The organism is Sphingomonas canaveralia, assembly GCF_047238125.1.
Taxonomy (GTDB): domain Bacteria; phylum Pseudomonadota; class Alphaproteobacteria; order Sphingomonadales; family Sphingomonadaceae; genus JBDFMH01.
The window spans coordinates 229138-284607 of sequence record NZ_JBDFMH010000001.1; the positions used below are offsets into that span (position 1 = coordinate 229138).

57 protein-coding genes and 3 tRNA genes (2 of these 60 cut by a window edge) are annotated in these 55470 nt (G+C 67.7%); 33 read left to right on the forward strand and 27 right to left on the reverse strand.

What is annotated here, in order from left to right; all coding sequences use genetic code 11:
• The 7 genes from ABC347_RS01125 to ABC347_RS01155 form a co-directional block, all read left to right on the forward strand.
• On the forward strand, positions 1-1389 hold the 3' portion of the coding sequence (locus ABC347_RS01125) for an acetyl-CoA acetyltransferase (RefSeq protein ID WP_413243949.1). The gene continues 117 nt to the left of window position 1, outside the view; 1389 of the gene's 1506 nt are visible here — the last part of the coding sequence; the start codon falls outside the window, past its left edge; it ends in the stop codon at positions 1387-1389.
• Positions 1390-1445: 56 nt separating this feature from the next.
• The gene (locus ABC347_RS01130) at positions 1446-2348 is read left to right on the forward strand and encodes a LysR family transcriptional regulator (protein ID WP_413243950.1); all 903 of its coding nucleotides are present in this window, start codon (positions 1446-1448) and stop codon (positions 2346-2348) included.
• A 238-nt stretch (positions 2349-2586) separates the two neighbouring features.
• Entirely contained in the window at positions 2587-3369 is a 783-nt protein-coding gene (locus ABC347_RS01135) for an enoyl-CoA hydratase-related protein (RefSeq protein ID WP_413243951.1), read from the forward strand.
• Positions 3354-5441: an acetate--CoA ligase family protein gene (locus ABC347_RS01140; protein ID WP_413243952.1), complete on the forward strand. Its 2088-nt coding sequence runs from the start codon at positions 3354-3356 to the stop codon at positions 5439-5441. Before ABC347_RS01135 ends, ABC347_RS01140 begins: the two co-directional genes overlap by 16 nt.
• On the forward strand, positions 5438-6796 hold the full coding sequence (locus tag ABC347_RS01145) for an MFS transporter (protein ID WP_413243953.1): 1359 nt from the start codon (positions 5438-5440) through the stop codon (positions 6794-6796). The genes ABC347_RS01140 and ABC347_RS01145 overlap by 4 nt, the downstream gene beginning before the upstream one ends.
• Positions 6793-9825 (forward strand): TonB-dependent receptor domain-containing protein, encoded by a 3033-nt coding sequence (locus tag ABC347_RS01150; RefSeq protein WP_413243954.1) that lies wholly within the window; start codon positions 6793-6795, stop codon positions 9823-9825. Before ABC347_RS01145 ends, ABC347_RS01150 begins: the two co-directional genes overlap by 4 nt.
• Positions 9826-9850: 25 nt before the next feature.
• Complete coding sequence (locus ABC347_RS01155) at positions 9851-10816, forward strand: SDR family oxidoreductase (RefSeq protein WP_413243955.1); 966 nt, start codon at positions 9851-9853, stop codon at positions 10814-10816.
• Here ABC347_RS01155 and ABC347_RS01160 read toward each other — a convergent pair.
• The 7 genes from ABC347_RS01160 to glpX form a co-directional block, all read right to left on the reverse strand.
• A complete protein-coding gene (locus ABC347_RS01160) occupies positions 10747-12897 on the reverse strand; it encodes a TonB-dependent receptor (RefSeq protein WP_413243956.1) in 2151 nt (716 codons plus the stop codon). The two genes, ABC347_RS01155 and ABC347_RS01160, sit on opposite strands and share 70 nt — an antisense overlap.
• Positions 12898-12912: 15 nt before the next feature.
• Positions 12913-14160: a PepSY-associated TM helix domain-containing protein gene (locus ABC347_RS01165; protein WP_413243957.1), complete on the reverse strand. Its 1248-nt coding sequence runs from the start codon at positions 14158-14160 to the stop codon at positions 12913-12915.
• Between the two features lie 67 nt (positions 14161-14227).
• Positions 14228-14662, reverse strand: a complete 435-nt coding sequence (locus ABC347_RS01170; protein WP_413243958.1) for a hypothetical protein — start codon at positions 14660-14662, stop codon at positions 14228-14230.
• A 34-nt stretch (positions 14663-14696) separates the two neighbouring features.
• Positions 14697-14772: transfer RNA gene (locus tag ABC347_RS01175), tRNA-Glu, on the reverse strand.
• A 39-nt stretch (positions 14773-14811) separates the two neighbouring features.
• A complete protein-coding gene (recJ, locus tag ABC347_RS01180) occupies positions 14812-16575 on the reverse strand; it encodes a single-stranded-DNA-specific exonuclease RecJ (protein WP_413243959.1) in 1764 nt (587 codons plus the stop codon).
• Between the two features lie 45 nt (positions 16576-16620).
• Positions 16621-17424: a DUF1206 domain-containing protein gene (locus ABC347_RS01185; protein WP_413243960.1), complete on the reverse strand. Its 804-nt coding sequence runs from the start codon at positions 17422-17424 to the stop codon at positions 16621-16623.
• Between the two features lie 67 nt (positions 17425-17491).
• Positions 17492-18463: a class II fructose-bisphosphatase gene (glpX, locus tag ABC347_RS01190; RefSeq protein WP_413243961.1), complete on the reverse strand. Its 972-nt coding sequence runs from the start codon at positions 18461-18463 to the stop codon at positions 17492-17494.
• A gap of 49 nt (positions 18464-18512) precedes the next feature.
• Here glpX and ABC347_RS01195 point away from each other — a divergent pair, with 49 nt between their 5' ends.
• Complete coding sequence (locus ABC347_RS01195) at positions 18513-18848, forward strand: hypothetical protein (protein ID WP_413243962.1); 336 nt, start codon at positions 18513-18515, stop codon at positions 18846-18848.
• Here the strand turns inward: ABC347_RS01195 and ABC347_RS01200 are convergent, their stop codons facing one another.
• Positions 18849-20141, reverse strand: coding sequence for a homoserine dehydrogenase (locus ABC347_RS01200; RefSeq protein WP_413243963.1), 1293 nt, complete (start codon positions 20139-20141; stop codon positions 18849-18851).
• A 98-nt stretch (positions 20142-20239) separates the two neighbouring features.
• On the opposite strand from ABC347_RS01200, the gene ABC347_RS01205 reads away from it, so the two are divergent.
• Complete coding sequence (locus ABC347_RS01205) at positions 20240-21016, forward strand: NTP transferase domain-containing protein (protein WP_413243964.1); 777 nt, start codon at positions 20240-20242, stop codon at positions 21014-21016.
• Positions 21017-21141: 125 nt separating this feature from the next.
• Positions 21142-21387: a hypothetical protein gene (locus tag ABC347_RS01210; RefSeq protein WP_413243965.1), complete on the forward strand. Its 246-nt coding sequence runs from the start codon at positions 21142-21144 to the stop codon at positions 21385-21387.
• A gap of 573 nt (positions 21388-21960) precedes the next feature.
• Here ABC347_RS01210 and ABC347_RS01215 read toward each other — a convergent pair.
• From ABC347_RS01215 to ABC347_RS01235, 5 genes are all read right to left on the reverse strand, one after another.
• Positions 21961-23022 carry a sulfate/molybdate ABC transporter ATP-binding protein gene (locus tag ABC347_RS01215; RefSeq protein WP_413243966.1) on the reverse strand — a complete coding sequence of 354 codons (1062 nt, stop codon included), beginning with the start codon at positions 23020-23022 and terminating at the stop codon, positions 21961-21963.
• On the reverse strand, positions 23006-23857 hold the full coding sequence (gene cysW / locus ABC347_RS01220; RefSeq protein ID WP_413243967.1) for a sulfate ABC transporter permease subunit CysW: 852 nt from the start codon (positions 23855-23857) through the stop codon (positions 23006-23008). Before cysW ends, ABC347_RS01215 begins: the two co-directional genes overlap by 17 nt.
• Positions 23854-24756 (reverse strand): sulfate ABC transporter permease subunit CysT, encoded by a 903-nt coding sequence (gene cysT, locus ABC347_RS01225; protein WP_413243968.1) that lies wholly within the window; start codon positions 24754-24756, stop codon positions 23854-23856. Before cysT ends, cysW begins: the two co-directional genes overlap by 4 nt.
• A gap of 12 nt (positions 24757-24768) precedes the next feature.
• Complete coding sequence (locus tag ABC347_RS01230; RefSeq protein ID WP_413243969.1) at positions 24769-25755, reverse strand: sulfate ABC transporter substrate-binding protein; 987 nt, start codon at positions 25753-25755, stop codon at positions 24769-24771.
• Between the two features lie 107 nt (positions 25756-25862).
• Positions 25863-26276 carry an RrF2 family transcriptional regulator gene (locus ABC347_RS01235; protein ID WP_413246974.1) on the reverse strand — a complete coding sequence of 138 codons (414 nt, stop codon included), beginning with the start codon at positions 26274-26276 and terminating at the stop codon, positions 25863-25865.
• 114 nt (positions 26277-26390) lie between these two features.
• On the opposite strand from ABC347_RS01235, the gene ABC347_RS01240 reads away from it, so the two are divergent.
• Positions 26391-26467 (forward strand) — tRNA-His (locus ABC347_RS01240).
• A gap of 85 nt (positions 26468-26552) precedes the next feature.
• Complete coding sequence (locus ABC347_RS01245) at positions 26553-27602, forward strand: Glu/Leu/Phe/Val family dehydrogenase (protein WP_413243970.1); 1050 nt, start codon at positions 26553-26555, stop codon at positions 27600-27602.
• A 23-nt stretch (positions 27603-27625) separates the two neighbouring features.
• Here the strand turns inward: ABC347_RS01245 and ABC347_RS01250 are convergent, their stop codons facing one another.
• A complete protein-coding gene (locus tag ABC347_RS01250) occupies positions 27626-28561 on the reverse strand; it encodes a DMT family transporter (protein ID WP_413243971.1) in 936 nt (311 codons plus the stop codon).
• A gap of 82 nt (positions 28562-28643) precedes the next feature.
• On the opposite strand from ABC347_RS01250, the gene ccmC reads away from it, so the two are divergent.
• From ccmC to ABC347_RS01285, 7 genes are read left to right on the forward strand one after another with little or no spacing between them, the layout of a single operon-like run.
• Positions 28644-29363, forward strand: coding sequence for a heme ABC transporter permease CcmC (gene ccmC, locus ABC347_RS01255; RefSeq protein WP_413243972.1), 720 nt, complete (start codon positions 28644-28646; stop codon positions 29361-29363).
• A complete protein-coding gene (locus ABC347_RS01260; protein ID WP_413243973.1) occupies positions 29360-29488 on the forward strand; it encodes a hypothetical protein in 129 nt (42 codons plus the stop codon). The genes ccmC and ABC347_RS01260 overlap by 4 nt, the downstream gene beginning before the upstream one ends.
• Positions 29485-29949, forward strand: coding sequence for a cytochrome c maturation protein CcmE (ccmE, locus tag ABC347_RS01265; RefSeq protein WP_413243974.1), 465 nt, complete (start codon positions 29485-29487; stop codon positions 29947-29949). Before ABC347_RS01260 ends, ccmE begins: the two co-directional genes overlap by 4 nt.
• Positions 29946-31865: a heme lyase CcmF/NrfE family subunit gene (locus ABC347_RS01270; RefSeq protein WP_413243975.1), complete on the forward strand. Its 1920-nt coding sequence runs from the start codon at positions 29946-29948 to the stop codon at positions 31863-31865. Before ccmE ends, ABC347_RS01270 begins: the two co-directional genes overlap by 4 nt.
• The gene (locus ABC347_RS01275) at positions 31862-32386 is read left to right on the forward strand and encodes a DsbE family thiol:disulfide interchange protein (protein ID WP_413243976.1); all 525 of its coding nucleotides are present in this window, start codon (positions 31862-31864) and stop codon (positions 32384-32386) included. Before ABC347_RS01270 ends, ABC347_RS01275 begins: the two co-directional genes overlap by 4 nt.
• Entirely contained in the window at positions 32383-32790 is a 408-nt protein-coding gene (locus ABC347_RS01280; RefSeq protein ID WP_413243977.1) for a cytochrome c-type biogenesis protein, read from the forward strand. The genes ABC347_RS01275 and ABC347_RS01280 overlap by 4 nt, the downstream gene beginning before the upstream one ends.
• Positions 32790-33410 (forward strand): tetratricopeptide repeat protein, encoded by a 621-nt coding sequence (locus ABC347_RS01285; protein WP_413243978.1) that lies wholly within the window; start codon positions 32790-32792, stop codon positions 33408-33410. Before ABC347_RS01280 ends, ABC347_RS01285 begins: the two co-directional genes overlap by 1 nt.
• A gap of 113 nt (positions 33411-33523) precedes the next feature.
• Here the strand turns inward: ABC347_RS01285 and ABC347_RS01290 are convergent, their stop codons facing one another.
• Positions 33524-33742, reverse strand: coding sequence for a DUF3072 domain-containing protein (locus tag ABC347_RS01290; protein WP_413243979.1), 219 nt, complete (start codon positions 33740-33742; stop codon positions 33524-33526).
• Between the two features lie 46 nt (positions 33743-33788).
• On the reverse strand, positions 33789-34883 hold the full coding sequence (gene ald, locus ABC347_RS01295) for an alanine dehydrogenase (protein WP_413243980.1): 1095 nt from the start codon (positions 34881-34883) through the stop codon (positions 33789-33791).
• A 127-nt stretch (positions 34884-35010) separates the two neighbouring features.
• On the opposite strand from ald, the gene ABC347_RS01300 reads away from it, so the two are divergent.
• Both ABC347_RS01300 and ABC347_RS01305 read left to right on the forward strand, forming a co-directional pair.
• Positions 35011-35454 (forward strand): Lrp/AsnC family transcriptional regulator, encoded by a 444-nt coding sequence (locus ABC347_RS01300; protein WP_413243981.1) that lies wholly within the window; start codon positions 35011-35013, stop codon positions 35452-35454.
• A 123-nt stretch (positions 35455-35577) separates the two neighbouring features.
• Positions 35578-37509, forward strand: a complete 1932-nt coding sequence (locus tag ABC347_RS01305; protein WP_413243982.1) for a potassium transporter Kup — start codon at positions 35578-35580, stop codon at positions 37507-37509.
• Between the two features lie 26 nt (positions 37510-37535).
• Here the strand turns inward: ABC347_RS01305 and ABC347_RS01310 are convergent, their stop codons facing one another.
• On the reverse strand, positions 37536-38204 hold the full coding sequence (locus ABC347_RS01310; protein WP_413243983.1) for a glutathione binding-like protein: 669 nt from the start codon (positions 38202-38204) through the stop codon (positions 37536-37538).
• A gap of 30 nt (positions 38205-38234) precedes the next feature.
• Between ABC347_RS01310 and ABC347_RS01315 the strand changes: the two genes are divergently transcribed.
• The 3 genes from ABC347_RS01315 to ABC347_RS01325 are packed head-to-tail and all read left to right on the forward strand — an operon-like array spanning position 38235 to position 39894.
• The gene (locus ABC347_RS01315) at positions 38235-38840 is read left to right on the forward strand and encodes a nucleotidyltransferase family protein (protein WP_413246975.1); all 606 of its coding nucleotides are present in this window, start codon (positions 38235-38237) and stop codon (positions 38838-38840) included.
• On the forward strand, positions 38840-39388 hold the full coding sequence (locus ABC347_RS01320; protein ID WP_413243984.1) for a PRC-barrel domain containing protein: 549 nt from the start codon (positions 38840-38842) through the stop codon (positions 39386-39388). The genes ABC347_RS01315 and ABC347_RS01320 overlap by 1 nt, the downstream gene beginning before the upstream one ends.
• The gene (locus ABC347_RS01325) at positions 39385-39894 is read left to right on the forward strand and encodes a 2'-5' RNA ligase family protein (protein ID WP_413243985.1); all 510 of its coding nucleotides are present in this window, start codon (positions 39385-39387) and stop codon (positions 39892-39894) included. The genes ABC347_RS01320 and ABC347_RS01325 overlap by 4 nt, the downstream gene beginning before the upstream one ends.
• Positions 39895-39897: 3 nt before the next feature.
• Here ABC347_RS01325 and ABC347_RS01330 read toward each other — a convergent pair whose 3' ends face one another.
• Positions 39898-40305, reverse strand: a complete 408-nt coding sequence (locus ABC347_RS01330; protein ID WP_413243986.1) for a DUF3775 domain-containing protein — start codon at positions 40303-40305, stop codon at positions 39898-39900.
• Between the two features lie 48 nt (positions 40306-40353).
• Positions 40354-41586, reverse strand: coding sequence for an NAD(P)/FAD-dependent oxidoreductase (locus ABC347_RS01335; protein WP_413243987.1), 1233 nt, complete (start codon positions 41584-41586; stop codon positions 40354-40356).
• A gap of 141 nt (positions 41587-41727) precedes the next feature.
• Here ABC347_RS01335 and ABC347_RS01340 point away from each other — a divergent pair.
• A tRNA-Met gene (locus ABC347_RS01340) sits at positions 41728-41804 on the forward strand.
• A 163-nt stretch (positions 41805-41967) separates the two neighbouring features.
• Here ABC347_RS01340 and ABC347_RS01345 read toward each other — a convergent pair.
• Positions 41968-42663 carry a TetR/AcrR family transcriptional regulator gene (locus ABC347_RS01345; protein WP_413243988.1) on the reverse strand — a complete coding sequence of 232 codons (696 nt, stop codon included), beginning with the start codon at positions 42661-42663 and terminating at the stop codon, positions 41968-41970.
• Between the two features lie 118 nt (positions 42664-42781).
• Between ABC347_RS01345 and ABC347_RS01350 the strand changes: the two genes are divergently transcribed.
• Genes ABC347_RS01350 through ABC347_RS01370 form a run of 5 tightly spaced genes read left to right on the forward strand, consistent with a single transcriptional unit; the run spans position 42782 to position 47688 of the window.
• A complete protein-coding gene (locus ABC347_RS01350; protein WP_413243989.1) occupies positions 42782-43210 on the forward strand; it encodes a hypothetical protein in 429 nt (142 codons plus the stop codon).
• Complete coding sequence (locus ABC347_RS01355) at positions 43207-43587, forward strand: MaoC/PaaZ C-terminal domain-containing protein (RefSeq protein ID WP_413243990.1); 381 nt, start codon at positions 43207-43209, stop codon at positions 43585-43587. The genes ABC347_RS01350 and ABC347_RS01355 overlap by 4 nt, the downstream gene beginning before the upstream one ends.
• A complete protein-coding gene (locus tag ABC347_RS01360) occupies positions 43584-45056 on the forward strand; it encodes a class I adenylate-forming enzyme family protein (protein WP_413243991.1) in 1473 nt (490 codons plus the stop codon). The genes ABC347_RS01355 and ABC347_RS01360 overlap by 4 nt, the downstream gene beginning before the upstream one ends.
• Positions 45057-45098: 42 nt before the next feature.
• Positions 45099-46364, forward strand: coding sequence for an MFS transporter (locus ABC347_RS01365; RefSeq protein WP_413243992.1), 1266 nt, complete (start codon positions 45099-45101; stop codon positions 46362-46364).
• Positions 46365-46410: 46 nt separating this feature from the next.
• Complete coding sequence (locus ABC347_RS01370) at positions 46411-47688, forward strand: MFS transporter (protein ID WP_413243993.1); 1278 nt, start codon at positions 46411-46413, stop codon at positions 47686-47688.
• A gap of 27 nt (positions 47689-47715) precedes the next feature.
• Here ABC347_RS01370 and rsmD read toward each other — a convergent pair whose 3' ends face one another.
• Both rsmD and ABC347_RS01380 read right to left on the reverse strand, forming a co-directional pair.
• A complete protein-coding gene (rsmD, locus tag ABC347_RS01375; protein ID WP_413246976.1) occupies positions 47716-48255 on the reverse strand; it encodes a 16S rRNA (guanine(966)-N(2))-methyltransferase RsmD in 540 nt (179 codons plus the stop codon).
• Positions 48256-48265: 10 nt separating this feature from the next.
• A complete protein-coding gene (locus tag ABC347_RS01380; RefSeq protein WP_413243994.1) occupies positions 48266-49063 on the reverse strand; it encodes a pseudouridine synthase in 798 nt (265 codons plus the stop codon).
• A 101-nt stretch (positions 49064-49164) separates the two neighbouring features.
• Here ABC347_RS01380 and ABC347_RS01385 point away from each other — a divergent pair, with 101 nt between their 5' ends.
• The 3 genes from ABC347_RS01385 to ABC347_RS01395 are packed head-to-tail and all read left to right on the forward strand — an operon-like array spanning position 49165 to position 51729.
• Positions 49165-49590, forward strand: coding sequence for a response regulator (locus ABC347_RS01385; protein WP_413243995.1), 426 nt, complete (start codon positions 49165-49167; stop codon positions 49588-49590).
• A gap of 40 nt (positions 49591-49630) precedes the next feature.
• Entirely contained in the window at positions 49631-50980 is a 1350-nt protein-coding gene (locus ABC347_RS01390) for an AmpG family muropeptide MFS transporter (RefSeq protein WP_413243996.1), read from the forward strand.
• Positions 50980-51729, forward strand: a complete 750-nt coding sequence (locus tag ABC347_RS01395) for a tetratricopeptide repeat protein (protein ID WP_413243997.1) — start codon at positions 50980-50982, stop codon at positions 51727-51729. The genes ABC347_RS01390 and ABC347_RS01395 overlap by 1 nt, the downstream gene beginning before the upstream one ends.
• Positions 51730-51732: 3 nt before the next feature.
• Here the strand turns inward: ABC347_RS01395 and ABC347_RS01400 are convergent, their stop codons facing one another.
• The 5 genes in view from ABC347_RS01400 to trpB are tightly spaced (at most 59 nt apart) and all read right to left on the reverse strand, a layout consistent with a single transcriptional unit that may run on beyond the window.
• Positions 51733-52155 (reverse strand): DUF6628 family protein, encoded by a 423-nt coding sequence (locus ABC347_RS01400; protein ID WP_413243998.1) that lies wholly within the window; start codon positions 52153-52155, stop codon positions 51733-51735.
• 59 nt (positions 52156-52214) lie between these two features.
• Positions 52215-53543, reverse strand: a complete 1329-nt coding sequence (locus ABC347_RS01405; protein WP_413243999.1) for a bifunctional folylpolyglutamate synthase/dihydrofolate synthase — start codon at positions 53541-53543, stop codon at positions 52215-52217.
• Positions 53544-53551: 8 nt separating this feature from the next.
• On the reverse strand, positions 53552-54400 hold the full coding sequence (gene accD / locus ABC347_RS01410) for an acetyl-CoA carboxylase, carboxyltransferase subunit beta (protein WP_413244000.1): 849 nt from the start codon (positions 54398-54400) through the stop codon (positions 53552-53554).
• A complete protein-coding gene (gene trpA, locus ABC347_RS01415; protein WP_413244001.1) occupies positions 54397-55221 on the reverse strand; it encodes a tryptophan synthase subunit alpha in 825 nt (274 codons plus the stop codon). The genes accD and trpA overlap by 4 nt, the downstream gene beginning before the upstream one ends.
• On the reverse strand, positions 55218-55470 hold the 3' portion of the coding sequence (trpB, locus tag ABC347_RS01420; protein WP_413244002.1) for a tryptophan synthase subunit beta. Its footprint extends 1001 nt past the window's final position; only the last 253 of its 1254 coding nucleotides appear in the window; its start codon lies off the right edge, out of view; the stop codon is at positions 55218-55220. Before trpB ends, trpA begins: the two co-directional genes overlap by 4 nt.

The window sequence follows — 55470 nt, forward strand, 5'->3', positions numbered from 1 at the left end:
CTCGAAGCGGCGGAGCGCGATGCCGGCGTCGCGCTGCTCGACAAGCTCGACTGGCTGGGCGTGGAAGACGAGATCAGCTTTCCAATGCCCGCCCCGCAGGAGGCGCTGGCCGATCTGCTGGCGGTGCGCCCGCGCCTGCTGACCAAGACGTTCGAGGCGAGCGGCGATGGCCCCCTACAGCTGATCAATGACGCTGCCAACCTGATCGGCAAGGGTGAGATCCGGCTGGCCGCCGCGGTCGGCGCAGAGGCGCTGCGCACCGCCGCCAAGCGCGCTCAGGCCGATATCGCCGCGGGCCGCGAGCCGCCGAAAAGCTCGGTCGCCGAAGTCGCTGCTGCCAACGCCAAGCCAATCGCCCGCAAGCATGGCCTGCTGACACCGATCGATGTCTATCCGCTGTACGAAAATGCCACCCGCGCCGCGTGGGGCCAGTCGTTGGCCGAAGGGCAGGCGGAAAGTGCGGCGATCTGGGCCGGCTTCTCGCAGGTGGCCGCCGCCAATCCGAATGCGTGGATCCGCAAGCCGGTCGCGGCCGAGCAGATTGCCGATGCCAACCTCGACAACCGCATGGTCAGCTTCCCCTATACCAAGCTGATGGTGGCCAACTCGTCAGTCAACATGGGGGCGGCGGTGATCGTCGCCAGCCTGGCGATGGCGCGCGAACTGGGCGTGGCCGAGGATCGTATCGTCTATGTCGGCGCGGGTGCCGCCGCACATGAACCCGACGATTTCCTGCTGCGCGACAGCTATACGCGCTCTGCCAGCCTGGAGACGACGATCGAAGTCGCGCTCGAGCGCAACAAGCTGGTCGCTGACGAGATCGACCATGTCGAGCTCTATTCCTGCTTTCCCTGCGTGCCCAAGATGGCGCGCCGCGCGCTGGGCTGGCCGGTGGAAAAGCCGGCCAGCGTCTATGGCGGGCTCACCTTCGGCGGCGGCCCGATCGGCAACTGCATGATGCACGCCGCCGCGCAGATGGTGGAGAAGCTTCGCGCGGGCGGCACCAACGGCCTGATCGTTGCCAATGGCGGCTATGCCACCCATAGCCATTCGCTGGTGCTGACGCGCACGCCACAGCCCGCGGGCACCTTCCCGCAGGATTATGCTGCGCAGCATATCGCGGACGAACGGCGCGGGGCGGTGCCCGAACTCGTCGATGATCATGAAGGCGAAGGCACGGTCGAGACGTTCACGATCCCGTTCGGCCGCGATGGCCAGCCGCGATCCGGCACCGTGATCGCTCGGACGCCGGAAGGCGCGCGCTTCCTGGCGCATGTGCCGGGCAGTGATCGCGAGACGCTGGAATTCCTGATGGCGGACGATGCCGAGCCGATCGGATCGACGGGCCGTGCGGTGCGGCAGGGTGACAGGATCGTGTGGCAACGCTGAGCCGAAGCCACTAGCATGGGCCACTGAACCGCGGCGCGATCGCGGCGGGGGAGGATATGGTCGAGCTCGACGTGCGGCTGGTGCGCAGTTTCGTGGCGGTCGCCGACGAGCGATCGTTCACGCGCGCCGCCGAACGCCTGCATGTCGCGCAGCCATGGATCTCCGTACAGATCCGGAAGCTGGAAGAACAGCTCGGCTTCCGCCTGTTCGCGCGCAACCGCAACCAGGGGGTTATCGTCTCGCCCGAGGCGGAAGCCTTTCTGCCGGCCGCGCGGGACTATTTGGCTGCGGCCGACCGGGCGGGGGCGCTCGCCCGGCGGATTCGCGACAATGCCGGCGCCACGCTGCGGTTGGGCGCGCCGGATTTCTCCGCCGAGATGCCGATGCGCAGCGCGATCATCGACGGGTTCCTGGGCGAGCGGCCGGATATCGAACTGGAAGTCTCGAACGCGTGGACCGTCGAACTGCTGAAGCGGCTGCACGATGGCGAGCTCGACATCGCCTTCACCGTCGGCCCCCATCTCGATTCACTGAGCGAGGCGATGGTGGTGGCGCGCTACCGGCTCTGGCTGCTGGCGCCGACCGGCGAATTCGGCGAGGGCATCGCGCCGGTATCGCTTTCCGCTTTGGCAGGGCGCGAGATCGCCATCTTCCGCCGCAACGTGAACCCGCCGTTCCACGATTCGATTGCACCGGTGCTGGAAGCGGCGGGCGTGCGCGTCAGCCACCTTTCGGAATCCGGCATGCCTGCGATCATGCATAACACGCTGCGCAACGGGGTCTGTTCGATCATCGGTGACTATTCGGCGAACGCGATGCTGCCGGACGGGTTGAGCGTCGTCCCGCTCGCCGAGAATGCTTTGGCATTCAACCTAAATCTTGTTCGCCGGGTGGGCGACCGCAGCCCGCCGGTGGCTGCGCTGTGGACCTATGCGATGCGGATGGTCGCCGCTTCATAAGAAAAACGCATCAACAAATTCGTTATACCTATTAGACAAGCTCCCAAGGCTCTCGCATCTTCCCGTTCGAGGCTATCGTGACAAACACGAAGTCGGTGGGAGAGAATGACCTTGAACTGCGCAATCATGTTCGGCGACTGAGCTGAACGGCGGGGGCTCCGCACTTCACGACATCACGACGCGGAACGATCCACGCTGCAGTGCAGCTTGTGTCGTCGTGCGTCTGCTGGAGACGATCATGTCCGACACCGAAGTCGTGCTTTTCGAGCGCGTCGACGAGCATATCGCGCTCGTCACTCTGAACCGACCCGAGAAGCGCCATGCCGTCAATGGCGCGGTCGCGCGCCGGCTGGGTGAAATCGTGGCCGAAACTGAGGCAGATCCCTCGATTTGGGCGGTGGTGCTGACGTCAAGCGGCGGCCCGACTTTCTGCGCCGGTGCTGACCTGGCCGAAGTGGCGGCGGGGCGCGCGGCCGAGCTTTCGACGCCCGAAGGGGGCTTCGGCGGCTTCGTCGAATCCAAGCGCGACAAGCCATGGATCGTGGCGGTGCGCGGGTCTGCGCTCGGCGGAGGCCTCGAATTCTCGCTCGCTTGCGACCTGCGCGTGATCGCCGAGACGACGGTGCTGGGGCTGCCCGAAGTGAAGCGCGGTCTGATCGCCGGGGCGGGCGGCATCTATCGGCTGCCGCGCCAGATCCCGCGCGCGATCGCGCTGGAGATCATCGCGCTGGGCGAGCCGATCGATGCGCGCCGCGCCTATGCGCTGGGGCTGGTCAACGCCGTCGTGCCCGAGGATGCAGTGCTCGATACCGCGCTCGACATGGCCCGCAAGATCTGTGCGAACGCGCCGATCTCGGTGCGCGAAAGCCTGAAGATCGCGCGTGCGGCAGAGGAATCGCCGGAAGCGGACTCGATCGCGGCGATGCGCAGGACGATGGAATATCTCGTCACCACCGACGATTTCAAGGAAGGCCCGCGCGCCTTCGTCGAAAAGCGTGCGCCGCAGTGGAGCGGCCGCTGACCATGTCGCTGGACAGCTTCTTCCGGCCGCGTTCGGTGGTGCTCGTGGGTGCGAGCGACAAGTCCGCCTGGTCGCAGCTGATCCACGGCAATTTTGCCAAAATGGGCTATTCGGGTGAGGTCCATCTCGTCAACAAGCGCGGTGCGCCGGCGCATGGGCGTGATGCCGTCACCTCATGCGCGCAGCTGCCGGGGCCGGCGGACCTGGCCTATATCTTCGTGCCGACTGATGCGGTGGCCGAAGCGGTGGCAGACGTTGCGGCAGCGGGCATCCGCAACGCGCTGATCCTGTCATCGGGTTATGCCGAGACCGGGGATGCCGGCGGTGCCGCGCAGGACGCGCTGGTCGCAGCGGCCACTGCCGGGGGGCTGCGCTTCATCGGCCCGAACAGCTTGGGCTTCGTCAATTTTACCGATGCCGTGCCTGTCACTCCGATCCCCGTGGCCGATGGCTGGCAGCGCGGGCAGGTGGCGATCGTCTCGCAAAGCGGGGCGACGACGCAGGTGATCGCATCCTTCGCGCAGCAACAGGGCATTGGGCTCAGCTATGCGATCGCGACCGGCAACGAAGCCGACATCCACACCGCCGATGTCGTCGCCTTCCTGGCAAGCGATCCGGCCACGCGCGTGATCGCGCTGTTCGCCGAGACGATCAAGGATCCCGCCGCCTTCCGCGCTGCGGCGCAGGCGGTGCGCGCCGCCGGCAAGGCGCTGGTGGTGCTGAAGGTGGGGCGGACCGAACTCGCCACCAAGCTTGCACAGGCCCACACCGGATCGGTGACCGGCGACGACCGGATCTTCGATGCGGTCTGCGCGCAGGATGGCGTGATCCGCGTCGGATCGCTTGAGGAACTGGTGACGACGGCCGGCGTGCTGGTCCACACCGGTCCGGTCGACGGCGGGGTCGGCATCGTTTCCATTTCCGGCGGCGCGTGCGAGATCATTGCCGATGCGGCCGAGGATCATGGCCTGTCGCTGCCGGCATTTGCCCCCGATACGGTGGCGGCGCTGCAGGCGGTGATCGCGTCCTATGGCGCCACCTTCAACCCGCTCGACGTGACGGGCGCCGCGATCCGCGATCCATCGATGTTCGAGACGATGCTGCGGATCATCGCCGATGATCCGGCCATCGCCTTGACCGCCTGCGTGTATGATGTGCCCCGCCGGCTCGAGGATTATGTCGACCGCAATTCACTGGGCCGGATCGGGGCAGGCCTGAGTGCCGGCAAGACGCCGGGTCTGCTGATCAACCAGGCGCTGATGCCGATCACGCCGCCGGTGCAGGCGCTGATCGCCGAGCTCGGCATTCCGGCGGCAGCCGGCGGGCTCGATCTTGTCGTGCGCGCGCTGGCGGCGGCGCAGCGGCTGGCTCGCGGCGGCCGCACGAAGGCGGCGGCCGAGAGTATCGATACGGGCGCGCGGCCCGCATCCGAGCGCGAGGCGCTCGACTATCTTGAAGGAAAGGGCGTCAGCACACCTCCCCGTGTCTGCGCCCCTACTGCGGGCGAAGCGGTTGCGGCATGGCGGACGATGGGCTGTCCGGTCGTGCTCAAGATCGCTTCGCCCGCCATCTTGCACAAGAGCGATATCGGTGGCGTCCGGCTCGACCTGAACGACGAAGCCGCGATCACCGCGGCGTTCGACGAGATCATGGCGGCGGCGCGCAAGGCGCATCCGGATGCGCCGATCGAAGGGTGCCTCGTCATGGCGATGCGGCCGAAGGGAACCGAGCTGTTCGTGGGCACCGCACGATCGGCCTGGGGGCCGGTGATCGCGGTCGGGTTGGGCGGCGTCTGGATCGAGGCGCTGGCGGATACCAGCCTGCGGCTATTGCCGATCGACGAAACCGAAGCCGAAGCGATGCTGGGTGAGCTGCGCGGCAGCCGCCTGCTCGATGGCTATCGCGGCCAGCCGACGGCGGATCGGGCCGCGATCGCGCGCCAGATCAAGGCGATCGGCGATGCCGCGCTCGGCCTCGGCCCCGATCTGGTCGCGCTCGAAGTCAACCCGCTGCTGGTGCGCGGCCCCGAGGTCGAGGCGCTGGACGCGCTGGCGGTCTGGGAGGATCGGTGATCGCGGTCGCCCAGCCGATGCCGCAGGCCCGCGGGGTCGGGCGCTGGGGGCTGACGCTGCTGCTGACGCTGTGTTTCGCGTTGTCCTATGTCGATCGCCAGGTGATGAGCCTGCTGGTGACGCCGATCAAGGCCTCGCTCGGCCTGTCGGATAGCCAGATCGGGCTGCTGCAGGGGATCAGCTTTTCCCTGTTCTACGTGATCGCGGCGGTGCCGCTGGCGCGGCTGGCGGATCGGGGCGATCGCTCGCGGATCGTGGCCGCCTGCGTCGCGATCTGGAGCCTGATGACGGTCGCCTGCGGGCTGGCGCAGGGCTTCTGGCAGTTGATGCTGGCGCGGATCGGACTGGCCGTGTCGGAAGCCGGGCTGCCGCCGGCCGCGCTTACGCTGATGGCCGATACGCATGACCGCCCCGGCCTGGCGCGCGCGACATCGCTCTTCATGCTTTCCCCCTTCGTCGGCGGCGGCATCGCGCTGATCGGTGGCGGCGCGCTCTATGCCGTGTTGTCGACGAGCGCGCTGCCGTGGGGGCTGGAGGCGTGGCAGGCGCTGTTCATCCTCGCCGGCCTGCCGGGCCTGCTGCTCCTCGCCCCCGCGATGCTGGTGCTGACCCGCGAGCCGCGCGCGCCCGGTGCCGCGCGCCAGGCCGGCGGATCGGTGCGCGATCTGGCCGATTTCATGCTCGGCCAGTGGCGCTTCTGCATCGTCTACATGATCGCGATCGCGCTGGTGGTGACCGTGCTCAACGCGCACATCGCCTGGATGCCGACCGCGATCCTCCGCCGCTTTCCGGTGGGCGAGGCGGCGATGGGCGCGGGCTTCGGCAGCATTTACATCGCCGCTGGCGCGGCGGGCACATTGGTTGCCGGCTGGGTGATCTCGCGTGCGGCCGAAGCCCGGATGCTGGAACGCACGCTGCGCTTCATGCGCGGCGGCGCGATGCTGCTCGTGCCGTTCGCCGTCGCGGCTCCGTTCGGTCCAAGCTATCTCGCGGTCGTGCTGCTGGCCGGCATCGCCGTGTTCTTCACCAGCGCCGTCGTCAGCATGGGATCGATCCCGTTCCAGCTGGTGGCGCCGACCGCGCTGCGCGCCCAGGCGATCGCGCTCTCCAGCCTTGCCGCAGCCCTGTTCGGCACCGGGCTCGGCCCGCTGCTTGTCGGCCTGGCCAGCGATGCCGCCGCCGCCGCGGGCGCGCGTGAACCGCTGAGCGTGGCGCTCGCCATCGTCGGCGGCGGCGCTGCGCTGGCGGCGACGCTGATGTTGGGCAGCGTGATCCGACATAGACCAGATTTGAGACCAGAAACCGATCCGGCACCCTCGAGAGTGGCGGACATTAGAGAGGGACCAGCATCATGAAGGCCTATCTGCTCGCCGGTACCGCGTTCGCCTGTCTCGGCGCTGCCGCCCAGGCGCAAGACGCAGCCCCGCCCGCCAGCCCATCCGATCAGGCTGCCGCCGCTGCCGATCCGGCCGCCGCCCCGGCCGATGATGCCGCAGGGCCGGACATCATCGTCACCGGATCGCGCATCGTGCGCGACGGCTATACCGCGCCGACCCCGGTGACGGTGGCGACGACCGACGATCTGCTGAAGGCCACCCCGTCCAATATCCCGGACGGGCTGAACAAGCTGCCGCAGTTCACCAATTCGCAGAGTCCGTCGCGCAGCGCGCTCAACTTCGCCAACGCGCCGATCGCGGGCAATGTGCTCAATCTGCGCGGCATCGGGCCGACGCGCACGCTGATCCTGTTCGATGGCGTGCGCACCACGCCGACCACCTATCTCGGTACCTTCGACACCAACGTGATTCCCAACCTGCTGGTCCAGCGGGTCGATATCGTGACCGGCGGTGCCTCGGCCGCATACGGCTCCGATGCGGTATCGGGCGTCGTTAATTTCGTGCTCAACCGCAGCTTCACCGGCATCACCGGCGTGGCGCAGGCCGGCGTTTCGCAGCGCGGCGACAATGGTAACCAGCGCCTCGGCCTCGCCTATGGCACCGAATTCGGGGGCGGCCGCGGCCATCTGCTGCTGAGCGGCGAATATTTCAACAGCGCCGGCATGCAGCGCTCGGATCGCAAGATCGGGCGGGATGGCTATGCCTATGTCGGTGCCACGGTCGGCTGCACGCCTGCCGGCACCGCGGCGTGCCTGCCCGGTGGCGAGAATAATCCGTACGTCGCCGTGCCCAATGCCTTCATCACCGCGGGCACCCCGTTCGGACGGATCATCGGATCGAGCGTGGCGGGCAACCCGTTCGTCAACACCGTCTTCATCGGCCCCAACAGCTTCCGTCCGGCCAATCCCGGCACGGCCACCGGCACCGGCGGTGTCGTCACCAATGGTGATGGCTTCCAGATCCCGGCCGCTGCCAGCGCGATCGCGCCGCTGCGCACCTACCAGGCGTTCGGCCGGGCCAGCTATGAACTGACCGACGATATCAGCGTCTTCGCGCAGGGCATCTATGCGCGCAGTGATCTGCGCTATACCTCGCTCACCAACGCGTTCAGCCCCCCGAACACGGCCTTCATCTACAAGGGCAATCCGTTCCTGCCGGCCGCGATCGATGCCTCGCTGCCGGCCGGCGGCAGCGTCACGCTCAGCACCTATGATGCCGGCCAGCCGCTGCCCCGCACGCGCAGCGTGACCGATTACTGGCAGGTCACGGGCGGGATCGAAGGCAAGATCGGATCGGGCCTCAGCTGGGATATCGCCTACACGCATGGCGATTCCGAACTGAAGAGTGCGCAGTCCGGCCTCTACGACATCAAGAAGGCGTTCGCCGCGGTCGATGCGGTGGTGGCGCCCGCGGGCAACCCCGGCGGCATCGCGGCCGGCACGATCACCTGCAACGTGCTGCTGAACCCGGACGCTGCGATCCGCGCGCAATATGCCGGCTGCCAGCCGCTCAACATCATCGGCGTCAATCCGGCCGCGGCCACGCCCGGCGGCTATGCCTATGCCACCGGCACCTCGCGCTACAATGCCCGGCTGAAGCAGGATTCGGTGGTCGCCAACCTCAGCGGCAGCCTGTTCGATCTGCCGGCAGGCCCGGTCGATTTCGCGGTCGGTGCCGAATATCGCCGCCAGTCGCTGAACCTGACCAGCAATGCCGATCCGTCGCTGCTGGTTTCGCCGCCGCTCGCGACGCCGGCGCAGACTGCCGCGGCCACCGCCGCGATCCGCAGCGCGTATTTCGCGGGGCTACGCGGAGTGCCGGCATCCCAGTTCTTTTACTATCTGACCAACGTCGGCGTGGCCGATGGCAGCCTGAACGTGAAGGAAGGCTTCGTCGAACTAGCGGTGCCGATCCTGAAGGATACGCCCTTCTTCCAAGAATTGAGCGTCAACGGCGCGGCGCGCATCACCGACTATTCGACATCGGGTTCAGTCAAGACGTGGAAGCTGGGCGCGACCTGGCAGCCGATCGAGGACCTTCGCCTGCGCGGCACGCTGTCGCGCGACATCCGTGCGCCGAACCTGTTCGAACTGTTCGCCGGGCGCACCACCGCGCTGACGCAGGTGATCGATCCCGCGCAGGGCGGCGCGGCGGTGACCGCGTTGCTGTTCAACGGGGGCAACCCCGATCTGACGCCCGAGATCGCCCGTACGCTGACCGGGGGGGGCGTGCTTTCGCCCAGCTTCCTGCCCGGGTTCAGCCTGGCGGTCGACTATTTCCAGATCCGCGTGAACAAGCAGATCGGCACGCTGACCGCCCAGCAGATCGTCAACAATTGCGGCGCCAGCGCCAGCGCACCCGAATGCGGCCTGATCACGCGCGGGGCCGACAACTCGCTGACGAGCGTGCTCGTGGCGCCCGCCAACACCGCCTTCCTGCGGACGCGCGGCATCGATTTCGACGCCAGCTATCGCACCAATCTCGGCGACTCCGCGCTCGCGCTGCGGCTCTATGCCACGCACCTGCTGAAATATGAGACGCGGGCATTCGCCAACACCGCCACGCTGGATCTGACCGGGCTCAGCACGGTCAGCGGCAACCCGGCGGGTTACCCGCGCTGGCGCGGCAGCCTGAGCGTCGATTATTCGTACAAGAATTTCGGCATCAACATCAATCAGCAGTATATCGGCAAGCTGACAGTCGCGATCCCCAGTGTCCGCCCGGTCGCGGGTGGCGGGTTCGTGCAGTATAATAACACGTTCGTCGATCCGTCGGTCGGATCGGTCTGGTATACCGATCTCACGCTCCGGATGGACGTGCCGCAATCCAACGGCAATTTCCAGTTCTTCACCACCATCAACAATCTGTTTGACAAGCAGCCGCCGATCATCCCCAGCACCGTCGTCGCCAACAACCTGCCGACCAACCTGGCGATCTACGATACGGTCGGCCGTTCGTTCACCGCCGGCGTCCGCTTCAAATTCTGACGCGGCGATCGGCAGGGGGCGGGCGATGCGGATCTTCGTGCTGGGTGCGACCGGCGATCAGGGTCAGCCGCTGGTCGCGCGGCTGCTGGCGGATGGCCATCAGGTCACCGCCGGCGCGCGCGATGCCGGGCGGATCGTGCCGGCCAACGGCCTGACTGCGGTCACCGCGGATATCCAGCAGCCCGACACGCTGGCGGCAGCGATGCAGGGGCACGACGCGCTCTGCCTGCACCTGCCGTTCGTGCATGATCGCGATCGCGCAGCCGCGATGGGGCAGGCGGTGGGGGAAGCGGTGCGTGCCGCCGGCGTGCCGAGGGTCGTGTTCAATACGAGCTGCTTCGTCGCCGATCATGATCTCGGCTTGCCCGCGCATGACGGCCGCCGCGCGATCGAAGCGGCGCTGGAGGCGAGCGGCGCGAACTTCACCAGCATCCGCCCGATGGTGTTCATGGACAATCTGGCGCGTCCCTGGGCGAGACCTTCGATCGTGGGATCCGGCGTTTTCGCCTATCCCGCCGCGCCGCAGCTGCGCATCTCGTGGGTTTGCATCGCCGATATCGCTGCGGCGATGGCGGCGGCGGTCGTGCGCAACGATCTCGGCGGCGCGCGGATCGCGCTCGGCGGGCCGGAGGCGCTGGTCGGCGACGAGGTGGCGGAACGGCTGACCGTCGCCGCCGGGCGCCTGCTCCGCTTCGTCAGCCTCGATCCGCAGACCTTTGCCGAAGACATGGCCGAACTGGTGACGGGCGCGCGGATCGTGCCGCCGGGTAGCGTCTATCACGGCATGGCCCGCTTCTACGGTTGGTACAACGCACAGCCGCGATCGCCTCTGGTGGTGGATGCGAACCCGCTCGGTCTGCGGCTGACGTCCTTCGCCGAATGGGCGGCGGCGCAGGATTGGCACGCCGCCGCCCGTTCCGATCAGAACGAACGGGAAAAGCCGATTTCCACGCTGCGCGGCGCGCCGACGAACACCAGTCCGGAGGCGTAGCCCGACCAATCGGCGTAGAAGGCGTCGGTCAGGTTGCGGCCGCGCACCGTGATCGTGCCGAAATCGGTGCGCCAGGTGATCGAGGCATCGACCGTGGTAAAGGCGTTTACCTTCACGTTGTTCGCGTTCGAGGTGTAGAAATCGCCATTGTGGCGCACGCTTGCCGTCAGCGTCAGCGGCACCACCTGCGGCGCATAGGTCAGCGTCAGATCGCCCACGCGCTCGGCCACGTTGGGCGGGCGATTGCCGGCGCGATCGACGCCGCCGGCTTCGACCAGCGTGAGATATTTCGCATCGAGCAGCGTGCCACTGGCGCTGAGGTTCAGCTCCGGCGTGACGGGTATGTTCAGCGCCGCTTCGATCCCGCGCGACCTGAGGCTTCCGCCCTGGAAGACGATCGCCGGGTTGGCCGGATCGCGGGTCAGGATATCGTTCTGGCGGATGTCGAACACCGATGCCGTCAGTTCGACGCCGCTGCCGCCGAGCGATGTCTTGATGCCGCCTTCCACCGATCGGCCGTTGGTGAGATCGAAGGCGGCGTTGGTCGCGCTCAGGAAAAGCAGGCCGCTGATCGGCGTCACCGCGCGCGTATATTGCGCGAACAGCTGCGTCTTCGGGGTCAGGCTGTAGACCGACCCGACCCGCCACGACACCGGATCATAACGCTGGCCATAGCGCTGCAGCGCCCCGCTGGTGGCGTTCAGCACGCGCCGATCGAGCTTGATATGATCGTAGCGGATGCCCCCGACGAGCAGCCAGTCCGGTGTGAGGTTCAGTGCGTCCTCCGCGAAGATCGCATATTGATCGACCTTGGCCGTCACATCCTGGCGGGTGCTGAAATTGGCGGGCGTATCCGCCGGGAAGGTGCCGCGGACCGGATCGAAGGGATCGACGGGCGCGGTCGATCCGAACCGGCGCTTGGTGAAGAAATCGGTCTGGCCGATCTCGCCGCCGATCGTCAGCCGGTTGCGCATGCCCCCGATTTCGCTGTCGGCATTCAGGTGCAGCCGCTGGTTCCAGAACTGGTGATCGTGCGTGATCAGCGATAGCCCGCGCGCGATGCCGCCGCTGGCCGCGTCGAACCCATATTCGTCAGCGTCGAGATAGTGGCGGTCGCTGTCGTAGTAGCTGGTGTCGCTGACCAGCTTTACCGCATTGCTCAACCGATATTCGGCACGGCCGCGCAGCCAGGTCGTGTTCGAATCCATGCCGCCATCGTCGACATCGAAATTCACACGCCGCATCGCGCGGTCCAGCACCAGCCCGGCGCTACCCGATACGGCGGACGATGGCCGCCGGGCCACCGCGCGCGAGACAACGGGGGTGCCGAAATAGGCGGTGTCGAAATCATCCTCGAAATGATCGACCGCCAGCGTGATCGACAGGCGATCGCTGGGCGCGAACAGCAGCGATCCGGATGCCGCGAAGGTGCGGCTATCGGTATCGTCGATCCAGCCCGACGAGCGCGAGAAGGAGAGATCGCCGCGCACCGCCACCGTCCGTCCCAGCGGCAGGTTGAGATCGCCTGCGAGCCGGGCGGTATCGAAGCTGCCATAGCTGGCGAGCATCTCGCCGGTCGCGCCGTTGCCCAGCATCGCGCGGCGCGGCACGAAGTTGATCGCGCCCGCCAGCGCGCCTTCGCCCGAGGTAACGGAGGCGGGCCCCTTGATCACCTCGATCCGCTCGAACATCCAGCTGTCCCAGTTGCGGACGCCGACATCCGAATTGGCCATGCGCACGCCATCGTAGAGATAGTTCACCGCGCGGGTGAGGCCGCGCATCGACGCCGAGGCGATCGATCCCGGCAGGTTGCCGGACGTGACGCCGGGCGCGGCATTGATTGCCTCGATCGCGGAACGCAGCCCCTGGTTCTGGAAATCGGCCTGGCTGACGATATCGACGATCGCCGGCGTCTCGCGATTGGTGAGGCCGAGCCGCCCCGCGACGTCCGGTTGCTCCTCGAGCTGTTTCTGGCCGGTCACGACGATGGTGCCGGCATCGGCGCGATCGACGGCGTCTTCGGCGAAAGCGGGCGTGCCGGCGAGCAGGGCAGCCGCAATCGCGATGGAAGATGTATTCATGGCGTGGGTTCCTTGTCAGGCGAATGAGATGATGGGTCGAGGCGCGCGACGGGTGCGACGGCGCCAGTGCAGCAGGCCGGTGGCAAACAGCAGGGTCGGCGTCAGGCCGATCAGGATTGCGAGGCAGCGCCCGAAGAGGCCGCCGGCGGAACCGTCGTGCAGGCCGCGGATCCAGGCCGAGATGGTGACGCTTGCCGTGCCGCTGCGCAGATCGTGGACGGCCAGCACCGCACCCGAATATTGATCGACGAACACGAAGCTGCCGGGGAAGCGCCGGTGCGGATCACCCGGCACCTGCATGCGCAGCCGGAACGGGGCATCGTCCGCGGCCGGGACGTCGATGAAGGCCAGCCGTGCATCGGGCAGCGCGCGCTGTGCTGCCGCCAGCGCATCCGCGATCGGGATCTGCCGTCCGGTCTGGCTGCCAGAACGCGGCGCAGGCACCGGCGTCGCTGCGATCAGCGCGGCCTTCACTTCGGGCAACGCCAGCAGCACGCCGGTCGCGACCAGTATGATCAGCAGCAAGGCGCTGCCGAGCCCGGTGAGCTTATGGAGATCGCGCAGCCGCCGGATCGGGGCGGCGCGGCGCTTGAACGCGATCGCCTTGCGCCATGCCCCGCGCGGCCACCAGGCGGCGACCCCGCTCAGCAGCAGCAACAGCATGACGGTGCCGGACCAGCCGACGATCAGCCGCCCGGCTTCGCCCGCCAGCAGGTGCATGTGCAGTTCGTAGAGCCAGCTCATCAGATAGCCGCCCCACGGTTCCGCGCGGACGATGTGGCGGCCGTCGGCCGAGAACCAGATCATCTCGCGTTCGGAATGATGATCGTGATGGCGGCTCGGCGGATAATAGCGCGCCGGGATCGGGCCGCCTTCGCCCGTCACCTCGATCGACCAGGTGCTTGCCGGATCGGGATGCCGCGCGCGGCCCGTGGCGAGCGCGCGATCCCAGGCGGGCGAGTCAGGGCCGGGCCCAGCCTCGATCGCGGGCGGGCGCACCGCCGGGTGGAGCGCGGCGTCGATCCCGACATAGAAGACCAGCGCTGAACCGGTCAGCCCGAGCAGTGCGAACAAGCCGCCCAGGCCGAGGCCGATCCACAGATGGATGCCGCGCACCAGGCGGCGCAGCGAGAACGGGGCAGGGGTGCGGACATGCGGCTGGTTCCGGACATCGGAACGCGGCTTGCCTGCGGCCGGCGCGACGCCGGCAGCACCCGTGCCCGTACCGGCCCCATCGGGCCGGCCGGTCAACATGGATTGCATGGAAAATGTCCTGATCGGGTGGCGCGGCGGCGCTCAGCGGCCGACGCGCGACATTGTCACCGGAGGATCAGGCGGAGAGTGGCGGGGCCCTGAGCGGGGGGCGCAGGAAGCTGCGCGCAGGCAGGGGAATGGCGACCAGCGCGTGCAGCGCCAGCACCATCGCAAACAGGATCTGCGCTGTCAGCAGCACCGGATCCGCGCCTGACAGCGCGGGCATGGTCAGTCCGGAAAAGGCGCAGGGCGGCTCATGCTTGGCCGCGCCATGATCGTCGGCGTCATGATGGCCGGTGCCGGGAAGCGTCATCATCATCTTGACCGGGCCGCTGCCCGAACACAGCGTGACGACGATCTGCCCGCCAGCCACAGTCGGCATGAAGCCGGTCGGCACCAGCAGCTTCATTGCCAGCGCAAGCGCGATCAGCAGCCCGCAGAGCGAGCGATGCGCGAGGATATGGCGACGAAAGGCCTGCAAAAGATCGATCTGCCCCGGCGATCCCCGCACCGGCCGCATAGGCGGGGATGGGGAACATAGCCTCTGGTGACCCCTACGGGAATCGAACCCGTGTTTCAGCCGTGAAAGGGCCGCGTCCTAGACCGCTAGACGAAGGGGCCGTCCAGAGGGGGGCCGATTAGGCGAGCCGCGGCCCCGCGTCAATCCGCCCAGGCGGCGTCCTCGACATGAAGCTCGGCCTCGCCTTTCCCCGACCAGTCGTCGATCTTCGCGCGGCCCGCCAGCCACAGCCGCCGGTGCGGGCCAGCTGCCAACAGCGCCTGGCCGAGCGGCGTTTCCGCCTGGCGGAAGGCGATCGTCTTGATCGTGCGGCCATCGGCCCCGCTGGCGATCGCGCGGACATGGCCGGTGCCGACGATATCGGCGCGCACGATGCGTACCGGCCCTGCCGCCACTCGCGGAGCCGGCCACCCCGCGCCATAGGGGCCACCGACGTCCAACGCGTCGACCAGCGATCGCGCGACTCCCCCCGGGGAAACGACCGCATCCAGCAGCAGCGCCCGGTCATCGCGCGCGCGGGCCACGTCAGCGGCCAGCCGATCGTCGAGAAAGGCAGCGAGCGCGTCGACCCGGTCCGCCGCCACCGTCAGCCCGGCCGCCATCGCATGGCCGCCGCCCGCGATCAGCAGCCCTTCATCCTTGGCGGCCAGCACCGCCGCCCCGAGATCCACGCCCGAGATCGACCGGCCCGATCCCTTGCCGATGCCCTGCCCGTCGAGCGCGATCACGATCGCCGGGCGATGCAGCCGTTCCTTCAGCCGGCCGGCGACGATGCCGATCACCCCAGGATGCCAGCCAGCTCCGGCGACCACGGCGACAGCGCGATTGTCCTGCCCGGCGACCAACTCGCTCGCCTCGTCCGACACCAGCCCCTCGATCGCGCGACGCTCGCCGTTCAGCCGGTCGAGTTCGGCAGCGATCGTGCGGGCCTCGTCCTCGTCTGCGGTCGTCAACAGCCGCACGCCCAGATCGGCGCGGCCGACGCGCCCGCCCGCATTGACGCGCGGCCCGAGCGCGAAGCCCAGATCGGTGCAGGTCGGCGCACGCGTCAGCCGCGCGGCATCGGCCAGCGCGGCCAGCCCGATATTGCGGCGGCCCGCCATCACCTTCAGCCCCTGCGTCACGAACGCGCGGTTCAGCCCGCGTAACTGCGCGACATCGGCGACTGTTCCGAGCGCGACCAGATCGAGCAGCTCGATCAGCTTCGGTTCGGGGCGGTCTGCAAACCAGCCGCGGCCGCGCAGCACGCGCAACAGCGCCGCGCCGAGCAGGAACGCGACGCCCACCGCGGCCAGATGCCCATGCGCTGCGGCTTCGGCAGCTTCATCCAGCCGGTTGGGGTTCACCAGCGCCAGCGCCAGCGGCAGTTGGGTCGCGCATTTGTGATGATCGACCACGATCACGTCCACGCCCGCGTCGCGCGCCATCTGCAGCGCCTCGAACGCCTGCGCGCCGCAATCGACCGTCACGATCAGCCTCGCGCCGCCGGCCGCGATCCGCACCAGCGCCTCGCCCGATGGGCCGTAGCCCTCCATCAGCCGATCGGGAATATAGGCTTGAGGATCGGATCCCAGGTCGCGCAGCAGCCGGATCAGCAGCGCGGCGGATGTCGCGCCATCGACGTCATAGTCGCCGAACACGGTCACCGGCTCGCCCGCCGCGACCGCGTCCGCCAGCCGCGCCGCTGCGGTCTCCATATCCTGGAAGATGGCGGGATCGGGCATGAAGCCGCGGATCGTGGGCAGCCGGTGACGATCGAGATCATCGCGCGCGACGCCACGCGCCATCAGCAGCTGCGAGACAAGATCGTCGGCAGCGAAGGCGTCACCCAGTTCTGCGCCGGTGCCGCGCCAGCGCCAAGGCTGGCCCAGGATCGATCGGGTGATGTTGAGGACGGATGTCATCCGCCCCGCGATAGGCGCTGTCCCGGCCGGACGAAAGGGGCGGGATCAGCCGGGGAGATCCACGTTGATGTGGCGGTATCGCGATTCGACCAGGCTGTAGATCCCGAACAGGCCGAGCCCGATCGCGACGATGCCGAGCAGGATCGCGCCGTGTTCCTGTCCCTGCAGATAGCGCAGTGCCGCACCCATGCCGCCCGCCCGGTCCGCTTCGGCAGCAGTCGCCGCGCGCAGGAAGAACCAGCCCGACAGCAGGAATACCACGCCGCGCGCGGCATAGCCGATGCGCCCGATCAGGCAGACGCGGTGGGGCAGGGGCGTGTCGCCACCCAGTTCCTTCGCGAAGCTCGCCTTCCAGGCCTTCGTGAACTGCACGATCGCGACAATCAACAGCCCGATCGCAACCAGCCCGACCAGCATCGCGCCGGCAGGGGCTGCGAGCAAAGTCGCCAACCAGTCGCGCGCCGCCGCATCGCCGGGGGCTGCCCCGGTGGCGGCGGCCGATCGGGTGGTGATGCGCAGCGCGTAGAAGGCGAGCGCGACATGGACGATCCCGCTGAGCGCATAGCCGGCGCGCTCGAACGCGCCTTTCATATCGCTGCCGCGATGTTCGGGATCGAGGATCGCTTCCGTCAGCCGCCAGACCGCATAGCCGGCCAGCCCCAGGGCAACGATGATCAACAGCACGCGCCCGAACGGCAGATCGGCCAGACTGGCGATCGCGCCCTGATTGTCTCCGGGCCGAGTGCCGCGCATCGCGGCATCGAGCGCGAACCAGCCGACCAGCAGATAGACCAGCCCGCGCGCAGCGAACCCCAGCCGGGCGAGCAGTGTCGCCACGCGATCGGACATCTTCCAAAAACTCCCGCCTGTTACGGTCGGGTAACGGCCTGTGCCCGATCCCGTTCCGGCGGGCGCATCACTGCTTGTGATGTTCGCCCTTCACCCAGCGCACCGTGCCCGAACTCGCGCGCATCACCACGCTTTCGGTGGTCATCACGCCATCGCGACGGCGCTTGACGCCGTCGAGCAGCGATCCGTCGGTCACGCCGGTGGCAGCGAAGATGGCATCGCCCTTCACCAGATCCTTCAGATCGTAGATGCGGTCGAGATCCTCGATCCCCCACTTGCGGGCGCGGGCACGCTCGTCTTCGTTGCGGAACATCAGCCGGCCCTCGAAATGGCCGCCCACGCAGCGCAGCGCCGCGGCCGCCAACACGCCTTCGGGCGCACCACCGGATCCGAGATAGATGTCGATCGTGGTATCCGGATTGGTCACCGCGATCACGCCCGCCACGTCGCCGTCGGGGATCAGCATGATGCCGCAGCCGATCGCGCGCAGCTCGGCGATCAGTTTGTCATGGCGCGGGCGATCGAGCACGCAGGCGATGATCTCGTTGGGCTTCACTCCCTTGGCCTTGGCCAGCGCCTCGACATTCTCGGTCGGGCTCTTTTTCAGGCTCACCGTGCCCTTGGAATAGCCCGGCCCGATCGCCAGCTTGTCCATATAGACGTCGGGTGCGTTCAGCAGGCAGCCTTCCTCGGCGATGGCGAGCACTGCCAGCGCATTGGGGCCGGCCTTGGCGGTGATGGTGGTGCCCTCCAGCGGATCGAGCGCGATGTCGATCCGGGGGCCGGTGCCGATCGCGGAGCCGACCTTCTCACCGATATAGAGCATCGGCGCTTCGTCCCTCTCGCCTTCGCCGATCACCACGGTGCCGTCGAATTCCAGCGTGTTGAATGCCTTGCGCATCGCTTCGACCGCGGCGGCATCGGCCGCCTTCTCGTCGCCGCGACCGACCAGCTTCGAAGCAGCGATCGCCGCAGCCTCGGTCACGCGCACCATTTCCAGCACGAGAACGCGATCGAGCGCCTTGCTTGCCTTGACCATTTTGCCTGATATCCCCTCTAGATATTGCCGCCGCCGATAGGGGAGGGGGATGACAATGTCGAGAATTCTACTGGCGTTGTTCTTTGCCGACCCGAGCGTGCCGCCCGCGCCGGTGACCGCCCCGGATTGCGCGATGCCGCGATCGGAGGACGAGATCGTGGTCTGCGCGCAGAGCGGCCGATCGCCGTTCCGGCTGCCCCTGCCCGACGAACGCGGCCTGCCCGAGATCCGCAGCGCCACGGCAGAGATGCCGAACGGCGTCGGCGCGCTGGGGGCGGAAGCGCTGCCGTGCGGGATGCGTGGATGCGCCGGCCCGCTCGATCTGGTGAAAGTGGCGGGGGCTGTGAAGCGGGTCGCTCAATCCGTGGTCGATCCCGACGACTGATCAGACGTCCAGGATGTGGAGCAGCAGCGGTTCCCCGGTGATGCTCTGCGATCCGCGCAACCGGTCCAGCGCATGGGCTACTGCGCTTTCGGGGCATTCGTGGGTGACCATCACCAGCAGCACGCTGCCATCGGCGGCGGCGCCGCGCTGGATCATGCTTTCGATCGAGACATTGGCATCGCGCATCGCGGCGGTGATCTCTGCCAGGACGCCGGTGCGATCAGGAACCATGAAGCGCAGATAGGCACGGCCCCGGCGTTCGCCAGACGGGGCGGCGGCCGGCGAGGCGAGGCTTGCGACTGGCATCGCCAGCGCCGAGCCATATTCGCCGCGCGCGATATCGATCAGATCCGCCACCACCGCGCTCGCGGTCGGCCCTTCGCCGGCACCGCGGCCCTCGAAGAACAGCCGCCCCACGAAATTGCCCTCGGCGACGACCGCGTTCAGCGATCCGGCGACATGGGCGAGTGGATGATCGAGCGGCACCAGGCAGGTGTGCACGCGCTGGTAGAGGCCGTTCGCGCCCCATTCGGCCAGCCCGATCAGGCGGACGCGGAAGCCCAGCGCGGCCGCCTCGGCGATGTCGGCGGCAAGGATGTGGCGGATGCCGCTGATGGCGACGTCGCCGAACGCCGGCGTGGTGCCGAACGAGACGCTGGCCAGGATCGCCAGCTTGTGCGCGGCATCCACGCCGTCGATATCGAACGCGGGATCGGCCTCGGCATATCCCAGCGCCTGCGCATCGGCGAGCACGTCGGCGAAGTCGCGGCCGGCCTGCTCCATCGTCGTCAGGATATAGTTGCAGGTGCCGTTCAGGATGCCATAGACCCGCCCGATCGCGTTGGCCGCGGCGCCGTCGCGCAGCCCCTTGATCACCGGGATCCCGCCCGCCACCGCCGCCTCATATTTCAGCGCGACGCGCTTGGCCTCGGCATCGCGCGCCAGCTCCAGCCCGTGATGTGCGATCATCGCCTTGTTGGCGGTCACGAAATGGCGGCCTGCGCCGAGCGTGCGGCGCGCCAGGGTGAGGGCGGGGCCATCCGATCCCCCGATCAGCTCGACAACCACATCGATATCATCGCGGATCGCCAGATCGGCGGTATCGTCCACCCAATCGAACCGCCCCAGATCGAACCCGCGATCGCGGCTGCGATCGCGCGCGGAAACCGCCACAACCTCGATGGCGCGGCCGGCGCGGCGGGCGATCAGTTCGGCATTGGCATCGAGCAGCTTGATCACGCCCCCGCCCACCGTGCCGAGACCGGCCAGCGCAATTCGCAGCGGTTGCGTCATCATCCCCACCCCATGCCTTTGGACGCACGTCCCCTGCCAGCGCGGCCGCGGCTTGCCAAGCCTTGCCCGCATGTGCGCGATGGGGCAGGCATCGCCCGATGACGACCATCCTGATCCTCGCCGGCAAGCGCGATGGCGCGCTCGATCCACTCGCCAGCGCCGCTGGCACCACGCACAAATGCGTCGTTCCCGTCGCCGGCAAACCGATGATCGGGTGGGTGCTGGAAGCGGCGGAGGCGACCGGCCTGCCGGTGGTCGTGTCGATCAACGATCCGGCGCTGCTTGGCTCGTTCGATGTGGTGCATCGACTGCAGGCGGCCGGGCGGCTGAGCTTCGCGGTGTCGCATGCGAACCTCGTCGAAAGCGTGCATGCGGCGGCGCAGGGTTTCCCGCTGATGATCACCACCGCCGATAATGTGCTGGTGACGCCCGACGCATTGATCGAGGCCGACCGGGCGGCGAAGGCGCAGGGTGCCTCCGCGATGGTGGCGTTCGCGCGAAAGGAATCCATCCAGGCCGCGCATCCGGATGGCCAGCGCCGCTTCTACCCCTTCCGCGACGGCGAATATTCCAACTGCAACCTGTTCTGGCTGAAGGACCATGATGCGCTGCGGATCGCGGACACGTTCCGCGAAGGCGGCCAGTTCGTGAAGCATCCGCGCCGGATCATCAACGCGTTCGGCCTGATCAATCTGGTTCGCTTTCGCTTCGGGCTCGCCAGCCTGGACGGACTGATGGCCAGCCTGTCGCGCCGCTTCGGCATGAAGGTCGTCGCGCATGTGTTCGCGGATGGCCGGCTGGCGATCGATGTGGACAACGATCGCACGCTGCGCGTGGCGGAAGAATTGCTGGCGATCGGACGTGGCGCTGGCTGATCGCTCGTTGCGTTCGCAGAACGTCGCATTCTCAATCGGTTGGGCGCGCTGGCGTGGAACGTGGCAGTGGCTCCGAGCGCTCTCCCCGCGTCCGTCATGATGGCGGCACAGCAGGAGAGCATGTCATGGCCGACCAGAACCAGAACCAGGGCAACGACCTCAATCAGGATCGCGATCGCCAGCAGCAGCAGGATCGTGATCGCAGCGCCGATCAGCAGCAGAACCAGCAGCGCGACCGCCAGACCGGCCAGCCGGATCAGAACGGCAACCGCGCCGGGGACACCGGCATCGGCCAGCAGGGCTCGGGCGGCACCGGCGCCGATCAGGGCGAGCAGTCCGACTACGGATCGGATCGCCAGCAGGATCGCTGATCCTCCCATCCCGTAAGACCGATCGGGGCCGCCATCATGGCGGCCCCTTTTCTTTTTGCGCCCTGCAAGCGCATAAATGATCCCCGATATCCCCGTTATCCACAGGGCCGGACCCGCAGAAACCGCTAGGCCGACTCAGTCGATCATGAGAACCTCCAATCATCGAAGCAGTACGGAAAACCTCCTGGAAACAGAAGGTTGGATGGTAAGGCGGAGATGCCGGAACAACACCGGGCGGGATGGCGCTTTCAGGAGTGTCGCTCGCGGACAGGCCTCCTTCACGGGATGGTCGGTTGCAGGGAGTGCGACTTCGGTTGCGACCCCACGGTGGCGGAAAGGCAGGACTTCGGTCGATCGAAAGGCCGGTGCCGGGCGAAAGCCTTGGAACCGGGCGGACGGCGGCGGAGGTCCGGGCAGGACCGGGCTTGCGCAAGCGAGGTATGGGCCTGTTGAACGCCCGGACATGCGATCGGATTCCGCGAGGACGATGATCCCGTGCCTGGACGCAGCGGGGGCTGGTGGTGACATCAGCCCCTTTTTGCGTTTGACCCCATGCCGGGCGACGCCCCCCGATCAGTCCCAGAACAGATGCGTGCGCGCGGGACGCACCGAGATCGTATCGCCCACCTGCGGCGCAGGTCCCGCCACATCGATCTCCAGCGGCGCAGTGAGCCCGTCGAGCGCCGCTTCCACACGGGTGCCGCCGTTGCGCGGACGTGCAAGCGTCACCACCGCGGGCAGAGCAGGCCCGTCGCTGACCAGCTGGGCATCGTGCGGGCGGAAGAACAGGCTGGCGCGACCGCTGCGGCCATCGGCATCGGCGACGGGCAGGCTGTGGGCGCCGAACCGCGCGATCCCGTCAGCCACCTCCACCGGCAGCCGGTTCGATTCACCGACGAAGTCGAACACGAATGCGCTCGCCGGGTGCTGGTAGATCGTCGCGGGCTCGGCCACCTGTTCGATCACGCCATGATCCATCACCACCACGCGATCGGCCAGTTCCAGCGCTTCTTCCTGATCATGCGTCACGAAGATCGAGGTCAGGCCCATCCGGTCATGAAGTTCGCGCAGCCAGCGGCGCAGATCCTTGCGCACCTTGGCGTCGAGCGCGCCGAACGGCTCGTCCAGCAGCAGGATACGCGGCTCCACAGCCAGCGCACGCGCCAGCGCGACGCGCTGGCGCTGGCCGCCCGAGAGCTGCGCCGGATAGCGTTTGCCGAGCGTGCCGAGCTGGACGAGGTCGAGCAGCTCGGCCACCCGCGCATCGATCTCCGCCTTGGCCGGCCGGTCGCGGCGGCGGCGCACCTTTAGCCCGAAGCCGATATTGTCGGCCACCGTCATGTGGCGAAACAGCGCATATTGCTGGAACACGAACCCGACCCGCCGATCGGTGACGGCCTTGTCGGTCACGTCCTCGCCTTCGAAGGCGACGGTGCCCGCATCGGGGAATTCGAGCCCCGCGATAATCCTGAGCAGCGTCGTCTTGCCCGATCCCGAAGGGCCGAGCAGCGCCAGGAACTCGCCCGACTTCGCTTCGAGGTCGATCGCGTCGAGCGCGGTGAAGCCGCCGAAACGCTTGGTTATGCCGGTGGCGGTGATGCCCATCAGTGCCGCGCCCTCAATGTCCCTGGCCATGAATGCCATAGCGCCATTCCAGCACGCTCTTCACGACCAGCGTGACGAGCGCGAGCAGCGCCAGCAGCGACGCCACCGCGAATGCGGCGACGAAATTATATTCGTTGTAGAGGATTTCGACATGCAGCGGCATTGTGTTGGTCTCGCCCCGGATATGGCCCGAGACGACCGAGACCGCGCCGAATTCGCCCATCGCGCGGGCATTGCACAGCAGCACGCCGTAAAGCAGCCCCCAGCGAATGTTCGGCAGGGTCACATACCAGAACGTCTGCCACCCACTCGCGCCTAGCGACAATGCGGCTTCCTCGTCATCGCGGCCCTGTTCGGCCATCAGCGGGATCAGTTCGCGCGCAACGAACGGGAAGGTCACGAAGATCGTCGCCAGCACGATCCCCGGCACCGCGAAGATGATCTCGATGCCGCGTGCGGCCAGCCACGGCCCGAACCAGCCGCTGGCACCGAACAGCAGCACGTAGATCAGCCCCGCGACCACCGGTGAGACCGAGAAGGGCAGGTCGATCAGCGTGATCAGCAGGTTCTTGCCGCGGAAATCGAACTTGGTGATCGCCCAGGCGGCGGCGATGCCGAACACGATGTTCAGCGGCACTGCGATCGCCGCGACCAGCAGCGTCAGCCGGATCGCGGCCAACGCGTCCGGTTCGGCCAGCGCATTCAGGAATGCGGCGATCCCTTGGTCCAGCGCCTCGGCGAACACCGCGACCAGCGGCAGAACGAGAAAGATGGCGAGGAAGCCGAGCGCGATCCCGATCAGCAGGCGCCGCGTCCAGGCTGATTCGCCGGTCGCGCGGCGGGCGGAGGCGGCAGCACCGCTCATCCCTGCATCCGCCGCCGGCTCCAATACTGGATCAGGTTGATCAGCAGCAGGAACAGGAAGGACGCGACCAGCATCACAGCCGCGATCGCGGTCGCGCCGGCATAATCATATTGTTCGAGCTGGGTGATGATCAGCAGCGGCGCGATCTCGCTCTGATAGGGCATGTTGCCCGCGATGAAGATCACCGAGCCATATTCGCCGATGCCGCGTGCGAACGCCAATGCGAAACCGGTCAGCAGCGATGGCAGGATCGCAGGGAGGATGATGCGGCGAAAGGTATCGAGGCGGCCGGCGCCCAGCGACGCTGCGGCCTCCTCCACGTCGGCCCCGAGATCAGCCAGCACCGGTTCGACCGAACGAACAACAAACGGCAGCCCGATGAAGACCAGTGCGACGACCACGCCGAGCGGGGTGTAGGCAATCTTGATGGCAAGGTCGCCCAGCCAGGGCAGATCGGCGCGGCGGATGCCGTCCGGATCAAGCACGCCGCCGATCCAGCCATTGGAGGCATAGAGCGCGGTCAGCGCTATGCCGGCGACTGCGGTCGGCAGGGCGAACGGCAGATCGACCATCGCCGACACGATCCGCTTGCCGGCGAAATCATAGCGCACGAGCACCCAGGCGATCAGCAGCCCGAACACCGCGTTGATGCCGGCCGCGGCCATCGCGGCGCCGAAGCTGAGCTTGTACGCTTCGGCAGCGCGCGCGGAGAAAGCGGTCGCCAGGAAATGATCCCAGCCCATGCCCAGCGTCTTGGCGAACACTGCCGAAAGCGGGATGAGCACGATCAGCGACAGATAGGCGAGGGTAAAGCCCAGCGTCAGCCCGAAGCCCGGCAGGATCGACCGGCGACGACGCGGTGCCGCGATCCTCAGCCGATCGGCAGTGGCGCCCCCCACGCTATGCCGGCCTCAGCGCCGGGCCGCGGCATAGACAGCATCGAACGTGCCGCCTTCATCGAAATGCTTGGCCTGGGCCGCCTTCCAGCCGCCGAAATCGCCGTCGATCGTCAACAGCTTCACCTGCGGAAAGCTGTTCGCGTAGCGCGCCGCCACCTCTGCATTGCGCGGCCGGTAATGCGCCTTGGCAATCATTTCCTGCGCAGCGGGCGTGTAGAGGAAATCGAGATAGGCCTTCGCAGCGGCCTCGGTCCCGTGGCGCTTGGCGTTGGCATCGACCACCGCGACCGGCGGCTCCGCAAGGATCGAGATCGACGGCACCACGATCTCGAACGCGCCCTTGCGCAATTCGTCGCGCGCGAGGAATGCCTCATTCTCCCACGCAAGCAGCACATCGCCCTGGCCGCGTTCGGCAAAGGTCGTGGTCGATCCGCGCGCGCCCGAATCGAGCACGGGCACGTTGCGCAGCAGCCGGGTGACGAAATCGCGCGCCGCAGCCTCGCTGCCGCCGGCGCGCAGTCCGTAGCCCCAAGCCGCGAGATAGTTCCAGCGCGCGCCGCCACCGGTCTTGGGATTGGCGGTGATGACGCCGACGCCCGGCTTCACCAGATCGCCCCAGTCGCGGATGTTCTTCGGGTTGCCCTTGCGGACGAGGAACACGATCGTCGAATAATAAGGCGCGCTGTTGTCGGGCTGCCGTGCCTGCCAATCGGGCGCGATCAGGCCCTTGGCCGCGATCGCATCGATGTCATAGGCCAGCGCCAGCGTGACGACATCGGCCTGCAGCCCGTCGATCACCGAGCGCGACTGCTTGCCCGAGCCGCCATGGCTCATCCGGATCGACACTGTCTCGCCGGTCTTGGCCTTGTGATCGGCGATGAAGGCGGCGTTGATGTCGCGATACAGCTCCCGCGTCGGATCGTAGGAGACGTTCAGCAACTGCTTGCTATCGACCGTGCCACCGCCCGAGCAGGACGCCAGCGAAAGGGACAGCGCCATCAAGCATGCGGCAGCGATCCGGAAGCGGGGCGTCTGGCTCGTTCGGGTCATCAGCGCCTCTCTACTGGGGAGGTGGTGAAACGCACGCGCACAAAAACTGTCCGCCTTCAAACGAGAACCTTTTCGGACAGGCTCAGCCGATCGAGGATGTTCGCTGTCTCGTCGCGTACCAGCAGCATCACGTCGCGCAGCCGGCATTCCTCCTCCGTCACGCAATTCTCGCATGGCCGGTGGTTCATGCGGCTCGCGCAGGGGACAAGGGCCAGGCTGCCCCGAGTGAGCCGCACGATATCGCCATAGGTGATCGTCGAAGGATCGCGCGCCAGCCAATAGCCGCCTTCCTTGCCGCGCAGCGTATCGACGAGTCCCGCGCGCTTCATTTCCGACAGGATGACGGTCAGGAACTTGGCGGGGATGTTCTGGGCGGTGGCGATCGCGGTCAGCTGGATCGGGCCAGACCCATGATGGTCGGCCAGATGCTGAAGGGCGCGGATGGCGTAGCGGGTCCGTTGGGAAAGCACATCAATCATTTGGCGTCGTGATCGCCATTTGTCGACCGGCGAAGTGGGAAACCGGCGCCATATCGCGCTTGACCGCGGGCGGGCCGCGCCCGTAATAGCGCCCGCTTCCCCGTGGCGACCTTAGCTCAATTGGTTAGAGCGCCGGTTTGTGGTACCGGAGGTTGCGGGTTCAATCCCCGTAGGTCGCCCCACCTTCCTACCTTGTTTCGCGCTGGCTTTGCTCGCCGAAAAATATTATTGCGCGCGCGGGATACGAAATTACCGCGAGGAAGAGCCATGACCGCGCCGTGGGACTATGCCGATTTCGACGACCATGAAGGCGTCCACCTGTTTCGCGATGCCGATGCCGGGCTGACCGCGGTGATCGCGGTGCATTCCACCGCGCTCGGGCCGGCGGCCGGCGGTACCCGCTTCTGGCATTATGGCGACCGCAGCGAGGCGATCACCGACGCGCTGCGGCTGTCGCGCGGCATGAGCTACAAGAATGCCATGGCCGGGCTGCCGATGGGCGGGGGCAAGGCGGTGATCCTGGCCGATGCCAAGCGCACGAAGACGCCGGCGATGCTCGATGCGTTCGGGGCGGCGGTAGAAAGCCTGAACGGTCGCTACGTCACGGCCGAGGATGTCGGCATGTCGGATGCGGACATGGTCGCGATCCAGGCGCGCACACGCCACGTCTCCGGCCTGCCGGTGGGCGAGGGGCGCGCGGGCGGTGATCCCGGCCCCTATACCGCGCTCGGCATCTATCTGGGCGTGAAGGCGGCCATCCGCCGCGCGCTCGGCAAGGACAGCGCGGCCGGCGTGCATGTCGCGATCCAGGGCGTCGGCTCGGTCGGCGGCGGGCTCGCCCGGCTGCTGGCGGCGGACGGCGCGAAGCTGACGCTGGCCGACATGGACCGCGCCCGCGCCGAGACACTGGCAGCGGAGCTGGGCGCGAAGACGGTCGCCGCGTCGGAGATCCTGCGCGTCGAGGCCGATGTCGTCAGCCCGTGCGCGCTCGGCGCGATCCTTGATGCGAGCGCGATCGATGCGCTGCGCACGCCGATCGTGGCCGGCGGCGCGAACAATCAGCTTGCGACACCGTCCGACGGCAACCGCCTGCATGCGCGCGGCATCCTCTATGCGCCCGATTATGTGATCAACGCGGGCGGCATCATCAATGTCGGGCTGGAATATCTCGGCCAGGGCGACAAGGCCGAGGTCGAGAGCCGGATCCACCGTATCCCGGGCCGGCTCGAGGAAATCTGGACCGAGAGCGCGGCCACCGGTGCGCCGGCCGCCACTGTCGCCGATCGGATGGCGCAGCGTTTGATCGGGCGCGGCTGATGCCTCCGCCCCGCCGGGATCGCTCAGATTTCCGGCGGGGTGGCGCTCACCTGTTCGCGGTGCAGCCGGTGTTCGCGCCACGCGGTCCACACCCCGCTGCCCGCGATCAGCGCACCGCCCGCCAGCGTCGATGGCGTCGGCGCGATCGACCAGACTGCCCAGCCCAACAGCGTCGCCCAGATCAGCTGTAGATAATCGAACGGCGCCAGCACCGAGATCGGCGCGAAGCGCAGCGACGCCGTCATCGCGATCTGCGCGATTCCGCCGAAGACCCCGATCATGACCAGCCACGGCCATGTCTGCGCCGCATGCCAGCTGCCGAACAGCGGCATCGCCAGCCCGGATAGGGTCAGCGCGGCGCAGTTGAACCAGAATACGGTCGTCGCTGCCGGCTCGGTCGTGCCCAGCTGTCGCACGGTCACCACCACCGATGCGACGCCCACTGCCGACAGCAGCGCCACGACCAGACCCAGCGGCGGGATATGTGCGCCGCCACCGCCCGGCCGCATCACGATCAGCACGCCGACGAAGCCCAGCGCGACCGCCGTCCAGCGCCGCCGGCCGACTGCTTCGCCGAGCAGGACTGCCGACAGGATGGTCGCGAACAGCGGTGCCGAGAACCCGATCGTGGTCGATTCCGCCAGTGGCAGCATGATCACCGCCTGGAAGTTCAGCAGCATCGACACGATGCCGATCGCGGCGCGCGTGGCATGTGCGCGCGGTCGCCGGGTGGCGAGCGAGCGGAAGCCGGGCCCGACTGCGATCCACGCCAGCAGGAGCGGGACCGAGAACAGGTTGCGGTAGAAGATCGCCTCGACGGTGTTGACGCCGTCCTCGGCGGCCAGCTTGATCGCCAGCGCCATCAAGGCGAAGCCGCAAACGGAAAGGATGCGGAGCGCGATGCCACGCGGCCGATGGTTTGCGGCCTGCGCGCGCTGGGGTTCGGCAAGGACCGGCATGATGCGGCAATGCGGCGAAAAGCCGCGCACGGCAACGCCTCTTCCGCACGCCGCGAAGCTGGATTACAGCTTGCCCCCGACCATGCACGCTTATGCGAATCCCACCCGCTTCCTCGGCCTTGCCCGCCCGCTGACCGCATGGCTGGGCTGGCTGGGCGCGGCGCTGGTGGCGGCGGCGTGCGGCGCGGGCCTGTTCCTGTCACCGGCCGACTATCTTCAGGGTCAGACGGTGCGGATCATGTATGTTCATGTGCCGGCCGCCTGGCTGGGCATGGGCGGTTGGACCGGGATCGCGATCGCCAGCCTGATGCAGCTCGTCTGGAGGCACCCGCTGGCAGCGATCGCCGCGCGTGCGATCGCGGTGCCCGGTGCGCTTTTCACCGCGATCTGCCTGGCGACGGGATCGATCTGGGGCCGGCCGACCTGGGGCACCTGGTGGCAGTGGGATGGCCGGCTGACGTCGATGCTGATCCTGCTGTTCCTCTATCTCGGCTATATCGCGTTGGCGGGGGCCTCTTCGGCCAGCGGGCGTGACAACCGGGTGGCGGCGGTGTTCGGGCTGGTCGGCGCGATCAACATCCCGATCATCCGCTATTCGGTCGATTGGTGGAACACGCTCCACCAGAAATCGAGCATCACCATCACCGGCGGGTCGACCATCGACGGATCGATCCTGTGGCCCCTCGGCCTGGCGGTACTCGGCTTCTCGCTGCTGTTCGGCGCGATCGTGCTGATGCGGATGCGCGCGCTGCTGGCCGATGCCAAGGTCGAAGCGCGCTTGCGGCGGATGGCCGAGCAATGAACCATTGGGCGTTCGTGATCGCGGCCTATGCGCTTGCGTTGGGCGGCACCGCCGGCATCGTTGGCTGGTGCTACGCCGCGATGCGCCGCGCCGAACGCCGGGCAGACGAGATCGGCCGCCGGTGAAGCCCAAGCATCAGCGGTTGACCCTGGCGCTGCTGGCGCTTGTCGCCATCGTCGGCGCGGGTTTCCTCGCGCTGTCGGGACTGCGCGACAACGCCTCTCTGTTTTACACGCCGACCGACGCCAAGCGCGATCATGTCGAGCCCGGCCGCGCGGTTCGGCTCGGCGGGATGGTGGCGGACAAGTCGATCGAGCGCGATGGTGACGGGCTGACGGTGCGGTTCGTGGTGACCGATGGGCGCGAGACCGTGCCCGTCACCTTCACTGGCATCGTGCCCGATCTGTTCAAGGAAAAGAGCGGCGTGGTGGCCGAAGGCAGCTTCGCGGCCGATGGCCGGTTCGTCGCCACCAACATCCTTGCCAAGCATGATGAGCGCTACATGCCGCCGCAGGTGGCGGGCGAGATGCACGAAAGCGAGAGCCTGGATACGTCCGTCAAGGCCAGGGGAGCCAATACCACATGATCGCCGAGGCAGGGCTCGCGCTGCTCTGGTTGGCCGCCGCGCTGGCCGCTTTGCAGCTGGCGATGGGCGCGATGGGCGTCGCCGGCCAGGAAGGCATGATGCGGCCCGTCCGCTCGATCGCGGTGGCGCAGGCGGTGCTTTCGGCCGGCGCGTTCGGCTTGCTGATCTGGCTGTTCCTGCGCGTCGATCTCACTGTGTCGCTGGTGGTCGCGAACGATCATTCGGCAAAGCCCTGGCTTTACAAATTTGCTGGGGCCTGGGGAAACCACGAAGGCTCGATGCTGCTGTGGGTCACTGTGCTGGCTGTCTCCGGCGGCGCTGTCGCGCTGCTGGAACGGCGGCTGCCGGATCGCACTTTGCTCGCCACGCTGGCCGCGCAGGCGTTCATCGGGCTCGGCTTCTACGCCTTCCTGCTGTTCGCCTCCAATCCGTTCGATCGCATCTTCCCGGCCCCGGCCGAAGGCAATGGCCTGAACCCGCTGCTGCAGGATCCCGGCCTCGCCTTCCACCCGCCGACCCTCTATTTCGGCTATGTCGGGCTTTCGATCGCCTTCTCGTTCGCGGTCGGCGCGCTCGTCACCCGCGATGTCGGCCCTGCCTTCGCCCGCGCGATGCGGCCCTGGGTGCTGGGCGCCTGGATCTTCCTCACGCTCGGCATCACCGCCGGCAGTTACTGGGCTTATTACGAGCTGGGCTGGGGCGGTTGGTGGTTCTGGGATCCGGTCGAGAATGCCTCGCTGATGCCCTGGCTCGCGGCGACCGCGCTGCTCCATTCCTGCACCGTTCTCGCCACCCGCGACGGGCTGCGCGCCTGGACGGTGATGCTCGCTGTGGTCGCCTTCTCGATGAGCATGGTCGGCACCTTCCTCGTCCGGTCGGGCATCCTCACCTCGGTCCATGCCTTTGCGGTCGATCCCACCCGCGGCTCCTTCATCCTGGCGCTGCTGGCGATCTACATCGGTGGCGCGATGCTGCTGTTCGCCTTGCGCGTCGGCACGGTACGCGAGGGATCGACGTTCGAAGCGGTCAGCCGCGAAGGCGCGCTCGTCGCCAACAACCTGCTGCTCTCCGCCATTCTCGGCATCGTGCTGGTCGGCACGCTCTATCCGCTCGGAGTGGAGGCGGTGACGGGCGGTAAGCTTTCGGTTGGTCCGCCCTATTTCAACGCCGCCGCCGGGCCAGTCGCGCTCATCCTGGTCGCGATCATGGTCGCCGGCCCGCTGATGCGCTGGCGGCGTGACGAGGCGAAGGCCGTGCTGATGCGGATGGCAGGGCCGGTCCTTATCACAGCGCTTGCGCTGCTGGCCGTCGTCGCGCTGCTGCCGCCGCTCCATATCCTGCCTTTCCTGGGCCTGGTGCTGGCGATCGGCGTGGGGGCGGGCAGCGTCGCACCGTTGTGGAAGCGCAATTTGCGCCGCACGCCGCTGTTCACCTGGGGGATGGTGATCGCGCATTTCGGCATCGCGGTCAGCCTGGCGGGAATGGCCTGCGAAAGCGCCTTCACCAAGGAAGTGCTCGTCGCCTCGCGGATCGGTGAAAGCCATGCGGTCGGCCCGTACAGCGTGAAGTTCACCGACGTGCAGCCGGTAGCTGGGCCGAACTGGACTGCGCTCGAAGCGACGCTGCAAGTGTCTCGTGGCGGGTCGAGCTGGGAAATGAAGCCGCAGGCGAGGATGTTCTCGACCCCGCCGACCGAAACCAACGAGGCGGCGATCCGCACCGCAGTGGATGGTCAGCTCTATCTGGTGCTGGGCAAGCCGGACGAGCAGGGTCGCTGGCAGCTGCGGCTGTGGTGGAAGCCGTTCGTGACGCTGATCTGGCTCGGCGGCGGGCTCGTCGCGCTCGGCGGGCTGCTGTCGCTGATCGGGCGCGTGCGGCGCGAACGCAAGCCGGCGCTGCGTGAGGGTTACGCATGAGCCGCGTCGCGCTTTGGCTGCCGCTCTCACTGTTTGCTTTGTTCGCGGTCGTCGTCGGGATCGGGCTGACACGCCAGGATGGCCGGACGATTCCGTCGAAGATGATCGGCCAGCCGATCCCCGCCTTCGATCTGCCGCCCGCGCAGGAGGGCCGCCCCGGCCTCGCCAGCACCGATCTGGTCGGCCAGCCGCGGCTGGTGAACATCTTTGCCAGCTGGTGCCTGCCGTGCCGGGTCGAAGCGCCGCAGTTGGAACAGCTGAAGCTCGCCGGCGTCAGGATCGAGGGCGTCGCGATCCGCGATCAGCCGCAGGATGTCGCACGCTTCCTGGCGCAATATGGCGATCCCTATGATCGGATCGGATCGGATCGCGACAGCAGCGTGCAGTTTGCGCTCGGCTCGGCCGGGGTGCCCGAGACGTTCATCGTCGATGGCCGCGGGATCGTGCGCTATCAGCATGTTGGCGAGATCCGTCCGGAACATCTGCCGATGCTGTTGCAGAAGCTGGCGGACGCGAAATGAGGCGGATCCTGTTCGTAGTTGCGTTGGCGCTGACCGCGCCTGCGCTGGCGGATTCCACGCTGCCGCCGGCCGAATATGCCAACAAGCAGCTCGCCGATCCGCGCCAGGAAGCGAAGGCGACTGCGCTGATGGAAACGCTGCGCTGCCTGGTCTGCCAGGGCCAGTCGATCGCGGATTCGGATGCCGAGATGGCGGGCGACATGCGCGCGCTCGTCCGCCGTCGGATTGCGGCCGGGGAGGAGCCCGAAGTGATCCGCAGCTGGCTCGTCCAGCGCTACGGCGATTGGGTCACCTATGATCCGCCGCTGTCGGCAGCCACCGCGCCGCTCTGGGCGCTGCCGATCCTGCTGATCGCGGCCGGCCTGTGGCTCGCGCGGGGCCGGTTCCGGCGGAGGCGCGGCTGATGGGTTGGGTGCTGATGGCAGGGGCGGCGCTGTTGACCGGCGGGCTGCTGTGGCGGTTCGGCCGCTTTCCGAAGGGGTCGATCGAATTGCTTGGCGCAGCGCTGCTGATCGGGCTGGCGGGCTATGCCTGGCAGGGGCAGCCCGGTCTGGCCGGCAGCCCGACTGCGCCGCCCGCCGATCAGGCGCGACCCGACGGCGATTTCGCCACCGAGCGCGACAAGGTGATGGAGAAGTTCGGCAGCGCCGCGCAGGTGCTGGACGCCGCCGATGCGTTTCATCGCCAAGGCCTGGATCGCTATGCGATCGGGATCATCAAGGGTGCGCTGGAGAAGCAGCCGAACAACGCCGATCTCTGGGTCGGCCTCGGCAATGCGTTCGTGATCCACAATGACGGAATGATGTCGCCCGCGGCCCAATTCGCCTTCGAGCGAGCGGCACGGATCAGCCCGGATCATCCCGGCCCCCCATTCTTCCTCGGGCTTGCGCTCGCCCAGTCCGGCCAGACCGATCAGGCGGCGGATGTCTGGCAGCGACTGCTCGCGAAATCCCCACCCAATGCGCCATGGCGGGCGGACCTGGAAGCACGGCTTGCCCAGATGCAGGCGGGGCAGGGGCGCTGACTGGAGTCGCCCTGACAGCAACGGTCATTCCGGCGAAAGCCGGAATCCAGAGTTCCAATCGTGGCATTCTTTATTCTGGATCCCAACTTTTGTCGGGATGACGTAAGCGGGGTCTACACGCCGCGCCCGGTCTTTTCCTGCAACGCGTCGATCGCCTTGGACGCGTCCGCCTTGGTCAGCGTGTCGTCGAACTCGGTACCGGCTTCTTCACTCAGCGTCTTGAGATAGCTTGCCTGCGCGCCGGTCATCGGCTCGTCGCCGGTGGTCCAGTCGTCCGGATCCTTCTCGGCGTTGGAGGTCGGCTCGGTCTTCGGATTGGTGGACATCGTCATTCTCCTCGGTCGGGAGCAGAACGACGATGTTCCCAATCCGTTCCGCTCAATTGAACGGCAGTCCCAGTGCTTCGGCCACCGCCTGATGGCGGATCTTGCCGCCGGAGACGTTCAGCCCCATCGCCAGGTGCGGATCCGCCGCCATCGCGGCCTCCGCGCCCAGGTTCGCCAGCTTAAGCGCGAACGGCAGCGTGGCGTTGTTCAGCGCGAAGGCGGAGGTGCGCGCCACCGCGCCCGGCATGTTGGCCACGCAGTAATGAATCACGCCGTCCACTTCGAACACAGGATCCTCATGCGTGGTGGCATGGCTGGTCTCGAAACAGCCGCCCTGATCGATCGCGATGTCGACCAGCACCGATCCACGCTTCATCGTCTTCAGCATGTCACGGGTCACCAGCTTCGGCGCCGCAGCGCCCGGGATCAGCACCGCGCCGATCACCAGATGCGCATTCTTCACCGCCGCCGCGATCGCCGCCTTCGAGGCATAGGCCGTCTTGATCTGGCTGGAGAAGAACATGTCCAGCTCGGCCAGGCGATCATTGCTGATGTCGTAGATCGTCACGTCGGCGCGCATGCCGACCGCCATCTGCGCTGCGTTCACGCCGGCCACGCCGCCGCCCAGGATCGCGACCTTGGCGGGTGCCACGCCGGGCACGCCACCCAGCAGTACGCCACGACCACCCTGTTCCTTTTCCAGATAATGCGCGCCCACCTGGATCGACATGCGGCCGGCGACTTCGCTCATCGGCTTCAGCAGCGGCAACCCGCCGCGCGCGGCGGTGACCGTCTCATAGGCGATGCAGGTCGCGCCGGACTTCATCAGACCTTCGGCCTGCGGCTTGTCCGCCGCCAGATGGAGATAGGTGAACAGCAGGTGGCGTGATTCGAGCAGCGCGATCTCGGACGGCTGCGGCTCCTTCACCTTCACGATCATGTCGCTCTGCGCGAATACCGCGGGCGCATCGGCCACGATCCGCGCGCCGGCATCGATATAGTCCTGATCCTCGAAATCGATGCCCGATCCGGCCTGGGTTTGCACGATCACCTCGTGTCCGGCCGCGGTCAGTTCCGCCACCGATGGCGGGGTCAGCCCAACGCGATATTCGTGATTCTTGATTTCCTTCGGCACACCGACGCGCATCATGTCTCTCCCGCGAGCGTTTCACTTGTTATACAGCGCTTCGCTGTCGATGTTTTCGCATAATGTTCGCGTTTGCTGACCAGTCATGCAATCTCGTCGCGTTATCTAACCTAAGAACGGGATAAGAATGCACGACCCGATCAGCCGCCGGATCCTCGATTTGCTGTCCCGCGATTCGGAACTGACCAGCGCTGGGCTGGGCGACCGTGTCGGTCTCTCAGCCAGCGCCGCCCATCGCCGTGTCGCCCAGTTGCGCGAGAGCGGGGCCATCGCCGGCTATCGTGCGATCCTTTCGCGGCAGGCGCGCGGCAACCCCAGCGTCGTCGTCGTCAACGTCACGCTGAAGGATCAGCGGCAGGAGACGATGGCGGCGTTCGAACGCGAGATCGTCGATTGCCCGCAAGTCGTCGAATGTTTCCTGATGAGCGGGGAGGCCGACTATCTCGTGCATGTCGAGATCGTGGCGGGCGACACGTTCGAGCGGATCCACCGCGAGACGCTGTCGCAGTTGCCGGGCGTGGTGCGGCTGGCGTCCCACTTCGTGATCCGGGAGGTCATGCGGCGGCCATGACGGGCGTTGCCCTGCCGCGTTGCGGTGCGGTATGGACGGTGGTAGGGGGCCGCGCCTGTCGGCGTCTCGCTGCCGGCGATGGAGCATGCCTGGGTCGATGCGGTCCTCTGAGCGACATTCTCGATGAGCGTTGATGCCGCGGGCGGTGCCACGGCTTCGCCCGCCCCTGCAGGCCACCATCAGGCCGATGGTCTGATCAAGCTGTGCGTTGGCGCGGTCGGCGTTGTGTTCGGCGATATCGGCACCAGCCCGATCTACGCCTTCCGCGAAACCTTCGCCGGCCATCATCCGCTCGATCCGGATGCGCTGCACATCTTCGGGGTGCTCAGCCTGATTTTCTGGTCGATGATGCTGGTCGTGACGCTGAAATATGTCACCATCATCATGCGGGCAGACAACAAGGGGGAAGGCGGCAGCCTGGCGCTGCTGGCCCTGATCAACCGCGAATCGGGCAGCGGCAAGCGCTGGACGAAGGGCATCATCCTGCTGGGCGTGTTCGCGACCGCGCTATTCTATGGCGACAGCATGATCACCCCGGCCATGTCGGTGTTGTCGGCGGTCGAAGGGATCACCGTGGTGGAGGCGCGATTCGCGCCACTGGTGCTGCCGATCTCGGTCGGCATCCTGATCGCGCTGTTCATGATTCAGTCGCGCGGCACCGCCAAGGTAGGGCTGCTGTTCGGTCCGATCATGCTGGTCTATTTCGTGGTCCTGGCGGTGCTCGGGCTGATCCACATCGCCGACGATCCGTCGATCCTCTGGTCGCTGAACCCGGCCTACGCGTTCGAATTCTTCCGATACGATCCGCTGGCCGCGTTCCTCGCGATGGGATCGGTGGTGCTGGCGGTGACGGGTGCGGAAGCGCTTTATGCCGACATGGGGCATTTCGGGCGCAATCCGATCCGCGTCTCATGGCTGGTGTTCGTGCTACCCGCGTTGATGATCAACTATCTCGGCCAGGGCGCGATGCTGATGCACACGCCACCCGCCGCGATGAGCGAGATCATCCACAATCCGTTCTTCTTCCTAGCGCCTGACGAAATGCGCCTGCCGCTGGTCATCCTGGCGACGCTGGCCACCGTCATCGCCAGCCAGGCAGTGATCTCGGGCGCCTTTTCGGTCACCCAGCAGGCGATCCAGCTCGGCTTCATCCCGCGGCTGCGCATCGTCCACACTTCCAGCGCCGCCGCCGGGCAGATCTATATCCCGGTCATCAACTGGGCGCTGATGGTGATGGTGATCCTGCTGGTGCTCGGCTTCAAATCGTCCAGCAACCTGGCGGCGGCCTATGGCATCGCGGTGACCGGCGCGATGTTCATCGACACCTTCCTGATCGCGGTGGTGCTCTACAATCTGTGGAAGTGGAACAAGCTGCTGGCCTCGGCGCTGCTGCTGCTGTTCTTCCTCGTCGATGCCGCCTATCTGGCCGCGAACCTTACCAAGGTGCCCGATGGCGGCTGGTTCCCGCTGCTGATCGGCTTCTGCGCCTTCACGCTGCTGACCACCTGGGCCAAGGGCCGCCAGCTGATGATCGAACGGATGCGCGAGGCGGCGATGCCGATCGCGGTGTTCGTGAAGTCGGCGGCCAATTCGGCTGCGCGCGTCCCCGGCTCCGCCGTGTTCATGACCTCGTCGCCCGATGGGGTGCCGCATGCGCTGCTCCACAACCTCAAGCACAACAAGGTGCTGCACGAACGCGTGATTCTGCTGACCGTGAAGATTGACGACGTCCCATACTTCGGCGGCAAGGATCGGATCGCGCTCGAGGACCTGGGGCAGGGCTTCTACCGGATGGTGCTGCGCTACGGGTTCATGGAGGATCCGGACGTGCCCGCCGCGCTCGCCAAGGCGCAGAATTGCGGCGCGCAGTTCAAGATGATGGATACCAGCTTCTTCCTGGCCCGACAGACGCTGCTGCCCTCGTCGCGCCCGGGCATGGCGATCTGGCGCGAGAAGCTGTTCGCCTGGATGCTGCGCAACGCGGAAAGCGCGATGGAATTCTTCAAGCTGCCCACCAACCGGGTGGTGGAACTGGGCAGCCAGGTCGAAATCTAGATCCTCCCCGGGACTGGGAGGATCGTCTACACCAATATCTTCTTCGCATTCTCCATCGCCTGCGCGCGCTCGGCATCGGTCTGCCGTGGCGGGATGGTCATGCCCTTGGCCACGGCGGGGCGCGCGGCGACGGCATGGCGCCAGCGTTCGAGGTGCGGATAGGGATCGAGGCTGACGCCCGACCAGTCATGCCCCGCCACCCATGGGTAGCAGGCGATGTCCGCAATCGAGTAATCGGCGCCGGCCACATGCATATGCTCGGCCAGCTGCCGGTCGAGCACCCCGAACAACCGATTCACTTCGCGATCGTAGCGATCGATCGCGGCCGGCAGCTTCTCCGGGAAATAGTTTCGGAACACGTTCAGCTGTCCCATCATCGGGCCGAGCCCGCCCATCTGCCACATCAGCCAGGACAGCACGGTGGCGCGCGCCTTGGGTTCGGTCGGCAGCAGCCGCCCGGCCTTTTCCGCCAGGTGGATCAGGATCGCGCCCGATTCGAAGAGCGGATGGCCGCCCAGATCGCGATCGACGATCGCGGGGATGCGGCCATTGGGATTGATCGCGATGAAATCGGGCAGCTTCTGCTCGCCCGCGCCAAGCGACAGGAAATGCGGCGTGTAGGGTAGCGCCAGTTCTTCAAGCGCGATCGTGGCCTTCCAGCCGTTGGGCGTGGCGGCGGTATACAGGTCGATCATGGCGGGCTAACTCCGTTCGCGGTGAAGCCGATGCCTGAAGATGGATCGCCGCGCGCGCGATTGCCAGTGCCGGGCCGGGTCGCGATCGTGCTGGCCGCTGGCAGCTCGCGCCGATTCGGGCGGGCGAACAAGCTGCTTTCGCGCTGGCGGGGGGCGCCGTTGCTGCTGCAGGCACTGCGGATCGCGCATGCGGCGCCGGCGGCCCGGGTGATCCTCGTCACCGGCCATGATCGGCTGAGGATTTCGGCCTTGGCAAGACGCGGCCGCCGACCGATCGATCTCGTCCACGCGCGCGATCACCGCTCGGGGATTGCTGCCAGCCTGCGCGCCGGGCTGGCTGCGATGCGCCGTCATGAACGCAGCGCGTTCATCGTGCTTGGCGATATGCCCGCAGTGCCGCCCGCGGTGGCCACGCGGCTTGTCCCGCGCCTGCGACCCGGCTTCGCTGCCGCCCGCCCGATCCACCGCGGGCAGCCGGGCCATCCGGTGCTGCTCGCCCGGCCGAGTGCGCTAACCTTGCGCAAGCTGCGAGGCGATCGGGGGTTCGGCGCGTTGATCGGCGCTCGGACCGCGATGCCTCCCGCATCGGGCGGTGCCGTGCTCGATATCGATCGGCCGCGGCCGAGGGGGATTTGATGGAAGACATAGCTGGCTGGATCGCGCCTGCCGCGACGATGATCGCGGCCATGATGACGGCGGCCAATCTCGGCGCCCGCGTGACGGGATGGGGCTTCGTCGTATTCACGGTCGGATCGCTCGCCTGGATCGCGGTGGCGGTCGGCAGCGGCCAGCAGAATCTGCTGCTGGCCAACGGCTTCCTCACGCTCGTCAACATCGTGGGCATCTGGCGGTGGCTGGGACGTCAGGCGAAGTTCGCCGACTCGGCACAGGCGGCCGAGGAGGAAAGCCATTGCAATGAGGAGCCGAGCCGGTTCGCGGTTTCCGGCCTGGCCGGGCTGGTCGTGAAGGGGCGGGGCGGGGCCACCATCGCGCACGCGGTCGATGCACTGGTCGCCTGCGAGGCCGGCAAGATCGGTTTCCTGATCGTGCGTGCCGGTGGGGTGGGCGGGGTGGGGGAGACTCTCCACAAGCTGCCATGGCATGATGCCCGGATGGGCGATGATGCGATCACCACCGATCTCGATGCCGCCGCGCTCGTCCGGCTGCCGCGCGCCGAAGCATGATCGATGCGGCGCCGATCATCGTCACCGCGACGCTCGGCACCGCGGACTTCGCCTGGGCGGACAATCTGCGCCGCATCCATTTCCCGCCCGAGCGCAATCATCTCTCGGCGCATCTGACGCTGTTCCATCACCTGCCGCCGTCCGCCGCCGACGAACTCGATCGCCGCCTCGCCGGAATCGCTCGCAGCCCGCGACCGGACGCGCGCATTCCCGGCCCGATGTCGCTCGGCCGCGGCGTCGCGCTGAAGGTGGAGAGTGCCGCACTGGTGGCGATCCGGGCCGAATTGGCGGAAGCCTTCGTCGGATCGCTCACGCTGCAGGATCAGGCCGGCTGGCGGCCGCACATCACGATCCAGAACAAGGTGGACCCGGCAACGGCTCGCGCGCTGCTAGCCACGCTTCAAGCCGGGTTCGCGCCGCGCCCGCTTTCGATCACCGGCCTGGCGTTATGGCGCTATCGCGGTCCCGGCTGGGATCTGATCGCACGCCATGCGTTCCACGGCTGACGCTCAGTCGATCTGGCCGATGCCCTCGCAGCTGAGTTCGAACGCCGCGAGCCCGGCATCCAGATAGCCGGCCAGCATCGGCATATCCATTAGCTGGTCGATCGGGGGCTCGGCGGCGGTGTCGCCGGCTTCGCCCAGCGCCTCGTCCCACTCGCTAGCGTCATAAGTGCCGCGCCCGACCCAGGCCAGCGCCAGAACCTCGGCGATCTCGTCATCGGCCAGATCGTCCAGCAGTGCGCGCACCTCGTCCTCGACAGCCTCGTTGGTCTCGTCTTCCAGCACCGCGCGGTCGTCGTCGGCGTCGAGCGGATCTTCCTCCTCGTCGGCGGTCAGCCCGGGAACCTGCGCCTCCAGTTCGCGCGCACGCACGATCAGCCGGCAGATCGTCTCGAGTGACACGGTAAGTTCCAACGCGGCCTCCTGCACCTGGGTTTGGCAGCGTAACCGCGCATCGCCCGATCAGGTTCCCGTCGCGATCTCCTTGAGCGGCACCGTCGCATCGGCCAGCTGCGCGGGATCGGGCGACAGCCGCCCGGTGACGAGCGCGCGACCCTGCACATAATCCTTGGTGGCGTTCACGCAGTCGAGCGCGATCACCCGGCCGCCCTTCAGATATACGATGGAAAAGGCGCGCGCCGCGGTGTCGCCGCGCACCACCACTGCGTCATGCCCGGTCGAAAGCCCTACCGTCTGCAGCCGCAGGTCATATTGGTTGGACCAGAACCAGGGTACCGCATCATAGGCTTCCTCGGTGCCGGTGATCGCCTTTGCCACGATCGTGGCCTGGTCGTTGGCGTTCTGCACCGATTCCAGGCGGATGGTGGCGCCTTCGGCATAGCCGTTGGCATGGGCCGCGCAGTCGCCGATCGCAAAGATGTCGGGCAGGCTGGTGCGGCACTGGGCATCGACCGCGACGCCGTTGCCGCCCTCGGCCCCGGCCGCGATCAACGGCTCGACCGCCGGCACGATGCCGATCCCCACGATCACCATGTCGGCAGGCACGATCTCGCCGTCGGAAAGCCGCACGCCGGTCGCCTGGCCATTTTCGCCGACGATGCAGTCGACCGAAACCGACAGCCGCACGTCCACGCCGTGCGCGCGATGCTCGGCTTCGTAGAAGCGCGACAGCGGCTCGCCGGCAACGCGGGCCAGCACACGGTCCATCGCCTCCAGTACGGTCACGGGCTTGCCGAGCTTGGTCAGGACGGCAGCCGCCTCCAGCCCGATATAGCCGCCGCCGATCACGACGACGCGGTTCACCGCCGGCAGCTCGTCCATCATCCGATCCACATCGGCGCGGGTGCGAACGCCGTGCACCCCGCGCAGATCATGGCCGCTGCAGATCAGCCGGCGGGGGGCGCCGCCCGTCGCCCAGATCAGCGTGCCATAGCCGATCGTCGCGCCATCCGCAGTCGTCACGCTATGCGCTGCGGGATCAACCGCGGTCACGCGCCGGCCCAGCAGCAGCGCGACATCGCGTTCGGACCAGAATGCGGCGGGACGGATCAGGATGCGCTCGAACGGCTTGTCGCCGGACAGATAGTCCTTGCTCAGCGGCGGGCGCTCATAGGGCGGCTCGGGCTCGTCCCCGATCATCGCGATGGTGCCGGCGAACTTGCGCTGGCGCAGCATCAGCGCGGCCTGCGCGCCGCCATGGCCGGCCCCCACAATCACGACATCGTAACGCTCCAACACCCTCTCCCTCATCGTCTCCGCGAGTCGCCCCTGCCCGTAGCGCGAGAGCCCGCGCCATGCCAGTTGACCCTTGCGGGAGCGGTGCCTATAGGCGCGCTCTCGCTTCGGCGATGGCCCTTCCGGGGGCCCGACAAGCGTGGCGGAGTAGCTCAGCTGGTTAGAGCACGGGAATCATAATCCTGGGGTCGGGGGTTCAAGTCCCTCCTCCGCTACCATCACCTAGCAGACTTAGGCGTGAATCTTCCCAGATCGGTCGCCACTCGCATCGGGGCGCGGTCGGCGCTCGCAATGGAGGCCGCCTCACTAATTGCGCGGGCGCGCTCGATCGCTTAACGTCGCGCAATGCCAGCGATGCTGCCCGCCCCTGCCGGTGCCCGATCAGTCGCTGCGGCCGACCGCGGCCTCGATCCTGTCGACAAGGTCGGCCAGCCGGTCGATGTCGCCGGGGGCGGGCGGGCGGCTCGGGCGCAGCAGGCCGCTCAGCATGAGATCGACATAGCGAGCCGCCTCGCGCTCCACTTCGATGCGGCGACCGGCGAAGCTGGTCCGCATGCCGATATGCTCGAGCCCGCCGAACAGCATGTCGCGCACCATCGCGGGATCGCAATCGCCCACTTCGCCACGGGCGATGGCGTCGCGGATCGCGTCGCTCACGCTACGGGCGAAGCGGCTGTTGAGCTTGTGCAGCCCCGACCCGCGATAATCGGACCAGCGCAGTTCCTGGTAATAGACCCGCAGCAGTTTGGGCGTCTCGTCCATCGCCCCCAAAAACCGGGTCGCAACCACCAGCAGCCGATCGCGCAGGCCGGTCAGCCCGGCCAGTTCCTCGGCCAGCCGATCGACGAACGGCCCCGCCCACTGGTCAAGGATGTGGTTGACCAGATCCTGCTTGCTCTCGAAATATTTGTAGACCGTCGCCTCGGACACGCCCGCTGCCTTCGCGATCCGCGCCATCGACACCGCGGCCGCGCCTTCCTCCTCGATCAGCGCGCGCGCGGCCGCCAGGATCTCGGGCCGGCGAAACGCCTTTCGGCGTCGCCAGGCCACCGTATCCGCAATATCGGCCTCGCTCATATCCTGGCTCCGCTCTGCGACCGGGCCGCGGCGAGATGCCGGGCGCGGCCGATGATCGTCGGCGTCCCTTATTCTGGGGCGCGACAAACGGGTCAATGCCAGCGGAGAAGGTTGATGCGTGGCGCGTGATTTCGAACCTTTCGCATTGCCGGTGGGGCAGTATCGGATCGACGGCGACACCGACGCGATGGTCCGCACGACATCACATGCGCCGGACCGGATCGGCGATGCCGCCCATCCGATCATGGCATTCGTGGCGGCGCTCGGTGGGTTGGGCGCGCCGATCGCCGATGTGTGCGTGATGCTGGGCTCCTCGATCTCGGTGGGGCCGCTGCTGGCCAGCTGCACGATCCAATATGATCGCCCGCTGCGGATCGATTTGACCTATGAGGTGCACGCGATGCTGACCGGGCTGATCCGCAAGCCGAGCCGGGCCTATGGCGCGGCCGATCACGCGAAGCTGGTGATCCGGCTGGAGCGCGATGGAATGCGCGATGCCGAAGTGGCGCTCACCTGGGTGCTCCCGGTGCGCGGGGTGGCGGCATGAGCGCGCCGGTCGAACTGCCGCTGCTGCGGATCGATCCGGTCACGGCAGAGCCGATGGCCCGCTGGGCACAGGCGCTGAACGATGCGAACCCGATCCACAGCGATCGCGCCGCGGCGGAAGCGCTTGGCTTCGGCCAGCATACCGTCAATCCCGGGCCGACCAACCTGGCCTATGCGATCAACCTGCTGCTGGCGGCCGTGCCGGATCGCGACATCGCCACGATCGAGGCGCGCTTCCTGGGCAATGTTCTTTCCGAACAGAGCGTCGTTGCGACCGGCACGCTGGCGGGAAACCAGGGCGAGCTGGCCGTCGATCGCATCGGGGATGGGCAGCCGGTGCTGCGTGTCGCGGCCACACTGCGCGACGATCCGGCATGATTGCGGGCGCCACCAGCGTCTATCCACTGGTGCGGATGCGCGCCGATGCGACGCCGGATGCGCTCGCGCTCAGCCAGGGCGACGAACGGCTCGACTTCCGGTCTCTCGTGGCGCGGGTGGATCGGGTCGCGGCCGGGCTCGCGGCGCGCGGCGTTGCCCGCGGCGCACGCGTCGCGATCCTGTCGGAGAACAGCATCGCCTATTCGGTGGCGCAATTGGCCTGCGCCAAGCTGGGTGCGATCGCCGCCTGCCAGAACTGGCGGCTGGCCGATCCCGAGCTCGTTCATTGCATCGGTCTGGTCGCGCCGCTGCTGCTGCTCGCCTCCGACCGACACCGTGCGCAGGCAGAGCGGGTGGCGGGCGGCGTTCAGGTGGCCGCGCTGGGCGGGATCGAAGCCGATGGCGAAACGCCGTGCGCCGCCGAACCCGAAGACGGCCTGCTGATCATCTACACCAGCGGCACCACCGGCCTGCCCAAGGCGGCGGTGATCAGCCACCGTGCCGAAATCGCGCGGATGTGCGCGCTGCGGCTCGATCTCGGCCTATCGGGCGAGGATGGCTATGTCGCCTGGGCGCCGATGTTCCACATGGGCGGCACCGAGCATCTGCTGGCCACGCTGATGTCCGGCGGGCACGCGATCGTGGTCGACGGGTTCGATGCCGCCGCGATCGCCGATGCGCTGGCCGCATACCGGATCGGCTGGCTATTGCTGGTGCCGGCCACGATCGAGCCGTTGCTCGCCGAGATCGCCGAGCGTGCGCTGGTGCCGGTGGGGGTGAAGGCGGTCGGCTGCATGGCCGATCTGGTGCCCGCGGCCACGATCGCGGCGATCACCGCCGCGCTGGATGCGCCCTATCTCGATACGTTCGGCGCGACCGAGACGGGGATGCCGCCGCTGTCGGCTGGGCTGGTGCCGGTCGGCGCCGCGCCCGATCGCTTCCCCAAGCGGTTGAGCGTGCTGACCGAGCTGCGGTTGGTCGCTGGCGGCGAGGATGTTGCGGCCGGCGATGTCGGCGAGGCATGGGTGCGAGGCCCGACGCTGTTCAGCGGCTATTGGCGCGACGGCGGTATCGGCGGGGATTGCTTCGTCGACGGCTGGTTTCCGATGGGCGATCTCTTCCGCCGCGATGCCGATGGCTACATGTTCGTCGGCCGCTCCAAATATCTGATCAAGTCCGGCGGCGAGAATATCTATCCGGCCGAGATCGAACGCGTGCTGCTGGCCGATCCGCGAGTCGCCGATGCCATCGTGGTGCGCAAGGCGGACGACCGCTGGGGCGAGATCCCGGTCGCGGTAATCGCGCGGTGCGACGATGCGCTGGATGCCAATGCGGTCGACGCGCTCTGCCGCGCGCAGCTGGCCGGATACAAGCGCCCGCGCGAGATCCGCTTCGTCGCGCTCGACGATTTCCCGCGCAGCGCCAGCGGCAAGATCATCCGCGAGGCGGTTGAGGCGATGATCGGCTGACGGGCCTTGCGCCGGTTGCGCTTTGCAACTTAATCTGCGTCGATGAGCCGCGCCATTCGCCGGTCGCTGGGCGACGATTATGTCTGGGTGGTGGTCGCTGCCACCTTCCTGTCGCTGCTCGTGTCGGCGGGGATGCGCGCTGCGCCGGGCGTGATGATGCTCCCGCTGGAACGCGCATTCGGCTGGGATCGCGCGATGCTGTCGGCCGCGGCGGGCGCCGGCATCTTCCTCTACGGGCTGACCGGGCCGTTTGCGGGCGCGCTGATGCAGGCGATCGGTATCCGCCGCACGCTGCTCGGCGGGCTGCTGCTAATGTCTGCCGCCAGCCTGCTCAGCCTGGGGATGCGCGAGCCCTGGCAGTATATCCTGTGCTGGGGCCTGCTCTCGGGTCTCGGCACCGGGGCGGTGGCGCCGGTGCTGGGCGCTGCGATCGCCAATCGCTGGTTCGTCGCGCGGCGTGGGCTGGTGATGGGCATGCTCAGCGCCAGCGCCGCGACTGGCGCGCTGGTCTTCCTGCCAGTGCTCGCCTGGGCGGGCGAGGCGGGCGGCTGGCGTTTCGTCGTGCTCGCCACCGGGCTCGCGCCGCTGCTGCTGATGCCGCTGGTGCTGTGGCTGGTGCCCGAACGGCCGGCGGCGATCGGGATCGCGCCGCATGGCGGGCAGCTGCAGACCGCGCCCGAAACACCGGTGCGCGCGGCGGACACGATCGCAATCGCCTTCGCCGGGCTTGCGCGGGCGGCACGCGAGCCGATCTTCTGGCTGCTGTTCAGCACCTTCTTCGTGTGCGGCCTCACCACCAACGGACTGATCGGCGTGCACCTGATCGCCTATTGCGGCGACATGGGGCTGGGCGCCGTGCAGGCGGCCGGGTTGCTGGCGATGATGGGCGTGTTCGATCTGGTCGGCACCACGGCCTCGGGCTGGCTCACCGATCGCTATGATCCGCGCAAGCTGCTGTGCGTCTATTATGCGCTGCGCGGCATCTCACTGATCGCGCTGCCCTATAGCGGCTTCGATTTCGCCAGCCTCACCGTCTTCGCGGTCTTCTACGGGCTGGACTGGATCGCCACCGTGCCGCCCACCATGAAGCTGACGACAGAGGCGTTCGGCGATCGCGATGCGCCGCTGATCTTCGGCTGGGTGCTGGTCGGCCACCAGCTGGGCGCAGCGCTGGCCGCGGTCGGCGCCGGCGCGATCCGATCCGCCAGCGGCAGCTATCTGATCGCCTTCCTGCTTGCCGGGGCGGCGGCGATGCTAGCGGGCATGGCGTCGCTCGCGATCCGGCGGCCGCTGCGCGCCGCGGCTTGACGACGCCGCGCCAGGGGGCGAAGCGCGCCCGGCAAGGGGGACGATGATGACGACAGCCGCAGCGCCACAGCCGCAATCGGGATCGGCGCGCCGCGTGCTGGGCGCCAGCCTGGTCGGCACTGCAGTCGAATTTTACGACTTCTATATCTACGCCACCGCCGCCAGCCTGGTGTTCGGACCCCTGTTCTTTCCCGCGGGCGACCCTGCGATCCAGCAGTTGCAGTCGTTCGCTACCTTTGCGGTCGCGTTCATCGCTCGACCGTTCGGCGCGATTGCGTTCGGACATTTCGGCGATCGCATCGGGCGCAAGTCGACGCTGGTCGTCTCGCTGCTGATCATGGGGCTGTCGACGCTGCTTATCGCTTTCCTGCCGGGCTATGCCGCGATCGGCTGGTGGGCACCGGCGATCCTGTGCCTGCTGCGGTTCGGCCAGGGCTTCGGCCTGGGCGGCGAATGGGGCGGGGCGGCGCTGCTGGCGTCGGAGAATGCGCCACCCGGCTGGCGCGCACGCTATGGCATGTTCCCGCAGCTGGGCGCGCCGGTCGGCTTCATCGCCGCCAATGGCCTTTTCCTGATCCTGGGCCTCACGCTCACGCCTCAGCAGTTCATGGAATGGGGCTGGCGGCTGCCGTTCCTGGCCAGCGCGCTGCTGGTCGGCGTCGGCCTCTTCGTCCGCCTGAAGCTGACCGAAACGCCGGCCTTCCGCGCTGCGTTGGAAGAAGCGCCGCCGCCGCGCGTGCCGGTAGCCGAATTGCTGCGCGATCATCTGCTGCCGACGCTGGCCGGCACCTTCGCCACCATCGCCTGCTTCGCGATCTTCTACGTCGCCACCGCCTTCGCGCTCAGCTTCGGCACCACCGCGCTCGGCTATGATCGGCAGGCGTTCCTGTCGGTCCAGCTCGGCGCGATCCTGTTCATGGCGGGCGGCATCCTGCTCGCAGGCTGGCTGTCCGATCGCTTCGATGCCCGCCGCGTGCTGATGGCCGGTTGCATCGGCGCAGTCGCGGCGGGGCTGGTGATCGCACCACTGATGGGCGCGGGGCTGGGCGGTGCCTTTGTCTTCCTAAGCCTCACGCTGCTGCTGATGGGCTTCGTCTACGGCCCGCTTGGTGGGTGGCTGCCGCACCTGTTTCCGGCGCGCGTGCGCTACACCGGCGCGTCGATCGCGTTCAACGTGGGCGGAATCATCGGCGGCGGGCTGACCCCGCTCGTCGCTCAGTCCTTGGCGATCGAATATGGGCTGTGGACGGTCGGCCTGTACATGGGCGGCGCTTCGCTGGTCAGTCTGGCCGCGCTCTGGATCCTTCGGGGGCGTGAAAGCTGAGCCGGCCGTAAATCGACCCTGGCGGAATCAGCCGTCGCGGCGGAGCAGCGTCAACTTGGCCTTGCCGTAGACGCGTTCCGCCTCGACCGCCCAGCCGCTGGCCGAAACCGCCTCGTCGCGGGCGGTCTCCACGCTCGCCCAGGCTGCGGGCGCCGCCCAGCCCAGCCGGGTCAGCCGCTCGATCAGCGCGCCCGCGCCACCCGATCCGTAAGGGGGATCGAACAGCAGCAGATCGTGCGCCGCCGCCGCCGGCCCGAGCGCGGAAACCGATCCGGCGCGCACATCGGCCGCCGCTCCCAACGCGGCGATGTTGGCCTTCAGCGCGTCCACCGCAGCGCGATCCTGCTCGACGAAGGTGCAGCGTGCCGCCCCGCGCGACAACGCCTCCAGCCCAAGCGCGCCCGTGCCTGCGAAGAGATCCGCCACCGCCAGTCCGTCGAACCCGCCGATCCGGCTGACCAGCATCGAGAACAGCGCCTCGCGCGTGCGGTCCGCAGTCGGCCGCGTCACCTCACCCTTCGGCACCGCCAGCGCACGACCGCGCCATTGCCCCGCAATGATCCTCAAGGCCATGCGGTCACTTCAGTCCGCGGCGGAACGCCACCAGATCATGCTGGCGGATCTCATCGACCGCGCCCGGCGCCAGATCGCCGAGCGGGAAGGGGCCATAGGCGGTGCGGATCAGACGGCTGACCTGCAGGCCGAGATGTTCCAGCACGCGGCGTACCTCGCGGTTTTTGCCTTCGGTCAGCTTCATCTCGATCCAGACATTGGCGCCGGTGCGCCGTTCGAGATTGGCGTCGATCGATCCGTATCGCATGCCGTCGATCTCGATACCCTCGATCAGATCCTCCAGCTGATCCTGGCTGATCGCGCCATAGGCTCGCGCGCGATAGGTGCGTGGGATCCCGGTCGACGGTAGTTCCAGCGTGCGCTTCAGCTCCCCATCGGTCGTCAACAGCAGCAGCCCTTCGGTATTCAGGTCGAGCCGCCCGACCGGCATCACCCGCGGCAGGTCGGTCGGCAGCCGGTCATAGATGGTCGGCCGCCCCTTCGGATCGCGCTCGGCCGTCAGCAGGCCGGGCGGCTTGTGATAGCGGAACAGCCGCGCGGGCGTGGGCTGTGCCACCGGCTTGCCATCGACGGTCACTTTGTGGAGCGAGGTGAGCAGCGTCGCCGGCGTTTCGATAGCGATGCCATCGATCGCCACGCGGCGATCCGCGATCATCCGCTCGATCTCGCGGCGGGATGCGATGCCGGCGCGCGCCAGCAGCTTGGCGATACGCTGGGGCGCCTTGCCGGCCGAAGCCTTGAGCGGACGATCGGGTTCCACCTTTGGCGGGCCGGACGTGGAACGGGAAGGCGACAGGGGCATTGCTCCAGAAATAGGCAGGGGTTCGGATGATCGGGCGGACATAAGCGCTTGTCAGCGCGTTCGCCAGCCAGACCAGATCGTAAAGGGGGCGCAGGGGCGGAATGATCTTCGGGCGACGCAAGCGAACCATCAATCGCATCCTGATCGTCGAGGATGAGCCGCTGGTCGCGTTCGACAACGAACATATCGTGGGCGATGCCGGGTATGAGGTCGTTGCGACCGTGGATACCGTCGAGGACGCCGTGCGCGCGATCGCCGAGAACGAGATTGATCTGGTGCTGGCAGATGTGAACCTTTCCGCCGGCGGCACGGGTCTCGAAGTGGCGCACGCGGCCAAGGCGAAGGGCGTGCCGCTGCTGTTCGTGACGGGCGCGTGCCCGGTCGATGCGCAGGCGCTGTCGATTGGCTGCCTTGCCAAGCCGTATCCGCCGCTCGCGCTGCTTGGTGCAATCGAGGCGGTCGATGCCACGCTGGCCGGGCGGCCGGTGCGCAAGCCGCCGGCCGGGCTGACCTTCTTCGCGCACTGATCATTTTCCTACGCAGGCCGCCGACGCTATGGTGGCCGCGATGAGCATTGCGCACGCACCCGCCGGCCGCTCGCGCTGGCGCGAAACCATGGCACCTTATGTGCGCCCCCGGCCGATCGCGGCATTGCTGCTGGGCATATCCAGCGGCTTCCCGCTGGCGTTGCTGCTGGGCACGATGACATTCTGGCTGGCGAAGGTCGGCATCGACAAGAAAACGATCGGCTTCGCGGTCGGCCTTACCACGCCCTACACGCTGAAATTCCTCTGGGCGCCGCTGATCGATCGGCTGAAGCTGCCGATCCTGACCGGCTGGTTCGGCCAGCGCCGCGCCTGGCTGTTCTTCGTGATGGCGCTGCTGTTCGGATCGGTCTGGATGCTCGGGTTGAGCCAGCCCGAGCAGAATCTCGGCCTGTTTGCCTTCTGGGCGATCGTCACGGCGTTCCTGGGCGCGACCCAGGATATCGTGATCGATGCGTACCGGATCGAGATCCTGCCCGAAGACGAACTGCCGCACGGCACCGCGAACAACCAGTTCGGCTATCGGCTCGGCGCATTCATTGCCGGGGTCGGCACGATCGCGATGGCGTCTCCCGAAGGTGCGAATCTCGGCTGGGGGATCGCCTACGGGCTTACCGGGTTCTGCGTCGTTCCCGGCATTATCGCCGCACTGTGGGCGGGGCGGGGGCTGCACGATCAAGCGCTGGAGCGCGACGGCGAACGGCTATCCTTCGGCGAATGGATCGGCACCACGATCGTCGGGCCGTTCCGCGAATTCTTCGGTCGGCGCGGCGCGCTGCTGATCCTGCTGTTCGTGCTCATCTACAAACTAGGCGATGCGATGGGGCAGGTGATGCTCAATCCGATGATCGTCGAGCTGGGTTTTTCGGACACCGAGTTCATCGCGATCAACAAGATCGTCGGTTTCTGGGGGCTGATCGTCGGCATCGCGCTGGCGGCCCCGTTCCTGGCATGGCTGGGCATGGGGCGTGCGCTGTTGGTGTCGGGCCTGCTGATGATGCTGAGCAACCTGACCTTCGTGATGCTGGCGCTGGCGGGCCATTCGACGACCTGGCTCACCATCGCGGTCGCGACCGAGCAGGTGACGAGCGGCATCGGGCTCACCGTATTCGTGACCTATCTCTCCGGGCTCTCCAACCTCGCCTATACCGCGACCCAGTTCGCGCTGCTGTCGTCGTTCGCGGCGGTCGGGCGCACCTGGCTGTCGACCCCGGCGGGCATCATCGCCGATCGGCTGGGCTGGCCCGGCTTCTGGCTGGTGACGACCGCCGTGGCGATCCCCGGCATGCTGCTGCTTCTCCTGCTTTGGCGGCGCGGATTCGTGGTCGAGCATGTCCGCCAGCCGGGCGCACAGGCTGTCGCGGACGACTGATGCCGTTCCTGATCCTCTCGATCGCCATCCAGGTCGCACTGATCATCCACGTCGTTCGCAATGGCCGCAACCAACTATGGATCCTCGCGATCGCATTGCTGCCGGTGGCCGGTAGCCTGGCCTATCTGATCCTGGAGATCCTACCCGGGTTGCGCCACCAGCGTCACGTACGCACGCTATCTGCAGCGGCTGGCAAGGCGATCGATCCCGAACGCGAGCTGCGCGCCGCGCGCGATGCGCTGGAGGTCGCAGAGACTGCTGCCAACGAAGCGCGGGTCGGTGATGCGCTGGCTGCGCTGGACCGCCCCGGCGAGGCCATCCGCCATTACCGCGCGGCGATCGCCCGGAGCCCCGGCCAGGATCGCGGGTTGAGCGTGAAGCTGGCGCGCTGCCTGCTCGACAGCGGCGATGCGGTGGGCGCGCTCGCGCTGATGGAGGCACTGCCGCCGGCCGGAACCCCGAGTGCCGCCGATCGCGAATCGCTCGTCCGCGCCCGCGCGCTTCATGCTGCCGATCGGCGGGAGGAGGCTGCGACGCTCTATGCGGACATCGCCACGCGCCTGCCGGGTGACGAGGCCCGCTGCCTGCAGGCCGCGTTGCTGATCGAGATGGGCCGCAAAGCCGATGCGCTTGCGGTGCTCGAGGAGGTCGAACGGCGCGAGAAGCGGCTCGATCGGCTCGCCCGCGCAGAACATCGCGCGATGTATGATTGGGCACAGACCGCGCTGGCAGATCTGCGCGCAGGCTGATCGTCAGCCGATCGGCCGGCCGAGGTCGGCGAACGCCTGCGCCACGGCCTGCGCGCTGGTGATCGCGCCCAGGCAGTGGCGCACGTTCAGCATCGCCGCCAACCGGTCATGCGCCCCGCGCGGGTCTTGGATGGCGGCCGTGATTGCGTCCAGCAGCCCGGCTTCGTGCGCGGTCGCGCGCGGGCAGCAGCAGGGTGCCACCAGGATCCGCGTCGCCGATACGCGCGAGACTTCCGCCATCAACGCCCGGGTCAGCAGCAGGGGACGCCTGAAACTGCGCCCGAACGCGATCAGAAAGGCATGCGCTGCATGGGCATCGTCCAGCCCGCCGACCGCGATCCGGCGGATCGCGAACAGCATCAGCCGCTGATCGCGCGACTGTGGCGCGGCATGGGGCAGCATCGTATCCGGCGCTTGAGTGGGCATCGGCAGTCTCCTCTCGAAGCGAGAAAAGCTTATCCGCTATTGCAAGTCAATCGCAATAATCACTCAGGTGGCGTCCCATTCTCCGCCAGCACTCTGCCCGCCAGATAGAGCGAGCCCATGATCAGGATGATCGGCGGCGCGGCCCGATCGGCGTGGCGCAGGATATGGTCGATCGCGCTCGCGGGATCGGCGGCGGGCGTCGCGACAAGCCCGATGGCGGCCGCGCCAGCGGCGAGCGCCATGGGATCATGATGATCGTGGCCCGGCACCGGCACCGGATGGATCACCGCGCCGCGCTGCGCGAACGGGCGCAGCACCCCCGCCGGATCCTTGTTCGCGAGCAGCCCCAGGACGATGTGCAGCGGGCGCCCGGCCGGCACGTGGCCGCGGAAATGATCGGCAATCACGCGCGCCGCGGCGGGATTGTGGCCGCCGTCCAACCATAGTTCGGCTCCGGCCGGCAACCGTTCCGCCAGCGTGCCATGGTTCAGCCGCTGCAGCCGCGCCGGCCAGTCCGCCCAGCCCATCGCGGCGCGCAGGGCGGTCTCCGGAATCACCAGCCGATCCTGATGGCGCAGCATCGCGATCGCGAGCCCCGCGTTCAGCGCCTGGTGCGCACCCGCCAGTCGCGGCAGCGGCAGATCGATCCGGCCTGCGGCATCGCGGTAATGCAGCGCCCCGCGATAGGCCGTGACGTCCCAACCAGCGCCCTTGGGGCTCCACCGGGCCCCTGCCGCCGCGGCCGTGCGCCCGACCCGATCGGCGACGGGCGCGGCATAGTGCATCGTGACCAGCGGCACCCCGGCGCGAGCGATCCCGGCTTTTTCTGCGGCGATATCCTCGATCCGATCGCCCAGGAACGCCTGGTGATCCAGCCCGAGCTGAGCGATCCCGCAGACCAGCGGCCGCGCGATGACGTTTGTGGCATCCAGCCGCCCGCCCAGGCCGACCTCGATCACACAAGCATCGGCCGGTACGTCGGCGAAGGCGAGCAGCGCCGCTGCCGTCGTCACCTCAAAGAAGCTCGGGCCGATATCGGCCGACGCGTCCAGCACCTCGCCCAGCAGTCGCGCCAGCAGCGGATCGCCGATCAGCCGGCCGCCCAGCCGGATCCGCTCGTTGAAACGGACGAGGTGGGGGCTGGTATAGACATGGCAGCTGAGCCCCGCCGCCTCGATCGCGGCACGCAGGAAGGCGCAGGTCGATCCCTTGCCGTTGGTACCCGCGACATGCAGCACCGGCGGCAGCCGATCCTGCGGGTTGCCCAGCCGGTCGAGCAGCCGTACGATCCGGTCCAGCCCCAATATATCCGCACCGGGCGAAAGCGACGCCAGCCGGTCGAGCTGCTGCTGGACGGCGGGGTCGGCCGAGATGGCATGATCGGCCATCGCGACGATCAGGCGGGTTCGCGCACCAGATAGCCGATCAGCCGCGCCAGTTCGGCCCGCAACCGGTGACGATGCACGACCATGTCGAGCATGCCGTGATCGAGCAGATATTCGGCGCGCTGGAAGCCTTCGGGCAGCTTCTCGCGGATCGTCGATTCGATCACGCGCTGGCCTGCAAAGCCGATCAGCGCGTTCGGCTCGGCCAGCTGGACATCGCCCAGCATCGCATAGCTCGCGGTCACGCCGCCGGTCGTCGGATCGGTCATTACCACCAGATAGGGCAGTCCCGCCTCGCGCAGTTGCGCGATCGCAACCGTCGTCTTGGGCATCTGCATCAGGCTGAGGATGCCTTCCTGCATCCGCGCGCCACCGGCGGCGGTGAAGATGATGTAGGGGCAGCGATCCGCGATCGCGGCTTCCACCCCGGCAACGAACGCCGCGCCCACGCCCAGCCCCATCGATCCACCCATGAAGGCGAAATCCTGGACGCCGACGACCGCCTTGCGCCCCTCGATCAGTCCCTTGGCGTTGATCAACGCGTCGGTCTCGCCGGTCGCGGTGCGGGCGGCCTTGATGCGGTCGACATAGCGTTTCTGGTCGCGGAACTTCAGCGGATCCTCGCGCACCGGGGGAGTCGGCAGCAGCGTGTGGATGCCCTGGTCGAACAGCTGGTCGAACCGCGCCGACGGCCCGATCCGGCCGTGATGCTCGCATTTCGGGCAGACCGACTGGTTTTCCTGATATTCTTTCAGGAAGATCATCTGCCCGCACGACGGGCATTTGTGCCACAGATTGTCGGGCGTTTCCCGCTTCTGGATGAAGGGGATGCTCTGGCGGACGCGATCGAGCCAGCTCATGCGGCGATCTCCTGCCGTGCGCCGCGAACGGCGCCGGCCAAGTCATTGACGAAGCTGCGGACTGCCAACGGGATGCTTTCGGGCGCTTCGATCCGTCGCTCGATCTCGTCGATGATCGCCGACCCCACCACCACGCCATCCGCCACGCGCGCGATCGCTGCGGCCTGATCGGACGTGCGCACGCCGAAGCCGACTGCGACGGGCAGGTCGGTCGCTGCCTTAAGCCGGGCGACCGCCTGCTCGATCGAGCCGAGCGCGGCCTGCTGCTGGCCGGTGATCCCGGCGACGGAAACATAATAGAGGAAGCCCGAGGCGCCATCGAGCACCGTGGGCAGGCGTGCGGCATCGGTGGTCGGGGTGGCGAGGCGGATGCTGTCGATCCCCTCCGCCGCAAGCGCCGGGCCGAGGATATCGCCTTCCTCGGGGGGCAGATCCACGCAGATCACGCCGTCCGCGCCGGCATCCTGCGCCGCCTTTGCGAACCAGTCGGCACCGCGCGCCACCATCGGGTTGGCATAGCCCATCAGCACCAGCGGCACATCCGCATGGCGTGCGCGAAATTGCCGAGCGATTTCAAGGATGCTGGCGGTCGTCGTTCCCGCTAACAGCGAACGGATGTTGGCGCGCTGGATCGCCGGCCCGTCCGCCATCGGATCGGTGAAAGGCATGCCGAGTTCGATCACGTCGGCACCACCATCGACCAGCGCGTCAAGGATCGCGGCGGTGGCATCGGCCGATGGATCGCCGGCGGTGACGAAGCAGACCAGGGCCGCGCGCCCGGCATCGGCGCAAGCCGCGAAAGTGGCAGCCAGCCGGCTCATATCTGCTGCCCCAACGCTTCTGCGACGGTGAAGATGTCCTTGTCGCCGCGGCCGGACATGTTCATCAGGATGATGCCGTCGCGCGGGCGGCGTGCGGCTTCCTCCGCCACCGCTGACAGCGCATGCGCACATTCCAGCGCTGGGATGATGCCTTCGGTGCGGCAACAGAACTGGAAGGCGTCGAGCGCCTGATCATCGGTCACGCCGCGATAGGTGACGCGGCCGATCTCGTGCAGCCAGCTATGTTCA

Bases quoted from the DNA above. Each gene is read 5' to 3' on its own strand.
- ald (WP_413243980.1), bottom strand. From the start codon at position 34,883: ATGCGCGTCGGTGTGCCGAAGGAAATCAAGAATCACGAATATCGCGTT.
- ABC347_RS01155 (WP_413243955.1), top strand. From the start codon at position 9,851: ATGCGGATCTTCGTGCTGGGTGCGACCGGCGATCAGGGTCAGCCGCTG.
- ABC347_RS01290 (WP_413243979.1), bottom strand. From the start codon at position 33,742: ATGACGATGTCCACCAATCCGAAGACCGAGCCGACCTCCAACGCCGAG.
- accD (WP_413244000.1), bottom strand. From the start codon at position 54,400: ATGAGCTGGCTCGATCGCGTCCGCCAGAGCATCCCCTTCATCCAGAAG.
- ABC347_RS01135 (WP_413243951.1), top strand. From the start codon at position 2,587: ATGTCCGACACCGAAGTCGTGCTTTTCGAGCGCGTCGACGAGCATATC.
- ABC347_RS01165 (WP_413243957.1), bottom strand. From the start codon at position 14,160: ATGCAATCCATGTTGACCGGCCGGCCCGATGGGGCCGGTACGGGCACG.
- ABC347_RS01395 (WP_413243997.1), top strand. From the start codon at position 50,980: ATGCCGTTCCTGATCCTCTCGATCGCCATCCAGGTCGCACTGATCATC.
- ABC347_RS01380 (WP_413243994.1), bottom strand. From the start codon at position 49,063: ATGCCCCTGTCGCCTTCCCGTTCCACGTCCGGCCCGCCAAAGGTGGAA.
- ABC347_RS01385 (WP_413243995.1), top strand. From the start codon at position 49,165: ATGATCTTCGGGCGACGCAAGCGAACCATCAATCGCATCCTGATCGTC.
- trpA (WP_413244001.1), bottom strand. From the start codon at position 55,221: ATGAGCCGGCTGGCTGCCACTTTCGCGGCTTGCGCCGATGCCGGGCGC.
- ABC347_RS01260 (WP_413243973.1), top strand. From the start codon at position 29,360: ATGAACCATTGGGCGTTCGTGATCGCGGCCTATGCGCTTGCGTTGGGC.
- ABC347_RS01160 (WP_413243956.1), bottom strand. From the start codon at position 12,897: ATGAATACATCTTCCATCGCGATTGCGGCTGCCCTGCTCGCCGGCACG.
- ABC347_RS01310 (WP_413243983.1), bottom strand. From the start codon at position 38,204: ATGATCGACCTGTATACCGCCGCCACGCCCAACGGCTGGAAGGCCACG.
- ABC347_RS01405 (WP_413243999.1), bottom strand. From the start codon at position 53,543: ATGGCCGATCATGCCATCTCGGCCGACCCCGCCGTCCAGCAGCAGCTC.
- ABC347_RS01355 (WP_413243990.1), top strand. From the start codon at position 43,207: ATGAGCGCGCCGGTCGAACTGCCGCTGCTGCGGATCGATCCGGTCACG.
- ABC347_RS01370 (WP_413243993.1), top strand. From the start codon at position 46,411: ATGACGACAGCCGCAGCGCCACAGCCGCAATCGGGATCGGCGCGCCGC.
- ABC347_RS01275 (WP_413243976.1), top strand. From the start codon at position 31,862: ATGAGCCGCGTCGCGCTTTGGCTGCCGCTCTCACTGTTTGCTTTGTTC.
- ABC347_RS01130 (WP_413243950.1), top strand. From the start codon at position 1,446: ATGGTCGAGCTCGACGTGCGGCTGGTGCGCAGTTTCGTGGCGGTCGCC.
- ABC347_RS01245 (WP_413243970.1), top strand. From the start codon at position 26,553: ATGACCGCGCCGTGGGACTATGCCGATTTCGACGACCATGAAGGCGTC.
- ccmC (WP_413243972.1), top strand. From the start codon at position 28,644: ATGCACGCTTATGCGAATCCCACCCGCTTCCTCGGCCTTGCCCGCCCG.
- ABC347_RS01400 (WP_413243998.1), bottom strand. From the start codon at position 52,155: ATGCCCACTCAAGCGCCGGATACGATGCTGCCCCATGCCGCGCCACAG.
- ABC347_RS01150 (WP_413243954.1), top strand. From the start codon at position 6,793: ATGAAGGCCTATCTGCTCGCCGGTACCGCGTTCGCCTGTCTCGGCGCT.
- cysW (WP_413243967.1), bottom strand. From the start codon at position 23,857: ATGAGCGGTGCTGCCGCCTCCGCCCGCCGCGCGACCGGCGAATCAGCC.
- ABC347_RS01210 (WP_413243965.1), top strand. From the start codon at position 21,142: ATGGCCGACCAGAACCAGAACCAGGGCAACGACCTCAATCAGGATCGC.
- recJ (WP_413243959.1), bottom strand. From the start codon at position 16,575: ATGACATCCGTCCTCAACATCACCCGATCGATCCTGGGCCAGCCTTGG.
- ABC347_RS01195 (WP_413243962.1), top strand. From the start codon at position 18,513: ATGACAATGTCGAGAATTCTACTGGCGTTGTTCTTTGCCGACCCGAGC.
- ABC347_RS01250 (WP_413243971.1), bottom strand. From the start codon at position 28,561: ATGCCGGTCCTTGCCGAACCCCAGCGCGCGCAGGCCGCAAACCATCGG.
- ABC347_RS01205 (WP_413243964.1), top strand. From the start codon at position 20,240: ATGACGACCATCCTGATCCTCGCCGGCAAGCGCGATGGCGCGCTCGAT.
- ABC347_RS01325 (WP_413243985.1), top strand. From the start codon at position 39,385: ATGATCGATGCGGCGCCGATCATCGTCACCGCGACGCTCGGCACCGCG.
- ABC347_RS01280 (WP_413243977.1), top strand. From the start codon at position 32,383: ATGAGGCGGATCCTGTTCGTAGTTGCGTTGGCGCTGACCGCGCCTGCG.
- ABC347_RS01185 (WP_413243960.1), bottom strand. From the start codon at position 17,424: ATGTCCGATCGCGTGGCGACACTGCTCGCCCGGCTGGGGTTCGCTGCG.
- ABC347_RS01200 (WP_413243963.1), bottom strand. From the start codon at position 20,141: ATGACGCAACCGCTGCGAATTGCGCTGGCCGGTCTCGGCACGGTGGGC.
- ABC347_RS01390 (WP_413243996.1), top strand. From the start codon at position 49,631: ATGAGCATTGCGCACGCACCCGCCGGCCGCTCGCGCTGGCGCGAAACC.
- ABC347_RS01365 (WP_413243992.1), top strand. From the start codon at position 45,099: ATGAGCCGCGCCATTCGCCGGTCGCTGGGCGACGATTATGTCTGGGTG.
- ABC347_RS01215 (WP_413243966.1), bottom strand. From the start codon at position 23,022: ATGGCCAGGGACATTGAGGGCGCGGCACTGATGGGCATCACCGCCACC.
- ABC347_RS01300 (WP_413243981.1), top strand. From the start codon at position 35,011: ATGCACGACCCGATCAGCCGCCGGATCCTCGATTTGCTGTCCCGCGAT.
- ABC347_RS01285 (WP_413243978.1), top strand. From the start codon at position 32,790: ATGGGTTGGGTGCTGATGGCAGGGGCGGCGCTGTTGACCGGCGGGCTG.
- ABC347_RS01270 (WP_413243975.1), top strand. From the start codon at position 29,946: ATGATCGCCGAGGCAGGGCTCGCGCTGCTCTGGTTGGCCGCCGCGCTG.
- ABC347_RS01345 (WP_413243988.1), bottom strand. From the start codon at position 42,663: ATGAGCGAGGCCGATATTGCGGATACGGTGGCCTGGCGACGCCGAAAG.
- ABC347_RS01360 (WP_413243991.1), top strand. From the start codon at position 43,584: ATGATTGCGGGCGCCACCAGCGTCTATCCACTGGTGCGGATGCGCGCC.
- ABC347_RS01230 (WP_413243969.1), bottom strand. From the start codon at position 25,755: ATGGCGCTGTCCCTTTCGCTGGCGTCCTGCTCGGGCGGTGGCACGGTC.
- ABC347_RS01305 (WP_413243982.1), top strand. From the start codon at position 35,578: ATGAGCGTTGATGCCGCGGGCGGTGCCACGGCTTCGCCCGCCCCTGCA.
- glpX (WP_413243961.1), bottom strand. From the start codon at position 18,463: ATGGTCAAGGCAAGCAAGGCGCTCGATCGCGTTCTCGTGCTGGAAATG.
- ABC347_RS01320 (WP_413243984.1), top strand. From the start codon at position 38,840: ATGGAAGACATAGCTGGCTGGATCGCGCCTGCCGCGACGATGATCGCG.
- ABC347_RS01315 (WP_413246975.1), top strand. From the start codon at position 38,235: ATGCCTGAAGATGGATCGCCGCGCGCGCGATTGCCAGTGCCGGGCCGG.